General features: G+C 36.3%; 55 protein-coding genes, 1 other RNA gene, 1 pseudogene and 1 other annotated feature (1 of these 58 running past the window's edge). Of the genes and pseudogenes, 18 read left to right on the forward strand and 39 right to left on the reverse strand.

The annotated features are described in order from the left end of the window. A pseudogene (locus EPJ90_RS05305) lies at positions 1–116 on the forward strand (IS30 family transposase); the annotation flags it as partial. A 21-nt stretch (positions 117–137) separates the two neighbouring features. Here EPJ90_RS05305 and EPJ90_RS05310 read toward each other — a convergent pair. The 6 genes from EPJ90_RS05310 to EPJ90_RS05335 form a co-directional block, all read right to left on the reverse strand. Beyond that, positions 138–692: a phosphatase PAP2 family protein gene (locus EPJ90_RS05310; protein ID WP_161636924.1), complete on the reverse strand. Its 555-nt coding sequence runs from the start codon at positions 690–692 to the stop codon at positions 138–140. A 73-nt stretch (positions 693–765) separates the two neighbouring features. Next, complete coding sequence (locus tag EPJ90_RS05315) at positions 766–1,887, reverse strand: metal ABC transporter permease (RefSeq protein WP_161636923.1); 1,122 nt, start codon at positions 1,885–1,887, stop codon at positions 766–768. After that, a complete protein-coding gene (locus EPJ90_RS05320) occupies positions 1,884–3,017 on the reverse strand; it encodes a metal ABC transporter permease (RefSeq protein WP_161636922.1) in 1,134 nt (377 codons plus the stop codon). Before EPJ90_RS05320 ends, EPJ90_RS05315 begins: the two co-directional genes overlap by 4 nt. After that, positions 3,014–3,754 carry a metal ABC transporter ATP-binding protein gene (locus tag EPJ90_RS05325; RefSeq protein WP_125163846.1) on the reverse strand — a complete coding sequence of 247 codons (741 nt, stop codon included), beginning with the start codon at positions 3,752–3,754 and terminating at the stop codon, positions 3,014–3,016. The genes EPJ90_RS05320 and EPJ90_RS05325 overlap by 4 nt, the downstream gene beginning before the upstream one ends. Before the next feature lie 19 nt (positions 3,755–3,773). Continuing rightward, complete coding sequence (locus tag EPJ90_RS05330) at positions 3,774–4,688, reverse strand: metal ABC transporter solute-binding protein, Zn/Mn family (RefSeq protein ID WP_161636921.1); 915 nt, start codon at positions 4,686–4,688, stop codon at positions 3,774–3,776. 1 nt (position 4,689) lies between these two features. Continuing rightward, positions 4,690–5,343 carry a metal-dependent transcriptional regulator gene (locus EPJ90_RS05335; protein ID WP_125163848.1) on the reverse strand — a complete coding sequence of 218 codons (654 nt, stop codon included), beginning with the start codon at positions 5,341–5,343 and terminating at the stop codon, positions 4,690–4,692. Between the two features lie 147 nt (positions 5,344–5,490). Here EPJ90_RS05335 and EPJ90_RS05340 point away from each other — a divergent pair, with 147 nt between their 5' ends. Next, positions 5,491–6,150, forward strand: a complete 660-nt coding sequence (locus EPJ90_RS05340) for a metal-dependent hydrolase (RefSeq protein ID WP_161636920.1) — start codon at positions 5,491–5,493, stop codon at positions 6,148–6,150. A 98-nt stretch (positions 6,151–6,248) separates the two neighbouring features. Next, complete coding sequence (locus EPJ90_RS05345) at positions 6,249–6,722, forward strand: hypothetical protein (RefSeq protein WP_125163849.1); 474 nt, start codon at positions 6,249–6,251, stop codon at positions 6,720–6,722. 29 nt (positions 6,723–6,751) lie between these two features. Here the strand turns inward: EPJ90_RS05345 and pyrE are convergent, their stop codons facing one another. From pyrE to pyrR, 3 genes are read right to left on the reverse strand one after another with little or no spacing between them, the layout of a single operon-like run. Then, the gene (gene pyrE / locus EPJ90_RS05350; protein ID WP_200542753.1) at positions 6,752–7,378 is read right to left on the reverse strand and encodes an orotate phosphoribosyltransferase; all 627 of its coding nucleotides are present in this window, start codon (positions 7,376–7,378) and stop codon (positions 6,752–6,754) included. Then, positions 7,375–8,064, reverse strand: coding sequence for an orotidine-5'-phosphate decarboxylase (gene pyrF / locus EPJ90_RS05355; protein WP_161636918.1), 690 nt, complete (start codon positions 8,062–8,064; stop codon positions 7,375–7,377). Before pyrF ends, pyrE begins: the two co-directional genes overlap by 4 nt. A 12-nt stretch (positions 8,065–8,076) precedes the next feature. Further along, positions 8,077–8,586 carry a bifunctional pyr operon transcriptional regulator/uracil phosphoribosyltransferase PyrR gene (gene pyrR / locus EPJ90_RS05360; protein ID WP_161636917.1) on the reverse strand — a complete coding sequence of 170 codons (510 nt, stop codon included), beginning with the start codon at positions 8,584–8,586 and terminating at the stop codon, positions 8,077–8,079. 535 nt (positions 8,587–9,121) lie between these two features. On the opposite strand from pyrR, the gene EPJ90_RS05365 reads away from it, so the two are divergent. Then, positions 9,122–9,772 (forward strand): hypothetical protein, encoded by a 651-nt coding sequence (locus EPJ90_RS05365; RefSeq protein ID WP_237558288.1) that lies wholly within the window; start codon positions 9,122–9,124, stop codon positions 9,770–9,772. A 30-nt stretch (positions 9,773–9,802) separates the two neighbouring features. Here EPJ90_RS05365 and EPJ90_RS05370 read toward each other — a convergent pair whose 3' ends face one another. From EPJ90_RS05370 to EPJ90_RS05385, 4 genes are all read right to left on the reverse strand, one after another. Beyond that, positions 9,803–10,915 (reverse strand): cation diffusion facilitator family transporter, encoded by a 1,113-nt coding sequence (locus EPJ90_RS05370; protein WP_161636915.1) that lies wholly within the window; start codon positions 10,913–10,915, stop codon positions 9,803–9,805. A 17-nt stretch (positions 10,916–10,932) separates the two neighbouring features. Beyond that, positions 10,933–11,772 (reverse strand): VOC family protein, encoded by an 840-nt coding sequence (locus EPJ90_RS05375; RefSeq protein WP_161636914.1) that lies wholly within the window; start codon positions 11,770–11,772, stop codon positions 10,933–10,935. A 68-nt stretch (positions 11,773–11,840) separates the two neighbouring features. After that, positions 11,841–12,260 carry a Fur family transcriptional regulator gene (locus EPJ90_RS05380; protein ID WP_161636913.1) on the reverse strand — a complete coding sequence of 140 codons (420 nt, stop codon included), beginning with the start codon at positions 12,258–12,260 and terminating at the stop codon, positions 11,841–11,843. Positions 12,261–12,272: 12 nt separating this feature from the next. Then, positions 12,273–12,881 (reverse strand): IMPACT family protein, encoded by a 609-nt coding sequence (locus tag EPJ90_RS05385; RefSeq protein ID WP_244660382.1) that lies wholly within the window; start codon positions 12,879–12,881, stop codon positions 12,273–12,275. A 97-nt stretch (positions 12,882–12,978) separates the two neighbouring features. Here EPJ90_RS05385 and EPJ90_RS05390 point away from each other — a divergent pair, with 97 nt between their 5' ends. After that, on the forward strand, positions 12,979–13,848 hold the full coding sequence (locus EPJ90_RS05390) for a DegV family protein (RefSeq protein ID WP_125163864.1): 870 nt from the start codon (positions 12,979–12,981) through the stop codon (positions 13,846–13,848). A 53-nt stretch (positions 13,849–13,901) separates the two neighbouring features. After that, positions 13,902–14,756 carry a DegV family protein gene (locus EPJ90_RS05395; protein ID WP_200542755.1) on the forward strand — a complete coding sequence of 285 codons (855 nt, stop codon included), beginning with the start codon at positions 13,902–13,904 and terminating at the stop codon, positions 14,754–14,756. Between the two features lie 58 nt (positions 14,757–14,814). Here EPJ90_RS05395 and EPJ90_RS05400 read toward each other — a convergent pair whose 3' ends face one another. The 7 genes from EPJ90_RS05400 to EPJ90_RS05430 are packed head-to-tail and all read right to left on the reverse strand — an operon-like array spanning position 14,815 to position 25,893. Beyond that, positions 14,815–17,106: an ABC transporter ATP-binding protein/permease gene (locus tag EPJ90_RS05400; protein WP_200542756.1), complete on the reverse strand. Its 2,292-nt coding sequence runs from the start codon at positions 17,104–17,106 to the stop codon at positions 14,815–14,817. Positions 17,107–17,153: 47 nt separating this feature from the next. Then, entirely contained in the window at positions 17,154–18,287 is a 1,134-nt protein-coding gene (locus EPJ90_RS05405) for an ABC transporter permease (protein WP_200542757.1), read from the reverse strand. After that, entirely contained in the window at positions 18,271–19,122 is an 852-nt protein-coding gene (locus EPJ90_RS05410; RefSeq protein WP_161636908.1) for an ABC transporter ATP-binding protein, read from the reverse strand. The genes EPJ90_RS05405 and EPJ90_RS05410 overlap by 17 nt, the downstream gene beginning before the upstream one ends. 58 nt (positions 19,123–19,180) lie before the next feature. After that, the gene (gene miaA / locus EPJ90_RS05415) at positions 19,181–20,077 is read right to left on the reverse strand and encodes a tRNA (adenosine(37)-N6)-dimethylallyltransferase MiaA (RefSeq protein WP_161636907.1); all 897 of its coding nucleotides are present in this window, start codon (positions 20,075–20,077) and stop codon (positions 19,181–19,183) included. Continuing rightward, complete coding sequence (gene mutL, locus EPJ90_RS05420; protein WP_200542758.1) at positions 20,074–21,831, reverse strand: DNA mismatch repair endonuclease MutL; 1,758 nt, start codon at positions 21,829–21,831, stop codon at positions 20,074–20,076. The genes miaA and mutL overlap by 4 nt, the downstream gene beginning before the upstream one ends. Continuing rightward, entirely contained in the window at positions 21,824–24,331 is a 2,508-nt protein-coding gene (gene mutS, locus EPJ90_RS05425) for a DNA mismatch repair protein MutS (RefSeq protein WP_200542759.1), read from the reverse strand. Before mutS ends, mutL begins: the two co-directional genes overlap by 8 nt. Further along, positions 24,328–25,893 (reverse strand): PTS transporter subunit EIIC, encoded by a 1,566-nt coding sequence (locus EPJ90_RS05430; protein WP_244660383.1) that lies wholly within the window; start codon positions 25,891–25,893, stop codon positions 24,328–24,330. Before EPJ90_RS05430 ends, mutS begins: the two co-directional genes overlap by 4 nt. 41 nt (positions 25,894–25,934) lie before the next feature. Between EPJ90_RS05430 and EPJ90_RS05435 the strand changes: the two genes are divergently transcribed. Next, positions 25,935–27,146 carry an FtsW/RodA/SpoVE family cell cycle protein gene (locus EPJ90_RS05435; protein WP_125163856.1) on the forward strand — a complete coding sequence of 404 codons (1,212 nt, stop codon included), beginning with the start codon at positions 25,935–25,937 and terminating at the stop codon, positions 27,144–27,146. A gap of 40 nt (positions 27,147–27,186) precedes the next feature. Here EPJ90_RS05435 and EPJ90_RS05440 read toward each other — a convergent pair whose 3' ends face one another. Then, entirely contained in the window at positions 27,187–27,969 is a 783-nt protein-coding gene (locus tag EPJ90_RS05440; RefSeq protein WP_161636903.1) for an NAD kinase, read from the reverse strand. Positions 27,970–28,011: 42 nt separating this feature from the next. On the opposite strand from EPJ90_RS05440, the gene EPJ90_RS05445 reads away from it, so the two are divergent. Next, positions 28,012–28,557, forward strand: a complete 546-nt coding sequence (locus EPJ90_RS05445; protein WP_200542760.1) for a CYTH domain-containing protein — start codon at positions 28,012–28,014, stop codon at positions 28,555–28,557. On the opposite strand, the gene EPJ90_RS05450 is transcribed toward EPJ90_RS05445, so the two are convergent. Genes EPJ90_RS05450 through dnaX form a run of 3 tightly spaced genes read right to left on the reverse strand, consistent with a single transcriptional unit; the run spans position 28,520 to position 31,825 of the window. Continuing rightward, complete coding sequence (locus EPJ90_RS05450; protein ID WP_161636901.1) at positions 28,520–29,398, reverse strand: hypothetical protein; 879 nt, start codon at positions 29,396–29,398, stop codon at positions 28,520–28,522. The two genes, EPJ90_RS05445 and EPJ90_RS05450, sit on opposite strands and share 38 nt — an antisense overlap. Before the next feature lie 9 nt (positions 29,399–29,407). After that, positions 29,408–29,998: a recombination mediator RecR gene (gene recR / locus EPJ90_RS05455; protein ID WP_161636900.1), complete on the reverse strand. Its 591-nt coding sequence runs from the start codon at positions 29,996–29,998 to the stop codon at positions 29,408–29,410. A 12-nt stretch (positions 29,999–30,010) separates the two neighbouring features. Then, positions 30,011–31,825, reverse strand: a complete 1,815-nt coding sequence (gene dnaX, locus EPJ90_RS05460) for a DNA polymerase III subunit gamma/tau (protein WP_200542761.1) — start codon at positions 31,823–31,825, stop codon at positions 30,011–30,013. An 88-nt stretch (positions 31,826–31,913) separates the two neighbouring features. Here dnaX and EPJ90_RS05465 point away from each other — a divergent pair, with 88 nt between their 5' ends. Next, positions 31,914–32,537 (forward strand): sortase, encoded by a 624-nt coding sequence (locus EPJ90_RS05465; protein WP_003774146.1) that lies wholly within the window; start codon positions 31,914–31,916, stop codon positions 32,535–32,537. Between the two features lie 41 nt (positions 32,538–32,578). Here EPJ90_RS05465 and tadA read toward each other — a convergent pair whose 3' ends face one another. Continuing rightward, on the reverse strand, positions 32,579–33,478 hold the full coding sequence (gene tadA, locus EPJ90_RS08690) for a tRNA adenosine(34) deaminase TadA (protein WP_342671842.1): 900 nt from the start codon (positions 33,476–33,478) through the stop codon (positions 32,579–32,581). Positions 33,479–33,499: 21 nt separating this feature from the next. Continuing rightward, an RNA gene (gene ffs, locus EPJ90_RS05475) (signal recognition particle sRNA small type) lies at positions 33,500–33,587 on the reverse strand. A 98-nt stretch (positions 33,588–33,685) separates the two neighbouring features. Between ffs and EPJ90_RS05480 the strand changes: the two genes are divergently transcribed. Then, positions 33,686–34,474, forward strand: coding sequence for an HAD family hydrolase (locus EPJ90_RS05480; protein WP_161636897.1), 789 nt, complete (start codon positions 33,686–33,688; stop codon positions 34,472–34,474). 11 nt (positions 34,475–34,485) lie between these two features. Here the strand turns inward: EPJ90_RS05480 and serS are convergent, their stop codons facing one another. From serS to dnaA, 10 genes are all read right to left on the reverse strand, one after another. Then, the gene (serS, locus tag EPJ90_RS05485) at positions 34,486–35,772 is read right to left on the reverse strand and encodes a serine--tRNA ligase (protein WP_161636896.1); all 1,287 of its coding nucleotides are present in this window, start codon (positions 35,770–35,772) and stop codon (positions 34,486–34,488) included. Between the two features lie 34 nt (positions 35,773–35,806). Continuing rightward, positions 35,807–35,994 (reverse strand) — a binding site (T-box leader). Positions 35,995–36,071: 77 nt separating this feature from the next. Continuing rightward, the gene (gyrA, locus tag EPJ90_RS05490; RefSeq protein WP_200542763.1) at positions 36,072–38,582 is read right to left on the reverse strand and encodes a DNA gyrase subunit A; all 2,511 of its coding nucleotides are present in this window, start codon (positions 38,580–38,582) and stop codon (positions 36,072–36,074) included. A 9-nt stretch (positions 38,583–38,591) separates the two neighbouring features. Next, the gene (gene gyrB, locus EPJ90_RS05495; RefSeq protein WP_161636894.1) at positions 38,592–40,511 is read right to left on the reverse strand and encodes a DNA topoisomerase (ATP-hydrolyzing) subunit B; all 1,920 of its coding nucleotides are present in this window, start codon (positions 40,509–40,511) and stop codon (positions 38,592–38,594) included. Beyond that, the gene (recF, locus tag EPJ90_RS05500) at positions 40,511–41,596 is read right to left on the reverse strand and encodes a DNA replication/repair protein RecF (protein WP_161636893.1); all 1,086 of its coding nucleotides are present in this window, start codon (positions 41,594–41,596) and stop codon (positions 40,511–40,513) included. The genes gyrB and recF overlap by 1 nt, the downstream gene beginning before the upstream one ends. Continuing rightward, complete coding sequence (locus EPJ90_RS05505; RefSeq protein WP_200542764.1) at positions 41,586–41,807, reverse strand: RNA-binding S4 domain-containing protein; 222 nt, start codon at positions 41,805–41,807, stop codon at positions 41,586–41,588. The genes recF and EPJ90_RS05505 overlap by 11 nt, the downstream gene beginning before the upstream one ends. A gap of 128 nt (positions 41,808–41,935) precedes the next feature. Further along, the gene (locus EPJ90_RS05510) at positions 41,936–43,792 is read right to left on the reverse strand and encodes a PTS fructose transporter subunit IIABC (protein WP_161636892.1); all 1,857 of its coding nucleotides are present in this window, start codon (positions 43,790–43,792) and stop codon (positions 41,936–41,938) included. Between the two features lie 4 nt (positions 43,793–43,796). After that, a complete protein-coding gene (locus EPJ90_RS05515) occupies positions 43,797–44,720 on the reverse strand; it encodes a 1-phosphofructokinase family hexose kinase (protein WP_161636891.1) in 924 nt (307 codons plus the stop codon). 102 nt (positions 44,721–44,822) lie between these two features. Next, a complete protein-coding gene (locus EPJ90_RS05520; protein ID WP_161636890.1) occupies positions 44,823–45,572 on the reverse strand; it encodes a DeoR/GlpR family DNA-binding transcription regulator in 750 nt (249 codons plus the stop codon). Positions 45,573–45,577: 5 nt separating this feature from the next. Then, a complete protein-coding gene (dnaN, locus tag EPJ90_RS05525; RefSeq protein ID WP_161636889.1) occupies positions 45,578–46,696 on the reverse strand; it encodes a DNA polymerase III subunit beta in 1,119 nt (372 codons plus the stop codon). 263 nt (positions 46,697–46,959) lie between these two features. Then, positions 46,960–48,321: a chromosomal replication initiator protein DnaA gene (dnaA, locus tag EPJ90_RS05530; protein WP_161636888.1), complete on the reverse strand. Its 1,362-nt coding sequence runs from the start codon at positions 48,319–48,321 to the stop codon at positions 46,960–46,962. 795 nt (positions 48,322–49,116) lie between these two features. On the opposite strand from dnaA, the gene rpmH reads away from it, so the two are divergent. The 8 genes from rpmH (at position 49,117) to EPJ90_RS05570 (ending at position 55,805) form a co-directional block, all read left to right on the forward strand. Further along, positions 49,117–49,251 carry a 50S ribosomal protein L34 gene (gene rpmH, locus EPJ90_RS05535; RefSeq protein WP_003774176.1) on the forward strand — a complete coding sequence of 45 codons (135 nt, stop codon included), beginning with the start codon at positions 49,117–49,119 and terminating at the stop codon, positions 49,249–49,251. An 11-nt stretch (positions 49,252–49,262) separates the two neighbouring features. Continuing rightward, on the forward strand, positions 49,263–49,625 hold the full coding sequence (gene rnpA, locus EPJ90_RS05540; protein WP_244660385.1) for a ribonuclease P protein component: 363 nt from the start codon (positions 49,263–49,265) through the stop codon (positions 49,623–49,625). Between the two features lie 28 nt (positions 49,626–49,653). Further along, positions 49,654–50,496 (forward strand): membrane protein insertase YidC, encoded by an 843-nt coding sequence (gene yidC, locus EPJ90_RS05545; RefSeq protein WP_161636887.1) that lies wholly within the window; start codon positions 49,654–49,656, stop codon positions 50,494–50,496. A 17-nt stretch (positions 50,497–50,513) separates the two neighbouring features. Then, positions 50,514–51,128, forward strand: coding sequence for a protein jag (locus EPJ90_RS08695; RefSeq protein ID WP_161636886.1), 615 nt, complete (start codon positions 50,514–50,516; stop codon positions 51,126–51,128). Positions 51,129–51,167: 39 nt separating this feature from the next. After that, positions 51,168–51,716: an aminoacyl-tRNA hydrolase gene (gene pth / locus EPJ90_RS05555; protein ID WP_125163884.1), complete on the forward strand. Its 549-nt coding sequence runs from the start codon at positions 51,168–51,170 to the stop codon at positions 51,714–51,716. Positions 51,717–51,718: 2 nt separating this feature from the next. Then, positions 51,719–55,135, forward strand: a complete 3,417-nt coding sequence (gene mfd / locus EPJ90_RS05560; RefSeq protein ID WP_200542765.1) for a transcription-repair coupling factor — start codon at positions 51,719–51,721, stop codon at positions 55,133–55,135. Continuing rightward, entirely contained in the window at positions 55,132–55,404 is a 273-nt protein-coding gene (locus EPJ90_RS05565; protein WP_161636884.1) for an RNA-binding S4 domain-containing protein, read from the forward strand. The genes mfd and EPJ90_RS05565 overlap by 4 nt, the downstream gene beginning before the upstream one ends. 80 nt (positions 55,405–55,484) lie before the next feature. Then, positions 55,485–55,805, forward strand: a complete 321-nt coding sequence (locus tag EPJ90_RS05570) for an FtsB family cell division protein (protein WP_125163887.1) — start codon at positions 55,485–55,487, stop codon at positions 55,803–55,805. Between the two features lie 47 nt (positions 55,806–55,852). On the opposite strand, the gene EPJ90_RS05575 is transcribed toward EPJ90_RS05570, so the two are convergent. The 3 genes from EPJ90_RS05575 to EPJ90_RS05585 form a co-directional block, all read right to left on the reverse strand. Beyond that, entirely contained in the window at positions 55,853–56,857 is a 1,005-nt protein-coding gene (locus EPJ90_RS05575) for a linear amide C-N hydrolase (RefSeq protein WP_200542766.1), read from the reverse strand. Between the two features lie 99 nt (positions 56,858–56,956). Continuing rightward, the gene (locus EPJ90_RS05580; RefSeq protein ID WP_125163892.1) at positions 56,957–57,493 is read right to left on the reverse strand and encodes an NUDIX hydrolase; all 537 of its coding nucleotides are present in this window, start codon (positions 57,491–57,493) and stop codon (positions 56,957–56,959) included. Beyond that, positions 57,494–57,671: the 3' portion of a hypothetical protein gene (locus EPJ90_RS05585; RefSeq protein ID WP_125163893.1), read on the reverse strand. Its footprint extends 17 nt past the window's final position; the window shows 178 of its 195 coding nt (coding positions 18–195); its start codon lies off the right edge, out of view — the gene reads right to left on this strand; it ends in the stop codon at positions 57,494–57,496. It abuts the gene before it with no gap.

Here is a 57,671-nt window from a genome sequence, read left to right on the forward strand (position 1 = left end):
AATATCTTGATGATATTTGCTTCAAAATTAACTCAATGCCGCGAAAAATATTTGACTTCAAAACGGCCTATGAGATAGACTTTAATAAAAGTAAAAGTGGTGCGGTTGAGATTTGATAAAAGAAAAAGAAATAGCGTTTAAGGAGCTATTTCTTTTTTTATACCTATTTTAATTAGAATTGAATTCATGATTTTAAAGAGTTCATCCTGATATTTCGTAACCTCATATGCGATTAGAATACCCAACAACGTCCCTACCAAAACATCCGATGGATAATGAACATAAGCATAAAGCCTTGAAAATGCCATGAGAATCGCTAAAGTGAGATAAATAGGCTTGTATTTAATATGATTAAAGTACAGAATCATTGCAACCGCAAATGAACTGGCTGCATGGCCTGAAGGAAATGACGATCCTCTCGGAACCGAGATGATTAAATCTACGGGATTAGCGTAAAAAGGTCGAGGACGCATGACTATTGGTTTAATAATGCCGCTAATTAAGACCACTTCTATCGCAAGCGCAATGAGCCCTAAAATTGCGATTTTACGTGTTTTTTTCATTATAAATAAGATTATTAAAATGATAAACCAAATCTCACCATGATCACCCAATGATGTAAAGAGCGCAAAAAAACGATCCAACATCGGTGTGCGCAAAGTCTGTATCCAGTTTAAGATTGATAGTTCCATATTTATCACCCTATTCATCATACCAAATCCGAATTATAAAGTGTGGATTCTGACATAAAAAAAACCGCTATTTCTAGCGGTCAAAGATTGTTTCAGCATGATTGATACTTACTTCACGGCCCAAGTCCGTTAATTTAATGATATCTCGATCAATCGTAACATACTTTTTCATTTCTAAACTTTCAATAATTTTTTGTATCTTTGTTTGAGACCAGTTGAGGTGTTCATAAATACTCCATACACCCGCTTCTTCTGCTTCTACTTCACTTTCTTCGTGATTAAACAGATGGAAGAGAACTGTAAGTTCAGCAAATTCGCTTTTTTGTTGGTGACGGCGAATTTTATTTGAAATTAAACCCTCTCGTGGCGAGAAGAGAAATACGATACCAAATGAGATTCCTGTCATCAGTGCCATACTTCCAGCTATTGAAACGTCAAAGTGACTTGCGAATTGATAACCCGTGATGGCATTAAAGATTGCGAACCCAGAACTAATAAGAATCAATTTAACTAAGTCATGTGTCAATAAGAATGCTGTGATTGGAGGTCCAATCATAAATGCGATAACAAGCACCGATCCAACGGCATTAAATGCACCGACAGCCGTTACTGAAATAAGCGTCATTAACGCATAATGTAGGAGTACAGGCGCAAAGCCCAGTGTTGCGGCAAGAAGTGGATCAAAACTTGTAAGTTTTAGTTCTTTAAAGAATATTAGTACAAAGAGTAAATCAACAACGAGTATAACCGACATCGTAACTAAACTCTTTGGCAACTCCATCCCAAGAACGAGCATTGTATCAAATGGCGCGAAAGCAATTTCACCTAATAATACTGCATCGGTATCTAAGTGTACCGAACCTGCATATCGCGTAATTAAGATAATTGCGATACTAAAGAGCAGTGGAAATACAACACCAATTGAGGATTCTTCTGAAAGAAGACGCGTACTTTGCAACATCTCAATGAGGTATACGGTGAGTACACCTGTAATGGATGCTCCTAAGATAAGGATTGGGGAGTTAAAATCATGTGTTATAAAGAATCCGATAACGATCCCCAATAAAATCGTATGCGTAATTGCATCACTCATCATCGCCATTTTTTTAAGAACTAAGAATACACCGAGTAATGAACAGGATAAAGCGACGACAACCGCAATCATCATGATTTGCATTGGAATTGATATTGTCATAACTGATCACCTCGATTTTGTTCGTATTCTAATTTCGCAACACGCGTTAACTTAAAGTACATTGAGTCATCAACCCGTTCGACCATATGTCGTTTCTTGAGATTGTTGAAGAGACGATCAAACGATTTTCCTTCACGATGATGATCAATAATACACGCTTCTTGTAATTGCTCTTTTGTAAACTGTGCATCAATATCAAGCAATTGATGTGTCAATAGATTAATAATTGCCATATCTGCTTCAAATGCTTGTTTTGCACCGTGTTGACGGAGACCTTTGTTAATAATTCCACGTCCAGGAGCAAATAGAAGACTTACAATTACAATACTGCTTGCAATCACGACAATCGCAGGACCTGTAGGAAATTTATTTATGAGAGAACTTACGATGGTTCCTCCAAGACCTGAAATTGCACCAAATACTGCAGCAAGAATTGTCATTCCTGTTAAGGATCGGGTCCATTGTCGAGCAGCAACTGCAGGTGCAATAATAAGTGCTGACATTAAGACAACCCCTACCATCTGTATTCCCATAATAATTGCAGCGACAATAAATCCAGATAATACAATATTAAGAAACTGTGTGGATAACCCAATTGAATGCGCATAAATCGGATCAAATGAGAACACCTTAATTTCTTTCCATAATAAGATCATAAGAACAACCACAACAAGGGTTACCCCTATTACAAAGTAAACATCTCTTTGTAGAATTGTGGCCGCTTGACCAAATAGAAATCGTTCCAAACCAGCTTGTTGTGAATCCGGCATTTTTTGAATATGAGTAAGAAGAATAAATCCTACCCCAAAGAATACCGACATCACAAGTGCCATTGCACTCTCGAAATTTATTCGAGTGTTGTTTGAGATTGAGTTAATAATTAACGTTGCAAGAAGACCTGCAATAAGGGCACCTAGAAGCAATATCTCTGTATTTTTAGTTCCGGTCATAATAAATGACACCGTAATCCCAGCTAATGCTGAGTGAGCAATACTGTCTCCAAGTAAACTTTGTTTTCGAAGTACCGCAAATGTTCCAGTAACTCCGGTAAGAATTCCTAACGCAATCGATCCAAGTGCAACGATTTGAAATGTATAGTTACTAAACAAATCGATAATTGCATTTATCATGATTTTACAATACCTCCTACATCTGTATGGTAGGTAAGTTTTAGGTTTTCTTGAGTAAAGGTATTTTGAACAGGACCCCACGCAACAAGTTTTACATTAACAAGTGCTATGTTATCAAAATAACCTTCAATGCTTGTTAGGTCGTGATGCACAACAATTACCGTTTTACCTGCTGCCGCAAGTTCTTTGAGCAATGTCATCAAGATTTCTTCTGTCTTAACATCTACCCCTTTTAAAGGCTCATCTAAGATATAAATCTCAGCTTGTTGTGTTAATGCACGAGCAAGGAAAACACGTTGTTGTTGTCCACCTGAGAGTTGACTAATTTGTCGATCCCGATAAGCACTCATTCCAACACGTTCGAGCATCTCATTTGCGATTTCACGGTCTTCTTTACGTGGGCGTTTAATCCATCCAATATGACCATAACGTCCCATCAAAACGATGTCTTCCACGGTAGCGGGAAAATCCCAGTCAACACTTCCGCTTTGAGGTACATAAGCGATATTCTTATATTCATCCTTTTGATGCTGTCCATTTATTGTTATTTTTCCAGAAATAGGTTTTAAAAGACCCATAATCGCCTTAATCATAGTCGATTTCCCTGCACCGTTAGGTCCAACAATTGCGGTCAATTTCCCCTTTTCAAATTTTACATCACAATCCCATAGAACAGGTTTAACGTCATAAGTGACCGTCAAATCTTCAACTTCGATTGCATATTCCTTCTCTGCCATATTCACACTCCCTTTTCTTTTATTTTAAGTTGTCTACAATTGTATCAACATTAATTTTATACGTCTCGATATAGCTCGCATCTTCTTTTAAGGAGTCCGAATAAATTTCTCCACCAATTGAAACATCAAAACCACGGTCTTTTACTGCTGCTTGTAACGATTCAATTGTTTTCTTAGGTACGCTTGATTCTGTATAAATTGCTTTAATTTTTCGATCAACAATCAAGTCTGAAACTTTATTGATATCTGCGATACCCGCTTCAGATTGTGTTGAAATCCCTTGGATTGCTTCCACATGAACACCAAAGTATCGACCAAAGTATGCGAACGCATCATGGGCTGTAACTAATACACGTTGTTGTTCTGGAATCTCAGCAATACGATTTTTAATGTAAGTATCCATATCTGATAATTCAGATACATATTGTGTTGCATTATTTTGGTAATAATCTTTGTTCTCTGCATCAAATGCTGATAATTTATCCGCTACATGTTGTGCACTTTTTTTCCAAAGATTTACGTCAAACCAAATGTGTGGGTCATGACCCCCTTGTTCTTCATCATTAATGATGTCACTTGGTACAAGTGCATCTTCAAGTTTAATAATGTTTTTACCAGATCCTTCAAGACCCGATAGAACATCATCCAATTTAGCTTCAAGATGAACACCATTAAAAGCTACAACGTCCGCTTCTTGGATTGCTTTAACATCACTTGGCTTTGCTTTATACAAGTGAGGGTCAACACCAGCAACCATCATTCCATTAACGGTTACCTTATCTCCACCAATAATTTCCACCAGGTCTTTAATCATTGTTGTTGTCGCAACAACATTAAGTTTCCCCTCTTTTTCAGTCGATGGTTTATCGGGTGCGGATTTACATCCTGTTAATACTAAGAGTGAAACAAGTAAAACTGCTAATATTTTTTTCATACTATTCCTCGCTATCTAATATTACGTAGATTTCTTGTGATGCCTTATGACTTACCGGAACATGACGATTGTCGATCAAGATATGGTGGGGTCCCTCATATGGATCAACTTCCACAACTTCAAACGTTGCACCTAAATTTAATTTCACATGTTCTAAATAATTTAAGAGTTCTTCGTGATCACGTACTTTCGCTAGCACACCACGTTGGCCTTTTTTTAATGAACTTAATGGGACTGACAGATTCGTATCTGCCGTCGCATTTCCATAAATCCGACTTCCGTGAGGACAGTGTTCTGGAAAACCTAGAAATTCATTTAACCGATCTGCAAGGAGTTCTGAAGTACCATGTTCAAGAACTTCCGCATCTTCGTGAACTTCAGTCCATGAATAACCAAGATGCTCTACAAGAAATACTTCCCAAAGACGATGCTTACGAACTAACGTTTTGGCTTCATTTGTTCCCTTTTCCGTTAAAGATAATCCAAGTTGTTTATCTTTAACGACATGATCTGATTCAATAAGCTTTCGAACCATCTCACTTGTTGAAGCAGGAGAAACGCCTAATCGTTCCGCAAGTTCTTTATTGGTTAGCTTTTCATTTTTTTCATTACATGAGTAAATTGTTTTAATATAATCTTCACGATTCGGTGTCATTGCATACCTCTTTCTAATAATTAGGCTAACCTAATTCATTAGTAGTATACACCTAACCTCTATGTTATGCAACCCATTATCCATCATTTTCCTTTCACACACCTTACACACAGTCCCGTGTTACACTAAGATAAAGGAGGTCTTTCTATGAAATATATTTGGCACGGGCATTCATGTTTTGAAATTATTTGTAACAACAATCGTATGATTATTGATCCATTTATTACAGGAAATCCTTTAAGCACGACCGATATCACTGAGATATCCGTGGATGCGATTCTCATAACGCACGCACATGAAGATCACGTGGGTGATGCAGCCCGAATCGCGAAACAAAATAACGTCCCGATTATTTGTATCGTAGAGCTTGCGAATTACTTCGAGGAAGAAGGGCTTGAAACCATTGGGATGAACTTGGGTGGAACGTATCGTCTTCCCTTTGCGTCCATAAAAATGACGCCTGCCCTCCATTCTTCATCTTATAAAGGAAAGGAACTAGGTGTCGCTGCTGGATTTGTCATCGATGATGGGACTTCTCGTTTCTATCATGCGGGAGATACCGCACTATTTAGTGATATGGAACTTATCGGTCCAGTTGACATCGCATGCCTTCCCATTGGAGATCACTTTACGATGGGTATTGAGGATGCAGCTCATGCTACCCACTTTATTTCATCCCAGTACTATATACCTATGCACTATAATACCTTCCCCCTCATTCAAGCGGATCCAGAATTGTTTAAACTAAAATGCTCCCCCAAAAAAGTTATGATCCCCAAAATAGGCGAAATATATCACGTAAACTGACATCTAAGCGTGGTTTTGTTGTATATAGAATGTTTTCGCCCTTTCAGTATTGTTTAGTAAACATAGAGGAGTATAATAAAAATAAAGGAGTGATAATTATGTTACAGGAAAGAATTAATCGTGTTATTAATAATCATCAAATGAGTTGCGAACACCGCAGTCATTACCTCTATATCTTAAAAGGATTTAATGTTGTCCTTGATCGATTTACGGTTCCCGTTGAGAATTTAGATATCAATCGTATTGAAGAACAAAAAAACTTCTACATTAAATATGAGGAAGCGATGACCCTAGGAGATGGCATCATCAAACGACTTAAAGATAATAACTATGATATTTGGATTGTTGAGTTTAACCTTTTTGAAGGGGCTTATCTTGCAAAACGGGTTCTTTCAGATTATCTTGAAGCAACACCACTTGATGATTTCTATCTCGTTCAATATCCTGATCTTTCATGGGTGGAAACGCATAAAACGATTGCGATTTTCAACACTGATAATCCCCTCAAGGGAATTTCTGACATGCCATTGGATAATGATGCCCGTCTTGATTTGTTTAAATCTATGAAATAAAAAACTTAGTATAAAATATACTAAGTTTTTTATTTAAATGAAGATGGATTTTCAGCCCAAGCTTGGAGTAATGATAGGTTTTCGTCCGTTATCGCTTCCATTTCCCGTGCTACTTGAATCAATGTTGAGTAATTGGACAAAGTATGTAACGTGATTTTTGCTTCATTGAAAGCCACTAGAGCTTTTTGGAGCTCATAAGTAAAGACCGCATAAACACAAAGAACTTCAATTCCTTCATCTTTCAATGCATCGCAAACCTTGATACAACTTCCCCCAGTTGAAATCAAGTCTTCGATAACGATAACTTTTGAACCTTTTGGAATCATCCCTTCAATTTGTTTCCCTTTCCCATGATCTTTCGGTTTAGGTCGAACATAAGCCATGGGTTTGTCCAATAAATCTGCGACCCAACATGCTTGTGGAATTCCAGCAGTTGCAGTTCCAACAATATAATCTACCTCTGGATACGTTTCACGAATTGCTTTTGCAAAGGCTTCCGCAATATATTTTCGAACATGAGGATAACTCATTGTGATTCGGTTATCACAATATATTGGACTCTTTATTCCACTAGCCCATGTATAAAGATTATCTGGACTTAAGGTTACAGCTTCTACTTCAAGAAGATATTGTGCTATTTTTTTAGATGTATTCATGATGCGACCTCCCATTCTGCAACAATCTGTTCATATGCTAAGACAGGATCTTCGGCTTGCGTAATGGGTCTTCCCACAACAATATAGCTTGAACCATTTGCACGCGCTTGAGCAGGCGTCGTTACCCTTTTTTGATCTCCTTTATCAGCAGCATTTGGTCTAATGCCCGGTGTAACGGTTAAAAAGTCATTTCCCAAAGTTTCACGAATCAGTTTGGATTCGAGTGGAGAACACACCACACCATCAAGGCCAGCACTGTGTGTTAGCTCAGCATAGTGCAGTACCGAATCGTTTAAAGATGCATGGACAAGTTGTTCTTGTTGCATTTGGAATTCCGATGTTGATGTTAATTGTGTTACCGCAATTAATACACCCTCATCACCAAACCCATGTCGTGCCGCCTCCATCATTTCAAGACCGCCCGCTGCATGAACATTCGTCATGTCAACACCCATTGTTTTTAAGCGACGCATGGTTCGCTCAACAGTATTGGGGATGTCGTGGAGTTTAAGATCTAAGAAAATTTTATGTCCTCTTTTTTTAATCTCATGAATAATAGAGGGACCACTTTGATAATACAGTTCCATTCCCACTTTCACAAAGAGGTTCTTACCCTCGAATAAATCTAAAAATGCTAATGCAGCGTCCGTTCCATCAAAATCTAATGCAATAATTACGTTTTCCATTATATTCTCCTTTTACGTAGTTTCAAGTACAACTCTATCAATTCCATCAGTCTCAACAGTTTGAACGTAAATACGCTCCTTAAGTGAACTTGGAATGTTTTTACCAATAAAGTCTGCACTAATAGGTAACTCGCGATGGCCTCGATCTATAAGTACAGCAAGGGAAATGGAAGCTGGACGCCCTAAATCAATAATCGCATCCATCGATGAGCGAACACTTCGTCCTGTAAATAAAACATCATCTACGATAACCACATGTTTTTGTGTTAATGCATCCGATCGCTTGAGTGCCTGCTTGGAACGGACATCATCGCGATAAGCATGGATGTTTAAACTTATGCATTCAACCGGTCCTTCAATGCTTTCAAGTTTCTTCTGGATTCGCGTTGCAATATCGATACCTCGTGTTTCAATACCTACGAGCACAACACTCTCAACACCATGGAAACGCTCTAAAATTTCAAACGCAATCCGATTCATAGCACGTTGAATTTCTTCTTGGTTCATAATCATTTTTGTCATCATTTCCCTCCAATCATAGAAAAGAGCCCCTTCTCGCGCACGAAAAGAGGCTCATCATTAGATGAAGTGGTAATTTCTCTTTCCTTGCTTGCCTCTCTGGACAATTTTAAAGGTTCCTATTTCTAACTAATCATATGCGTTTCTGATTTAACTGTCAACTCCTTAACATAATAACCATTCATATTTAACGTTGATGATAGAATAAATTAAAAGAGGTATTACAATGTTTGGAACATTATGAAAACATGAACACCTAACCAAGCATAAGTCTACAAGCACTTTCTGAAGGCATTTGCTCTATTTCATATATTTTTCCAAAATCGAATCAAACACTGTCATTCCCAGTATGATATTTTTTTTATATTTCTTTGATAGTTTAAGCATTGTAGTATTAAGAGATGCTCCCAAAATTAATGTGAAACAATTATATAATTATCAAATACATAAACTTACAACTTTGTAAGACCTGTGTAAGTAAATTCAATGGTTCAAAATCCAATTATTTCTTATGATAATTATAGAAGGAGTTGATCCAATGTTATCTGTTCTATTCTCGCAGGGCTCACCCATTGTTTTAGAATCCATTCATTCATTCTTAAATCTTGAGCCGCTTAGAATCCTCGCTTTACTTGTTAATCCCATGATTGCTGTGATGGTATATCGTTACTTTCTTGCTTCAAAAAACAAGCGCCTTTTACTTTACAAATTATGGGGTGGTAGTGTACTTTTGTTTATCCTCAATGCTTTCTTTAATGCCTTTGTACTTGCTCCTCAGTACCAGGTTAAGCGTAATTTGTGCTTGACGTTCTTTTTAATTTTCTTGTTGTTTTATCTCTACGAATACTTTATTACAGAAAAGTACCCGACTTTTCAATTAATCGGTTGGATTTGTCTTCCGATCACACTGCTTCTAAGCTTTAAATATCTTAATCAAGCGCTTATCCTTATTTCCTTTGCAAGTCTTCTCTATATTTTAAAAGATGCTCCGCGTCTTCAATTTTCAGGATGGATCGTCCTTACATTAATCTTTTCTCTATGGATCAATCCCTTCTATCTTCTAGCACTTCTTCTTTTCCCCTTTTCTCAAATCAAAAAGGATCATCTCATGAATCCTTTTATACCTTCTCTCATTCTTATTTATCATCTTTTATCATGGTCTTTTTCCGTCCTTGCCACGTATGCATAAAAAAACGTCTTGGTTTTGTTCCAAGACGTTTTAAATTAGCTGATCGGTATCCATGGTGATTTCTAACTCGTAAGGAATTCCTTCTTCTCTTAAATACTCTGTGATTTCATGTTTAATGCGATCGGGTTCATGCTTTAATGCATCACATAAAACAATTTCAAATCGTAGGACATTATTAATAATTCGTAAATCATGGAATGTACATCCCGCGCAAGAATCTCTTAGGTAATGTTTAATTACCTGTTGAATATTTAAAATTTCCGGACTATCCATATCCAATGGATCTAAATGAATCACAAGGTCGATATTGATTTCTTCTTTTATTTCACGTTCAATCGCATCAATAATATTATGCGCTTCAATCAGGGATAACGTTGCATTAACTTCTACATGGACAACACCATAAATATGATATTTACCATAATTATGAATCATTAAATCATGATAACCCTCGATATTTGAATTCCTACAAAGAATTTCTTTTACTTTTTGTAATGTATCCCCATCCGGTCTACTTCCTAAGAGTTCATTCATAAATTCACGAAGCATCATCACAGAAGAATAGATAATAAAAAGAGCAATAATAATCCCAAGGTAGGTATCAATTCGAACCTTAAAATAATATTGAACAATCAATGCCAACAAAATCGAGCCTGTTATATAGACATCATTTTGACTATCTTTAGCACTCGCAACCAATACATCAGAATCTACTTCTTTCGCTTTCTTTGAATAATATAAAGCCATCGCTATTTTCACGATGATTGAGGATACCAATACAAAAATCATGGCTTGACTCATCTGCATCGGTTGAGGATTGAGAAGATCTTTAACGGATGACTTGATAATGTCAACACCTAAATAAAGCATGATAATCGAAATCACAAATCCGCTAATGTATTCAAATCGCTCATGTCCATAAGGATGCTCCTTATCTGCTGGCTTTGCCGCAATTTTAAATCCAACAATCGTAATGATGGATGATAAGCTATCTGATAGATTATTAATTGCATCCGCAAGAATCGCAAAACTATGCGACAAAGTACCAACGATTAATTTTAAAGTAAAAAGAATCAAGTTACAGATTATCCCCACGATACCTGCCTTGATTCCAATCACATTTCTGTTTTCTAAGTTTTTCATACCCATATTATATCATATTAAATTTTCTCAAAGATAATGTTTATGTGAAATGGGTCCATGACTTTAAAATGATTCTCATCGAGATCTCTAATCGTTTCTCCGGCTTGAATCAGTTCATTTCGATATTCCGTAAAAGATGACGTTGAAATTGTAAAGGATTCCATACCTGTTTTATTATGAGGAAGGTCTCCAATATGAGGTCCTGCCCACTCATTAATCCCTATATGGTGATGATATTCATCACGAGAAACAAAGAGAGCCTTTTGCATTTCTGTTTTTAGATCAAACCCTAACTGATTAATATAGAACATCCGTGCTTTCTCGATATCGGCGACCTGAACATGAACGTGACCTAAAATTGTACCCAAAGGCATCCCATCCCATGCTTTTGGATCAGCAATCCGCATTAGTCGGTCTACGTCTACAGGTTCTGTCCCACCAACAATACTGCCATCATCATGAATAATCCATGATGATCGTGGTCGGTCGGCATAAACCTCGATACCATTTCCTTCAGGATCATTGAGATAAATGGCTTGAGAATAAAGATGATCCCCAAGTCCTGTAATCGATTGATTAACCGAAATGAGATGTTTTAAAAATGGACCTAAATGTGATTCATCCGGTAAGAGAAAGGCCATGTGATAAAGCCCACTATAGTTTTTGTTTGGTTTTTCATAACTTTCGGAAGCTTTAAGTGTGACAAGGGGCACATCATCAATACCCAAGATAACTGTATTTTGATTTTGACTTAATAAAGTAAGTCCTAATGTATTTTCGTAAAATGATTTCATCGCTTCAAGATCAAGAACTTTAAGAATGACATTTTTAATTGAAATATTTTTTAATGTTTTCATAGTTTCACCTCTATTAACATATTACTACACTATGTTATAAATGGAAGTATTATGCATAAAAAAAAGTGCTAGGCACTTTTTTGACATTTCGGACATAAACCATAGAGTTCTAATTGATGACGATCGATAATATAACCACTCTCGCGGGCTACCTTACCTTCATAATCTCCCAAAGGACATCCTTCAATAATCGTAATTGTTCCGCAATGCGTGCAAATAAGATGGTGTTTGTGAATATGACGTTTATAATCATAAACACTTTGAGAGGGCTCAAGCGGAACCGTCTTGGTTATGATATTTTTCTGTTCAAAGACATCCAACACGCGATAAATCGTTGATAAGTCCATATATTCTCCATCTGCATCCAAGGCTTCACGAATCTGATTAATCGTGATAGGCGTATCGCTATCCTTTAAGATCGTTAAAATTGCCTCGCGTTGGCGTGTTGATTTTATGCCATGATGATTTAATTCTGTTTTGATATCCATAATCAAGACCTCCTAGATAAATTCAATGGTTTCATTCACAATGGACGTGCTTAACGTACCCCGTGTTATATCCTTTAGTGGCTCAAGCAACATTGGGTCAGTTACACAAATCTGATAGCGAGCTAAGGAATCATAATTACGATCCAACACCGTACCCACGCTTGTGATATGAATCTCCACATCATTAATAAACTCATATGGGAACGAAAGATCAATCGTAAATACCTTTTGAGGTGCAAGGAGTTTTGCTTCGTCAAGTGTAAGCGAAACGGTTGAACCATAAGCTCGAATAAGACCACCAACCCCTAACAAAACACCGCCATAATAGCGAACCACTACCGCAATAACACCGTCAAGCTTATGACCACGGAGCACTTGAAGCATGGGTAATCCTGCAGACGATGCAGGCTCACCATCATCATTTGATCGTTCAATATCACCCGTCCGATAAGCACTACAATGATGGGTTGCCTTTGGGTGCATCTTTTTAATTGATTTTAAATATGCTTTTGCTTCTTCTTCAGAATGAATCGGGGCCAAATAACCAATAAATTTTGACTTATTGATTTCTTGTTCCGCAATGACTTCTGATTGAATTGTTTTATAGTCTAATTGTTCCATGTATTTATTATAAATCATTTCGCCGCGTTCATAAAGGAATATAATAGTTTGACTTTCAAAGTATTATATTCTATAATGCTCTCATCGGAGGATATGTATGAAAAATTTAGCGATTGTATGTGATTCATCAGTTTGTTTCACACCAGAAGAAATTAAGAAATATAACGTTTTTATTGCACCCTTAACTTTAATTCATAACAATGTGGAGTACCTAGATCAAGAAACGATTTCCAAAGAAGAAGTTCATGACTTACTCTCTAAGAAAGAAAAGATTATGACTTCACAACCAAATCTTGGATCTTTGATTAATCTTTTTGAATCAATTCGAGACGAGGGCTATCATCAGATTCTTTCGATAACACTCTCATCGAATTTATCAGGAACTTATAGTGCCTTCAACCAGGCTGCTTCTCATGTCGAGAACTGCGACATTCGCGTTGTAGATTCCTTTACGTTAGGTGGACCCGTCCAACAAACCGTAAAGCTTGTGCGCGCTATGGAGTTAAATGGAATTACACTTGATGTGATGATTGAAAGAATAAACAAATTCTTACTTCACACAGAATCATTTGTTTATCCCCAAAACTTAGATCAATTACGAGTAAGTGGTCGTATTTCGAAACATGCAGCCACACTGGCTTCACTTTTAAAGGTGAAACCCCTCCTCTATCTTGAAAATCATGGTTTGACGATTGAGAAATTTGGTACTGCACGGACTGAAACTAAAATTTTTGAACTGTTGATTAATCATATGAAAGAACAAGGCATTACCCCTGAAGCGTATGATTTTTATTACCTACATAGCGACGCTAAAGAAATCATTACACGTCTTCGTGACGCACTTCTAGATTCGTTTGGGAACCATGATGCATATATTATGGATCTTCCAGCTGCGGTTGCCACGCATGCAGGCCTTGGAACCGTCGCAATTCAATGGATTCCAAAAACCGATAAATATATCATGTGAGGTCGTATGCATTTCATTATTAGTGTATAATGGTAGTACTTGGAGGTTGTATTATGAAAACTGCGGTTATTGTCGATAGTAGTAGTAATTATTATAATGAACATATCGAAATGGATGGTCTTTTCGCGATACCCTTACAGATCATCAATGAGGAGGATGTTTCACTTGAGAGTGTTGAGATATCAATTGATCAAGTTAATGCCCTCATGAGGGAAAATATTATGCTTCAAACATCACTACCTGCACTGGGCATGATTGAAGATTTATTTAGAGAAATTAAATCAGAAGGTTATGAGCGTATTCTTGCGATACCGATAACTACTGGAATTTCTGGAACAATTGGTGCCATGAATACTGCGGCTCAATTTGTTGATATTGAGTTTGTTTATATCGACTGCTTTACAGCTGCTTCGATTGAACTGGACTGTGCAATTGCTGCTCGCAAGCTTCTTGATCAAGGATATGATATCCCTGAAATTAAAGAACGCATTGATGTAGCGCTCAATAACGGCAACACGTTTATTATTCCTGATGATTTAGCGCATCTATCACGTGGAGGTCGACTATCACCACTCGCCGCAAAACTTGGTGGTTTTCTAAAAATCAAACCAATACTTCATCTTAATAAAGAAACAAAAGGAATTATTGAACCTTTTGATAAAGTACGAACGATGTCTAAAGCAATTGATCGTGTTATTGAAGCGATGCAGGAAGCGGGCGTTGATGAAACTTTTAAAATTACAATCGTAGATGTGGATGCGAAAGATGAACTTCAAAAAACTGTTAAGAAGTTTGAAGAAGCATTCCCAAATACTGAAATATATGTAACGGAGTTAATTTCAACCGTTAGTGTTCATGTGGGAATTGGTTCACTTGCATTTCAATATATGAAAAAAATAGAAGTCTAATTTGGACTTCTTTTTCTTTTAAAAAAAGACATCCTTTGAACGAGGATGCCTTTATTTTCTATTCACTTCTTAGAGCAATTACAGGATCTTTTTTGGCAGCCATTCTTGAAGGTATTACTCCAGAAATGGATGTTAGTACGATACTAATTATAATTAAAATCACTGCATGTATTGGATTAACCACGGCTATATTTTCTGTTTTTGTGAGGTTATAAATAATCGCGTTGATTGGGAAGGTAAGCAGATATGTAACTACAATCCCCAATGTCCCGGATACAAATCCTATTAAGAATGTTTCAGCATTAAATACACGCGAAATATCTTTTTTACGAGCTCCTAGACTACGAAGCACACCAATCTCTTTAGTACGTTCGATAACTGAAACGTATGTAATAATTCCAATCATCAATGAAGAAACGACAAGAGAAATGGATGAAAATCCAATCAACACATAAGAAATTGTATTCACGACTGTTTCCATGACACCTGTAATCATTTCTGACATATCACTGTAAGTGATCTTATCGGCATCTTTTTTATCAATATTGTAAGCGTCAAGGTGTGTACGAATTTCCTTTTTCGCTTCAAAATCTGAAGGAATAATTGAGATGTTTCGTGGTAATGAAGATGACCCAAGTTCCTCAAGTTGATCTTGGTAGAGTGCATCCGCTTCTTTAAATGGATGCCCTTCAAATCCCATCCCCGATACAACACTATACGCTTTACCAACCTCTTTTTGAGCTTTTACAACATCAGAATTTGTAGAGTCCTTGATAAAGGCCTTAACTAAATCCGAACGGTAATATAAACCCGGCTGATACATTTGGAATGATGAATCTTCTTTTTGTCTCATCACACCCACAATCGATAAGGTTCTGGCATTTTCAGATCCATAGATTGTCTCATAGTTCTGTTGACTTGCTTCGCGATAGAGCCCAAATTCATCTTTAACAAAATAGTCATTATTTTGAATTAACTTAAATTCTTGACCTACAAGCGATTTCAAATCAACGTTATTTTCGATATCACCTAGACCTAATTCTTTAATTGTTTCTTTTGCGATACGATTATAGTTATCCACAACTAAAATCATCTCGTTATCACCTTGAGGCATACGGCCTTCAAGAACATCATATTGATTGTTGTTGAAGTCTTCATTATCGAGTAACTCACCCATATGTGATGAACTTGATTGTACATGAACGTATTTATCACTGGTTTTACGTATCATATTCATATTTGCTTTGTGAATATATTGGATTGAGATATATTTATCTGCATCAAGCTTATTCACATGATCAATATACTCTTGAGTAATATTGTTTGTAATAACATTTGTTTGAACTTTAGGTTCATAGATTTGCAACTTGGAATCTGTTGGAAACTCACTCATATTCGATGTATCTTCTGCCACAACAGGTCCTGAAAAATCAAAATCGGAGGAACCAATTGTAATCGGTGATGTCGCGAGTGTATCCGACTGCATTTTATTAATTGAGTTGGATAAACCTGAAGAAAGCGCCAAAATCAACGCGATTCCGATAATTCCGATACTTCCAGCAAAACTTGTTAAGACGGTACGTCCTTTTTTAGCCCACAAGTTCTTTCCACTGAGCCCAAGCGCTGTAATATATGGCATTTTTGTACGTTTTTGTTTAGTAAGTTTTTCTCCATTAATATCTGTTTCATAAGGATTACTGTCACTTATAATTTGCCCGTCCAACAATTCTACAATTCGATTGCTGTATTCATGCGCAAGCTCTGCATTATGAGTAACCATGATAACAAGACGATCTTGAGCAATTTCTTTGAGTAAATCCATGATAATAACACTGGTTTTACTATCAAGTGCTCCCGTGGGTTCATCGGCTAGAATAATTTCAGGATCATTAACAATCGCACGCGCTATTGCAACGCGTTGCATTTGTCCACCTGACAATTGATTCGGTTTTTTGTTAATATGATCGATTAATCCAACTTTTTCTAAAGCAGTACGAGCACGTGACTCCCCTTCTTTTTTTGAAATTCCGGATAATTTTAATGATAGTTCAACATTTTGAAGAACCGTAAGATGCGGAATTAAGTTATAGGATTGAAAAACAAAACCTACAGAGCTGTTCCGATAAGAATCCCAATCACGATCTTTATAGTTTTTCGTTGAGATTCCTGAAATATTAAGATCCCCACTCGTATAACGATCAAGTCCACCTATTATATTCAACATCGTTGTCTTCCCACATCCTGAAGGACCGAGAATTGAAACGAACTCGTTTTTTCTAAATGTTAAAGAGACGCCTTTGAGCGCTTCTACTTCACCATATCTTTTGGTTATTTTATCTAATTTTAACATTTTATTTTCACCTCTAATGTATTAACACAGTAATACATTAGAGGTTATTAGTCAATCTTTTTCGTATCATTGTCAAAAATAAACTTCTCACTGTAGTACTTCGAGTACTCAAAAACGAGTGTAAAAAAACCAATGGCCGTCGCAAATGAAAATGCAATCTCGTAGATGCTGACATCATAGACAAGCACACGAAGAGGGAGAAACAACATGCTAAATAATGGTGTTAGGGACAAATAGACACCCCAACCTTCGGTCATATGATAACGTGTATTGAGAAAAATCGATAGATAGTAAATACACAACATTAAAAAGTATAGCGGACCATGAACACTACCTGCTTCTTCAATGGATCGAATACGAACTGCAAGTACGAGTAGGATGATTTGAATCGTTGCAATTCCAACCATTAGAATTAAAAAGGCACATCCAATATTAATAAAATCACTCTGTGATAAGTTTAGGTTCTTTATGATATCAATAAATGTTTGTCCCTCAAAATCAAGAATACCAAGCGTTTGTAATAAATCGACCAACCCCTCACCTTGATCATATGTCTGACGCATGCATACCCAAAAACTAAAAATAAGTGCAAGACTTGTGAGTTGAATTGTCATCATCATGAGTCCAAGAATTACTTTAGTTACAAAATATGTTTTCACATGAATCACCGAACATACCATCTCTAGGACGTTGGAAGTTTTCTCCATAATAACCTCACTCATTGCGGAAGAACTTAAAGAGGTAATTAAGAAATATAAGGTTGTAAGAATTGAAAAGACAATTTCAAGATTAAGATTATTCTTGGCGGTAGTCTTGTATAAAATCACTGGCTTCTCATGACTCCCATTTTCATAGCTATCAATAATCAAGCCTAATGTACTCTTCTCGGTCGGACTTAAGGGTGTTTCCGTTTGGATTGTATAAACGCCTTCTTTTTTTGTAATTAGAACTGAAGCTTCATCATCATATTTTATGATTTTTTCGAATCCATCAGCAAAACGTTCCCAATCAATATCGATGGTTTTAATGGGTGTTGGTTCTGAAACACTGGGTAAAAGAATCGCTAAAATTTTATCACCAAAAAGCAAACATCCCATCACGGTAAATACGATTGCATAAAATAGGATGGTAGCCCGATTCAGCATGCGTCGCTTAATTGAAAACTTAATGAGTGTCTTCATAGGTAGTTTCCACCATTTCTTTTAAAGAAATTGAATCAACGATAATTTTTTCAACGCATCGATTCTCAATTAAATTTGGAAGTATAGTTTTTAAAATGTCCTTATTATGAATAATCAGATACACCTTGTCCTCTACAACTTTAAAGTCTAAGCCAAGATGTTTGATATCATAAAACTGTTCCTTTTCCACGATTAGATATGTTATCGCTGCATCCCGCTTTAACGCTTTGAGTGAACCATATTTCATCATTTTTCCGTTTTTTAAAATTAGAACATAATCGGAGACCTCTTCGACCTCTTCATATTGATGGCTTGAAATTAGAATTGATTTTCCTTTTTTCGCCAGTTTACGAAGTAATCCTTTAATCAGTCTCATATTGTGGATATCCAAACCACTGAGTGGTTCATCCATTATGATTGTTTTGGGATCGTGAATCAGCCCACATAGAATTTGTACTTTTTGCTGGTTCCCTTTAGAAAGTGTCATGATTTTAGATTTGAAATAGATTTCAATTTCCAAATACTTCATCCAATATTCCAAACTTGACCGTATTTCATTAAGTTCCATACCATGCAATTGCGCATAGAGTTCTAAATGCTCTTTTACTGTAATATCCTTATACAGCGAACGATTTTCCGGAATATATCCGATGTTAGTAACATAAATATTTCCTGAATCTTTCTGAATTAGACCTGTAATTGTCTTAAACAGCGTCGATTTACCACTTCCGTTAACCCCCAACACAGCGAGAATTTCACCGTCATTGATTTCGAACGAGATATCTTTGATTCCTCGTTTGTTCTTATAAAGCTTCGTTAACTGTTCAACTTTCATAGTACACCCCTCTAATAGATGTGCACTCTTTAAATTTTGACCTAAAAAAAAAGTGGATCTACCACTTTTTTAAATCATTTAGCACGAACTCTAACGGATTACTGTTAAAAATATCAATCCATGTACTTTCAGTTTGATGCTTAAACCAGGTAATTTGACGCTTTGCCAATCTTCGGGTGTTTTTTTTAATGGATTCTTGAACTTCATCTAACGTACTATTCCCCTGGAAATAATCTACGAACTCTCGATACCCTATCGATTGCATGCTTTGCATCGTGAATAACTCAGGATACTTCGAATAAAGTTCAGTCACTTCTTCCAAAAGTCCTTGTTGCATCATTATATCAACACGCGCATTTATTCGGTCATAAAGTCTTGAACGCTCCCCTTGCAAGAAATAGATTCTAGCATCATAAAGACGTGTTTTTCCCCGATTCTCATTAACATCCGCTTTGGTCAAATTCGCACTCTTGACCATTTGTAAAGATCGAATAAGACGCTTTCGATTGTTGACATGAATTTTTTCTGCAGTAACTGGATCAATTTCTAATAGTTCATTCAGTAAATCTTGGTTGGATAACGTTTCATCAATTTGAGGAAGGTGAACCTCCTCATTAAATCTATAATCATTAAGCAATGCATTAATATAGAGCCCTGTTCCACCTACCACAATTGGTGTTTTACCTCTACTTAATATTAAGTCAATCGCTTCTCGAGCTTCTTTTTGAAAACGTGCAACATGATATGCGTCCGTAATGGAAACAATATCAATGAGATGGTGCGAAATTCCATCTTGTTCCTTTTCGGTTGGTTTTGCACTGCCAATATTGAGTTCTTTATAAACAGCAACGGAGTCGGCACTTATAATTTCTCCATTAAGTTCTTTGGCTAATGAAACTGCCAAGCTCGATTTTCCGGATGCTGTTACACCGGCAATGACGATAACTTTTTTCATCGTTTAAACTCCTTGATGAGTTGTTTATGCTCAACTGTAATAAATGTTGGTCGACCATGTGGACAATGAAAGGGTTGATCACACGCTCTCAGTTGTCGCACCAACTCCGTCATCTCATCCATAGACATATATTCATTAAATCGAACTGAAGAATGACATGCTAACGTAGCCAAAACATTTCGTCGTAAGTCTTCTTCACGAATTGTTCGTTCATCTTCAAACATATCCAAAACTTCATGTATAAACTCCGAAACGATTTTTTCCTCGATCCATAGAGGTGTACTTCTTAATACAAATGCATCATCACCAAACACTTCCAACTCAAGTTGAAATTCTTTAAGAATCTGATTAATCTCGTGAACACGACCAATAATTGGCTTACGTCCTTCGATTATTAGAGGTATTAAAAAATCTTGTGTAGGGTTGTTTTGATTTAACATTTTATTTTGATAATATTCATACCGTACACGCTCCATTGCAGCATGCTGATCAATGATATACAGGCCTTGATCGCCTTGAGCTAAAATATAACATCCACTCATTTGTGATAAGACGGTAAGGGGTTCAATTCTTTCAGATACCTCCAAAGGTTCAATTTCTCGGGGTTTAAAGTCTGAAAGTGGCAATAATTCAGGCAGATAATCAGGCACATAGACTTTTTTAGGTTCTTCAATCAACGGTTCAAAACGTGGTAGTGGTTCACCAAGCAGGTCTTCTTTTATATCTGTTTGAACGGGTGGTTGCGTGGGAAAGGTAATGCGTTGTGGACGCATATGTTGATCTAAAATTGATGAAAAACAGTCCTGAATCAGTTCCACAAGAACATTATCTTTTGATAAACGAATTTCCCACTTGCTTGGATGTACGTTCACATCCACTAATTGAGGATCAACGTGAATATTCATCACAACAATTGGGTAGCGATCAGTAGGCATATGACGGCGATAACCATCAACGATTGCTTTTTGAATCTTAGGGAATCGAATCATACGATTATTAATATAAAGCCAAATTGAATATCGGTTTGCGCGATTATGTTGAGGGAGCGCCATAATTCCATCAATTTTGAAATCGTAATTTTCAGCATTAAAAAGTTTCGTGTCTTGAGTCACTTGAGCACCATAAACACGATGAAAAACATCCGCTATATCATTCCGGCCATAACTTCTAAAACTCATTTTACTTTCGTTATAAAGGGTAAATGATATGTGTGGATTTCCCATAGCAAACTTTTGAATTGTATCAAGGATGATTGATGTTTCATAATGGATGTTTTTGATGTGCTTCAACCTTGCAGGTGTTTTAAGGAATAGACTTGAAACAGATATGGTTGTTCCTTGATTGCGAGCTGCTCGCTCTTTAACCTTTTTTACTCCATTATCAATAATAATGCGATGACCTTCAGTACCGTCATTTGATAACGCTTCAACATGACTTACTGAAGCAATCGATGGTAATGCTTCACCCCTAAATCCAAAAGAAGCAATCGCATTAAGATCGAGGACACTATTAATTTTTGATGTTGAGTGACGTTCAAATGCTTGTGATAAATCATCACCGCCCATTCCATCACCATTATCACTGACCTCAATAAGGCCCATCCCACCTTCAACAATACGCACCTCAATACTTGTAGCATTCGCATCAATTGAATTTTCTACAAGTTCTTTAATAATACCCGCAGGACGTTCTACAACCTCTCCAGCAGCAATCATATTCGTTAGATGTGTATCCAGTACTTTTATTTTATTCATCGCCCTTGTCCTCAATGATTGATTTTAATTCAGAAAGAACCATGAGTGCTTCAATTGGTGTTAATTGGTTAACATCAAGGCTCTGCAATTTATTTTTTACGACACTATATCCCTGCGGTTCTACTTCTACCGTAACAACCTTAGAATCAATATCTAAACGGCTTTTGGACAATTCAAGAACCTCTAAATTGTGTTTAGCACGTTCAATGATACTTTGAGGTAAATGAGCCAAACGCGCTACATTAATCCCATACGACTTATCCGCACGTCCATCAATGACTTTATAGAGGAACGTCACTTCATCGTTTTCTTCATGTACTTCCACATGAATATTTTTAATCCCCTCATACATCGATTCTAACGTCACTAATTCATGATAATGCGTTGAGAAAATTGTGCGACTTTGAATTGAATTATTGATATACTCGATAATTGCCTGAGCTAGTGCCATTCCGTCATATGTTGACGTTCCTCGTCCAATTTCATCAAAAAGCACTAAGGAATGTTTGGTAGCACGCGAAAGTGCTGCTTGAGCCTCCATCATTTCAACCATAAATGTTGACTGTCCCATTAAAATATCATCACTTGCACCCATTCTTGTAAAGATTTGATCTACAAGGCTGAGTGTCATGCTTTCACACGGAACATAACATCCAATTTGCGCCAAAATAACATTAAGTGCGACCATTCTCATATAGGTACTTTTACCACCCATATTGGGTCCCGTTAAGATTAAAGTATTACGGGTCGCATTCATTAATACATCACTTGCAATATACTGGTGATCTTTTAAAGTTGATTCTAAAACTGGATGCTTTCCGTTTTTAATATCTAACTCACTCCCGGATACAAATTCTGGACGTTGATAACCTGGTAAAGCAGACACTTCTGAAAGTGAGAGCAAAGCGTCCATGAGCGCTATCGATGATCCAATATTATGGATTTCCGTTGAAAATTGTGAAATATATTGAGTAACAGAATCAAACAACTCATGTTCAATTTCTAAAATACGTTCACTGGCTTGGCTTGTTTTTAATTCATATTCTTGTAATGCTTCACTAATGTATCGTTCAGCATTTGTTAAGGTTTGCTTTCGAATATAACCAAACTCTTCACGAACATTCTCAATTTGGCCTTTACTAATTTCAATGTAATATCCAAAAGCACGGGTATAACCCACTTTTAAGTTCTTAATGCCCGTTCTTTCGCGTTGTTCCGCCTCAAAATTAACAAGCCATTTCTTCCCATTTTTTGATAACTCTAAAAGTTCATCAAGTTCAGAATGAATCCCTTGTTTGAAGGTTCTCCCTTCTTTAAGTGCAACCGGCGCATCGTCTAAAATATGTGTATCAAGTACTTGATACGCATCCTGAAGAGGGTTGATCTGCATAAAGTTAAAACAGTCAATACCGTCCACTACTTCTTGCATGCGTTTGAAGGTACCGAGTGTTTTTTTAAGACGTACAAGATCCTGTGCATTATGCTTTGCGGTTGATAAGCGTGCAATAACGCGATGAATGTCATAAGTTTCTTTTAAACATTGAGAAAGTGCATCCGCAAGAAGATAATCTTCGATAAGTGTCTCAATTTGAATGTGTCGCTTATTGATGGAATCAACGCTCACCAATGGTTGCATCAACATTTCTTTAAGTGCGCGTGCTCCCATGTTTGTTTTAGTATGATTAATAAAGTGGAATAGGGATAATTCTTTTCCCTTTTGATGGTCAATGAGTTCGAGATTCGTCATTGTAGCATAATCCATACGTAAATATGCTTCATCATTAAGCACTACAACTTCTGATAAATGATTCAAACTACGCTTATGTGTATAAATGAGGTATTGAATTAACCGTGCTTGTGTTTTACAAATTGTTGGATCTTGATGTTGAACATCTTCTGCTAAGTCTTCTTGATATGAAATATAGATTTCGGTTTTACTTTTAATTTCATTTAGAATTTTAGAATCAAAATGTTCAGAAACAACAATTTCTTTTACTTGAAATTGTTGGAGTACTTTAATAATTTCAACAAAATCATTCATGACACGAATTGCACGTAGATTTCCTGAAACGATATCGCAACTGACAATCGTTGCATACACTAAATCGAGCGTTATTGAAGCAATTTCGCGCGTTTCGTTATCATCCATTTCAAAATATGTTCCTGGCGTTACAATCTCAACAACATCACGCTTAACAATCCCTTTTGCGTTTTTAGGATCTTCAACTTGTTCCACAATTGCTACTTTGTACCCTGCGGACACTAATTTTTGAATATAACCTTGCGCCGCATGATGTGGAACACCACACATTGGGGCCTTTTGATCCTTTCCAGCTGAACGCGCTGTTAAAACAAGATCCAAGACTTTTGATGCCGTGATAGCATCTTCAAAGAACAATTCATAGAAGTCTCCCAAGCGATAAAACACCAACGCATCATTGGTGTTTTTCTTTATGTCCATATATTGTTGTAACATTGGTGTTAATGTTGCTTGTGTCATTCTTCAGCATCCTCTTCCGCTTTAGGAAGTGTATCAAGATGACGATTTACCGCACGTTGCAACATATACGATGAGGATCCTACAGAAAGTGTAAAACCTTGTCGAGTCTCAACGATACGAGTAACCCCTTGTCGGTGTAATCCTGAAACATTTAATTCATCACGATCACGGAGCGCAACATGGATATGCGTTGGTGTGCTTGAAATCGCTTCAATATTTTCAAGGCCTCCCAATCGTTCAATAAAATCATTAACACGTTCTTTTTTACTTCCAATATTTAAGACATCAATTGCCATTCTACTATAGTAGAAACGGGTCATCGCAAAGTAAATAATAAATGTAATAATACCAACTAATAGAATAATCATAATTTTATTAAACATTACTGTATTTCTCATAAGACCAATAAAATCGATAAGGTTTCCCGGTGTTGCACTTGTCAACGTTCCCAAATACGAGAAGCCTACGGTTGCTCCAAATCCTACAAGAATCGCATAAATAAATGCGGTCATAAAGAGATGGAAGAAATATAGAATTGGACTTGTTAAAAGCATTAACAACTCAACTGGGAAGATAATTCCCCCGAGCATTGATGTTAGAATTACAATAACGAAGAGTGAAATGTTTTTCTTTAAAACTTTTTTATTGGAGATTGTTGAAACAACTGCAAGCAGATAACCTGGAATCGCAAATAGATTAAGCACATAGTATGCACTCGTATAGCGTCCAGCACCACTAATCATATTTAGACCCTCTTTAAGTTGAGCCGTCCAAATATTGGCATCCCCTACAAACGTTTCGCCTCCAATATTCATCCAGGACCCCCCAAGAGATCCAAGCCATATTTCTTGATGCATCATCGTTTGAATGTTCCCAAGTGTTAGAAGTCGTTCTAACCCTCCGTATGCAAAAAGACTCATCGGATTATGAGAATCTGAAGATATAAATTTCAATGCATTATAGATACCATCCACAAACATAGGCCATCCATATGCAAAAAGCGCCCCTACGATTGCAGATCCAATAATTGCATTTACTAATTTAAGTGTATCTTTATCTAAATAAGAAACTTGGGAGAAACCAGTTGTTTCTTTATGGCTTCGATAACAATATCGAACCACAAGGAGTACGGCTAAGAAGCCAAAAATTCCTGTTTTAAACAAACCATATGATTCGTTTCCAATTGTAATGTTTAAAATGTCTGAATACGCAGCTTTTGGTGATGTTGTTGGTGACAACAGCGTCATCACAACTAAGAACACTAAATATGAAATAAATCCTGTAACCACGACATTGGTTTCATCATTTCGATGCGTTAACAATTTAATAAAAACATACAGTGGAAAATATGATAAAATGATACCACCAGCATACAACAACAATTTCGATGCTGTAACAAATAGTGGACTGTTAAATTTAAATATCATTACGATATATGGGTTTGCTATGATAGAACCGATTGTAATCAAGAAACAACCCAAGAATAATGATTTCAATGGGAGTTGTAACTGTTCATAATATGTCTGAAGACGATTCATTTTGAGCACCTCTAACTTTTCCATTCTATTATACACTATTACATTCATTCGCAAAAGGAGGCACGATGAACAAATTTATAAATGAAAGCAAACGACACTTCACCCTTGATGTAACTTTAATTGTCTTACTCTTTGCACTCTTTGGAATAAGTCTTGTGGCAATTCATCTTGCAGCACCACTTATGAACCAAGATGGGGGCGTCAATTTAGTAATAAAACAAATTAGCTGGATTGTCGTAGGTCTTGGAGTCGTTGCTTTTCTACTCAAAATCGGCGTCGATCGTATCTTCACTGCAGTAGATATTGCCTATTGGATTTTAATGGTATGTCTACTCGGTCTTGTTATAGCACGTGTTCTATCTTCTCGATTCGGTATTCACATACCCTTCGCTGCAGAAATAAATGGGACGCATGCTTGGTATTCTATTCCGGGTATTGGTTCCTTCCAACCGAGTGAATTTATGAAAATCGTACTCGTAATTAAAACCGCCAATACTATTCATGAACATAATACATTGAAAACTGAATATTCATTTAAAAGTGATTTTGAATTAATCTATAAAATGATTAAATATGTTCTTCCACCCTTTATCTTGATATTTCTACAACCTGATACTGGGGTTCCAATTGTTATTCTTGTCAGCCTCGCTACGATGTTCTTCCTATCTGGTGTTCGACGCGAATGGATCATTGTTATTGTTGGTCTTGCACTTGGACTGCTACTGGGTATTGTTTGGCTTTATTACAATAATCAAGAGTTACTCAATACCATTTTGGGTGGTGGTGCAACGCATTATCGTCTCACCCGTTTCTATGGTTGGCTCGATTATGAGAAGTATCCTCAGACATATGGATACCAACTCTTCCAAGCACTGTTATCACTTGGTACTGCAGGTCTTACAGGTCATCCCTTAGGATCTGTAATTGCTCAGTTCCCAGAACCTCAAACTGACTTTATTTTCGCCGTTATTTCGCAAAACTTTGGGTTTCTCGGTGCATCTTTAGTTGTTATCTTATCATTTGCCTTTGATATAAAACTTGTGATAAATACACTAAGAAGTAATTTATCTAAAGAACGATATATGATGATGGGAATCATTGGAATGATTGTGTTCCAGGATTTACAGAATATCGGTATGATTCTAGGCATCCTGCCAATTACCGGAATTACCTTACCCTTTATATCTTATGGAGGATCATCTCTTGTTTCCTATATGATACCCATTGCTGTCGCACTGCATATGTACAGCGAAACCATTAATTTACACAAACACTAAAAAAGAAGGAAGGACTTTAGGGTCACTCCTTCTTTTCTCTTTAAAATAAAGCATTCAATCGTTGAATATGCGGAATATCATTAAACCGCGCAAAACGCATCACTTTTGGATAGCTGGAAATTCTAATTTCATGAATACCATCTAAATGCTTATGAAGGTGATCATAACATAATAATGCATGATCGAATGAATCACTTTTTAGAATTATTTTAGAGTCCGGTTTCATAATCAAAGGCGAATCCAAACTGCGTGCATATCGATGATGAATTCCAGATATTTCGGTTAGTTGTAGTAAATCTAATCCTGGGAAAATAACGGCACCACCGATGGAACGATTATATGCCGTCGAACCATATTGCCCAGAGATACAAACACCATTCCCTCTAAATGTCTCGAAATAACAATCATCAATGTAAATATCTAACGCTTGTGTTTTAACGATGTTTTCAACACGTATTTCATTTAGAGCACAGACATGGATTTCACGCGTATCGTTTATACAGAGTGCTTCAAGAATCCGTTTTTCTTCAATCACGGGTTCATTATGGATTACGTCTTTTATAAATTGATCCACACAATCTTTAGTATAGTCTGTGGAAAAACCCAACGTTCCCGAATGAATTCCAACGAAGGCTACATCGTCAATAATGTGAATCCAGTCATGAAACGCTTTTAAAAGTGTTCCATCTCCACCAACACAAATAATGAGTTCAGGATTCTGGTCATCAAATATAAAATTATTTTCCACAAGAGCATCGCGAATCTTCATGCAGATACCTTGTGACGCAGCATCACCACGTTGAACAAGTGTAAAACGTTTCATAATCCACTTCCTTTTCCTTTAGACTTATTGTACCATAGATGTATGAAACAACATCTCGAAATTGAATATAAAACTCAACTCACCCAGGACGAATTTGACCATATTTTGAATTCGTTCCCTTTTAAAGATCCTAAGTATCAAGAAAATACATACTATGATACACCGAAAGGTTCTTTATTTAAACAACACTCCATGTGCCGTATACGCACAATTGGTAGTATTCATGAGTTCACATTAAAAGTACCTCAAGAAGAAGGTGTATTGGAATACGAGGTTATTTTAAATGAAAAGTCACTTATGGATGAACGCATTATTGATTTTTTAAATGAAAAAGACATTGACGTAAATACGATGGAGGTCATCGCATTCAGTAATACAGTCCGCTATGAATACTCTGACATCTATGGTGTTTGGTGTTTAGATTATACCCGTTTTTCAAATAATTCCGATTATGAACTGGAATATGAACTTCATGAAAGCAATGAAAAAGCGTACCCGCACTACCTTGATACGCTTCAATTATTGGGGATTCAATATAAACCTTCAAAACCTAAATATCTACGAGCTCTAGATTCATCTGCTGAATAAGATCCTTGTATGATTGTGATGCTGTTTGATTTTTAATGCATAAAGAAATTGAGAACTTGAAATCTTCAAGTTCTTTTTTTATTACCCAGGAAATACCAAGCAAAGGATATATTTGATTCTTAAGGGATGAACAGGGCAATGATATGGATGCAGTTTTGTTTCCATAATAGGTATATCCAATCGGTCCGATTTTATACTTTTCTTGATTGGTAGAAATCATCGACTCCTGAATAAGCGTCCACTCCGTCCGAATGCTTGATAGGATATCTCTTAGACGTTGATGCTCGAGATCTTGAATAATGTCACGTTCGCTTAATTCATGTTTATGGACTTTGGTAAACCACTCATCCAGCCCAATTTCTAATCCTTTGTTTAGAAGATTCAATACGGTATTTTGGTCATCATCCTCAAGATAAGTAAATGATTCTAAACGTTTGGTAAGTTTAAAATCTACTTCATGGAGATAGATTGGTGCAGCAAAGAACTTGAGATCTTCGAGTTCGATGCTCTGAATTTGCTTTGGCACTTCATGATCTTTAGTACGGTTCAAAATTGCTTCTTCAAACATTTCAAATGAAGTATAGCCATTCATGGTTCCATACTGATCCCATGTTCGTTTTACACTCATGGTGCGCACTGTTTTTGCGCGACCATAACCAATAATCCCCTTTTCTTTCGTCTGAGGATGGATATAACGCTTGTCTAAGAAAAAAAGTAAGTCGCCAACATCAAACCGCTCAAAGCCTTTAAGACTGAGTCTCCAAAAATTTACGGTTTGATTTCCATTAATTCGATGATATTCAATCATCTTTTCATCGGAAATATATGCTATTGAGCTCATATGGACCTCCTATTTAACTTTACTGCGACCCTCAAAAGCTTTCATCAATGTCATATCATCTGCGTAGTCTAAATGACCACCAATTGGTAATCCGAAAGCTAAACGTGAAACATCTGCTTGATCTTCTAATTTTTTCGCCAGATAAAGCGATGTCATTTCCCCTTCAACGGTAGCATTGAGCGCTAATATAACTTCAGTTACGTTTTCATCAACACGATTAATGAGTGACTGAATATTCAAATTCTCTGGAAGAATCCCTTTTTGAGTAGAGATTAATCCCCCTAAGACATGATAAACACCGTGATATTCATTCATTTTTTCGATTGAAAATGCTTCCTTTGCTGTTGCGACAACGCAAATGATTGAACGATCACGCGTTTCATCTTGGCATATTTGACAAACCGCCTCATCCGCGAGGTTATGGCAAACTTTACATGATTGAATTTCATGCCGTGCGGTACTCAAATCTTGTGAGAATTTATCCACATCTTCTGGTTTTTGATCTAAAATGCTTAGTGCATAACGCTCAGCCGTTTTTTGTCCAACCCCAGGCAGCATCATAAACGATTCAATTAATTTTTCTAGTTTTTTAGGATACATTTATTAACAACCTCACGATTCTATAATCTCTACGATTCCCCCAAACAGTTCTTTTACTTTTTCTAAACTTTCATCTTTTTGTTCAACTTCATCTTCTTGAGATTGATCGTTAAACGGTTTTGCTTCTATTGGTTCTGGTAAATTGTTGTTCTTTGAAAGATCTAGAAATTTAGAAACAGCTTCTGCGTACATTTCTTGTGTAATGGCTAAAATTTGCTTTGATCCACCAAAAAGAACTTTTGAAAAATGATAAAGTTCGCTTTGATTTCGTATTTCTGCCACTTCTCGAACCGCTGCGTCATTGACGAGTGCAATAACAACAAAGAAATTACTGCTTAATACCAGTTTCCCACCACTTATGAGTCTACTTGCGCGTGCCCACGTTAAATCAACCTTATAGCGATCAATTGCTTGATATGAGGCATCGTCTTGGATACGAATTGCTTTATCAGCCGTTACCATATACTGAACAACTTCATCTACTGTTAGAAGTGCATCCGGCTGGTCATTTGGCTCTGTAATAAAGACTTCTGTATCAATTTGAATTTCTTCTTCAATAATCTCATCTTCAATCATTTCTTCCGGATTATTTGTTTCGAAAATAATTGGTTCATGAGTCGACTCGTTTGACTTAGGAACATCGTTGTGTGATGTCTTTCTCTGCTTATTACCATGTTCTAATCGATAGATTTCTTCAGCTGTCATTGCTTCTTGGCTTTGTTGATTCAAATTCACATTATTTTTTTTATGATTAAATGAATTAAAAACATCCACCATAGCGACTTCAAAATATGTTGATTGATTTTGAGAAAATTTCATTTTATCCATATAACCTAATAGTTTGTCAATCACTTGCAATCGTTCTTGAACCTGTAACGACTTCGCAAGATATTGGATAAACATTAAACTATTCTCGTTGACAAGCGTTTCAGAATTTGTATGTGAATAGATAATTGAATCTTTTAATCCACTAATGAGATCCATCATCAAGCGATCAATATTAACACTCTTCTCACTCATCATTGCAATTTGATTCACAAGCGTTTCCATATTTTGTTCCTGAATGCTATTGAATAAACGAATCTTATCTTGGTCTGTAATGATACCATTGGTATCATAAATTTGTGCTACCGTAATCTGATCATCTGCGAGAACAATCGCTTGTTCTAGAATCGTTAATGCATTTCTTAAACCACCGCCAGATAAACTTGCAATAAGTTTCGAAACTCCTTGTTCAGCTTCTACATCTTCTTTTTCAAGGACATAATCCAATCGCTTCGCAATATCCACTTCGCCAATACGATTAAAATCGTAGCGTTGACAGCGCGAAATTATTGTAGGCAACACTTTATGTATTTCTGTTGTCGCTAATATAAATACAACATGACTTGGTGGCTCTTCTAATGTCTTAAGAAGTGCATTAAAAGCACCTTGTGAAAGCATATGAACCTCATCGATGATGTAGACTTTATATTTTCCGAGAATCGGTGTATATTTCACTTTTTCAATAAGACCACGAATCTCATCAACACCATTGTTACTTGCGGCATCAATTTCAATGAGATCTGGATGCGTTCCATCCGCTACAGCCTTACAATTGTCACAAGTTCCACAAATTACTTGATCAGGATTCTCACAATTGACTGCCCGTGCAAATAATTTCGCTATCGATGTTTTTCCTGTTCCACGTGGACCACAAAAAAGATATGCATGTGATATCTTATCTTTAGTAATTGAATTTTTTAAAACATGAACGACATGTTCTTGCCCCACAACTTCGTCAAGATGTGAAGGTCTATATTTACGATATAACGATTGATACGACATATTATCACCTTTATCTCATTATATCATGGAGGACCTTATATTGATATTCTGTTTTACAATCTATATAATGTATTTAAGGTGGATGACTATGGAAAACAATACTAAGAAAAAGAAAAAATTTAATTTATTTGGTTTTTTAGGAATCATGATGATCCTCGCTGGATTAGGAATAATCATTTACGATGTCGGTTCTTCTTACCTTGAACGCGAAGCGCTCAAACGAGAATTACAAGACTTTCTAAATGCTCCCCTACCTCAAGATGATTCTGACGGTCCTTCAAAACAAGAGACGGATAAATGGGGCTCGATCGAGATTGAAAAACTTGATATCAACCATTTGATTGTGAAATCAGACGACTGGGGTTATCTCAACCGTTATGTTGTAGCTTGGAATCGTTCAATTGACCCGCCTGGAGAAGGAAACTTTTCGATAGCAGGACATAATGGACGTTGTGCAAGCTGTGTCTTCCGTGATTTCGAAAAAATCGAAAAAGGCGATACAATTAAATTGCATCGAAAAGAAGATAATACAACTTATATCTATAAAGTCTATGACAACTTTGAAGTACCTTATACGGATACTTCTGTACTGAATGACGATGAATCACGTGGTGCAACACTTACACTTGTGACTTGTACCGAAGCGAACGATTACAGCGTTAACCGTACAATAATCAAAGCAGAGCTTGAAAGCTCTGAACCAACTCGTTAAACATATAAAAACACCGTTTCCTGGAACTGAACTAGTTCCCCTTATTGAATCGGTGTTTTTATATGTTTAATCATTTTAATATGGGAAATACCTACTTCTTCATATATTTCCCCAGTTATTTCAAATCCTTGTCTCTTATATACGTTCATTGCACTCAGTTGTGCGTTCAATTCAATTTTATCAATCCCATTGTTTTCTGCTTGGATAATTGCATAGCGAACTAGTTTGGAAGCAATTTTTTTATTACGATATGGTTTTAGAACTGCGAGTCTTCCAATTTTCATTGTTCCATCAGAGCAATATAATCGCATTGTACCGATAACGTGATTCTGTTGCATTGCAACTACATGACTAACTTGTTGATGGTCAAGGATGTCAAGTTCATCATATTCTTCTGAAGGGTCAATATTTTGCTCATCTACAAATACTTTTTTACGGACATCAAGATAGCTTTCAAACATAGATTCATCTACCTTTTTAATTTTCACTTGTTTATTTCGTTGCTGTTTAAAGAAATCCAACATCAGTTGTTTGGTTTTATCTCCTTGTATTCCCGCAATCACTTCTGGATAGTGGTTATAGCCCTCTATCTTCGTAAAATCGATTACCGACCCTAAACAACCACTTTTAGGTTCTTTTGATCCGTAAACAACGGTACTTACCCTTGATTGCATAATGGCTCCTGTACACATTGCACAGGGTTCCAGTGTTACATATAAAGTGCAACCTTCTAAATTCCAAGAACCAAGTGTTTCTCCTGCCTGATCCATCGCAATAATTTCCGCATGCCCAGAAGGTTGGTGTTGCGTTTCTCGAACATTATGACCTCGTCCAATGATTTGATTGTTGTAGACAACGACAGCACCAACAGGAACTTCTTCTTTATCATAAGCTTGAAGTGCTTCTTGATATGCCGCATCCATATATTTGTTATGTTCGATAGTAACGCCCCCTTATATACAAAAAGAGCCACAACACACATAAGAGCTAATGTAAGGCTGCTGCATTCCTGCCCTGACCTGGTTAACTAGATTATGTTGTTGTAGCATAGTTATTATACCAAAACTGTCTTAAAATGCAACCTCTTAAACGACTAATTTAAATGTTCCACGTGAAACATTATGGTATAATTTCAATGGAGGTTTCTTATGATTAAATTAATAGCAACTGATATGGATCACACGCTTTTAGATGATGATTCAAATCTTCCTTGTAATTTTGAAGAGGTGCTTGCGGAGCTCAAGAACAACAACATCCATATGGTACTTGCAAGTGGTCGCACCCTCTTTAGCATTAAGAAAAAGGCCCATGATTATATCGATGATCTTTCGTTTGTTTCTGATAATGGTGCGATCGTTGAACATCAGGGTAAGATACTTTATCAATCTATCTTTTCAAAACGCGATATTAAGACCGTTACCGAGGTTTTTAGACAATGCAAAGAAACATCGATTATCGCTTCCGGTATTGATTGCGCCTATGTCGAACTTGGTGATCCAGTCCACGAACAATATCTTGAAGAGTATTATCCTGGTTTTGTTATAGTTGATGACTTAACAGACGTTGATCTTAATTTTGTTAAAATAACTGCATGCAGTCTTCATCACACCGTTTCTAATTTCCAAGAGATCGTACAATCAGCTCTAAACGGAACCTTTAATGCCGTTACAGCTGGCGCGGTGTGGATCGATGTTATGCACTCTGATGTTAATAAAGGACAAGGAATCCAGCACCTTCTACAAACGCTTAATATCGATGCTGCGGACATTGTTACGTTTGGTGACTATCACAACGACATCCAGATGTTAAAGCTCGCTGGACGCTCGTATGCCGTTTCTAACGCACACGAAGATGTGAAGCGAATCGTTACTGAGGTAATTGATTCAAATAACAATAATGCGGTAATGAATCAAATTCAAAAATTAATCACTAAATAAAAAAATAGAGCCTATTGATTCGGCTCTATTTTTTTCTTAAATCCCATATAGGGTTGTAATGCTTCTGGTATAAGTACGCTTCCGTCTGCTTGAAGATTGTTTTCTAAAAAGGCGATAAGCATTCGTGGTGGTGCTACTACCGTATTGTTTAAGGTATGTGCGTAAACACGTCCTTCTGGTGTGTCAATACGTATTTTTAATCGACGCGCTTGTGCATCTGTTAAATTTGAGCAACTTCCAACTTCAAAATATTTTTTCTGTCTAGGACTCCATGCTTCTACATCAACACTCTTGTTTTTTAAATCGGCAAGGTCTCCGGAACAACATTCGAGTACACGTACAGGAATATCAAGGGTTCTAAAGAAATCTACTGAATTATGATAAAGTTCTTCAAAGAGTGCTGCACTATCATTTGGATGACAAACGACTACCATTTCTTGTTTCTCAAATTGGTGTATACGGTATACACCGCGTTCTTCAATACCGTGCGCGCCCACTTCTTTTCGGAAACATGGTGAGTAGCTGGTAAGTTTGTGTGGTAGCGTTTCTCCATCAATAATTGTATCGATATACTTACCTATCATTGAGTGTTCACTCGTACCGATAAGATAAAGGTCTTCACCTTCAATTTTATACATCATGTTTTCCATCTCTTCAAAACTCATAACACCACTAACAACGTCACGATGAATCATAAATGGAGGGATTACATAGTCATATCCACGATCAATCATGAAATCACGGGCATAAGTTGTCACCGCTGAATGAAGTCTCGCAATGTCTTTTTGTAAATAGTAGAATCCTGCTCCGGCAACCTTACGTGCGGCATCAAGATCAATTCCACCAAATGACTCCATAATATCCGTATGGTAAGGAACATCGAAGCCTTTATCGATAATTTCACCTACAGTATAACGTTCTACATTTTCGCTATCATCTTTTCCGATAGGAACGTCATCCGCAATAATATTAGGGATTTCCATCATCAAACCTTTAATTTTTTCAAATAGAGGTTCTTCTCTCTCTTCGATTTCTTTTAGTTCAAGGGCGAAGGCCTGTACCTGTTCCTTTACAGCATTTGCTTCTTCAATCTTCTTTTGTCCCATAAGTTGGCCGATTTGCTTACTTAAAGCATTACGTTGCCCTCTTAATTCATCCGCACGTGTTTTAATACCGCGGTATTCGATATCCAAAGCAATGATTTCATCTACCATATCTTCCTTATGATCTTGGAATTTCTTCTTAAGGTTGTCCTTAATAAGCTCAGGATTCGTTCTAAATAGATTAATATCTAACATATTTTTCTCCTTTTGAAAATAAAAAAAACACCTCTTAAGGGACGTATGTACGTGGTGCCACCCTTTTTCATATGTTCCACGTGGAACATACCTTTAACAGATAACGGTTGTCTTCCGAAATTAATCTCTCCAGGGTGGAACTATAGCGTTTTATAATGATTTTCACCAAACATCATCTCTCTTAAATAAAACAGTTATATTATTCCCTTTCAACGAGTTTAAGTAAATTATAGCGATTATCATATTTTAAGTCAAATAGAATCGAAAGAAAAAAAGCAAGGATTTTATCCTTGCTTTGCTTATTCGGTTATTTCTATTTCTTTGTTTTCAATTTGTGCTTCCGGTTCGTTCGTTTGATCGTCTTCGGGTTCCTCATCAACTGTCGGTTGTAGTATTGCTACTTGAGAAACAGAATCCGATTCACCAACATTAATCAATCTTACACCAATTGTTGAACGGCCATAGATTCCGATATTGCTAATCTCTGTTCGAATAACAGTACCCTCGTTTGATATAATTAATGCTTCTTCATCACCGTTAACTGCACGTAATGAAACAAGTTCGCCGTTTTTCTCAGTAATATTTACTGTTTTAACACCTTTAGCACCACGTTTCGTACGGCGGTATTCCGAAATGTCTGTACGCTTACCGTATCCCTTTTCAGTTACCGCTAAAATATATTGACCTTCACGATCCGTCGCAATCCCTACAACTTCACCTTCATCAACATTGAATCCAATAACACCTGACGCTGTACGTCCCATTGAACGAACCTCATTCTCATCGAATCGAACAGCTTTACCGTTGCTTCCTCCGATAATGATTTCGTTGTCCCCGTTAGTCATACGAACACCTACGAGTTCATCATCTTCTCGTAACGTAATTGCAATTTTACCGTTTTGACGGATCGATTCAAATTCTTGAACTTCAACTCGTTTCACTATACCTTGCTTTGTAACGAAGAATGCATATCTCGATTCATCATCTTTGGCAACTTTCACGAGCGTTTTAACGGTTTCGCCTTCTGCAAGATTCAATAAGTTTACAACAGGTATCCCCTTTGATGTTCGGCTTGAAGACGGTACATTAAATCCACGAATACGGTACACTTTACCAAGGTTTGTAAAGAGTAGTAGATAGTCATGCGTCGACATTGCAATGAATTGATCCACTGTATCTTCATCATAAGTACTAATACCACGTACACCTTTCCCACCACGGTTTTGTGTGTTGAATGAATCAACTGTTGTTCGCTTGATATAACCATTCATAGTCATCGTAACAACAATATCTTCCACCGGAATTAAATCTTCATCCAACATGTCAATATCCGCTTCTACGATTTCTGAACGGCGATCATCACCGAATTTTGTTTTAATTTCGGTCAATTCGTCTTTAATAATGGTAAGTAAGCGATCATGGTTCGCTAAAATATCTTTTAAATCAATAATTAGAATTGTTAATTCATTAAATTCGCTCTCGACTTTATCACGTTGTAACCCAGTTAAACGACGTAATTGCATATCTAATACCGCTTTAGACTGGATCTCTGTTAAGTCAAATGCTTCATTAAGTCGGGTAATCGCCTCCGGATCGTCTTTAGATGATCGAATAATTGAGATTACTTCATCGATATGATCAAGTGCAATCATCAACCCTTGAAGAATATGTGCCCGATCTTCGGCTTTCTTCAATTCAAATTGTGTTCTACGTGTAACGATTTCAATTTGATGGTCGCGATAATGACTTAATACCTGTAATAGATTTAAGAGCTCGGGACGGCCATTCACCAACGCAAGCATATTTACCCCAAAAGATGATTGGAGGGCAGTAAGACGATAAAGTTGATTTAAGACAACCTCTGCTTGAACTTCTCTTCGTAATTCAACAACAATACGAATTCCTTCACGGTTTGATTCATCTCTTAAATCGGTAATTCCGTCAATTTCTTTATCACGAACAAGAGTAGCAATTTTTTCAACTAATGTGGCTTTATTTACTTGATATGGAATTTCAGAAATAACAATACGTGGCTTCCCGTTTTTCATTTCTTCGATATCCACTTTAGCCCGCATTACTACAGAACCGCGTCCTGTTTCAAATGCTGACTTAATACCACTACGACCTAATAGGAGCGCACCTGTTGGGAAGTCGGGTCCGAAAATGTATTCATCCATTAATTCTTTAATTGTAATATCTGGATTATCAATAAGTGCAATCGTTGCGTCAATAACTTCGCCAAGATTATGAGGAGGGATGTTTGTTGCCATACCAACCGCAATTCCGGTTCCACCATTAACGAGAACGTTTGGGAAACGTGACGGAAGCACTGCAGGTTCGCGTTCTTCACCGTCGTAGTTATCAATGAAATCAACGGTGTTTTTATTGATATCACGAATTAATTCCATCGAAATTTTAGACATACGCGCTTCGGTATAACGCATCGCAGCTGCACCGTCGCCATCGATTGATCCAAAGTTTCCGTGACCATCAATCAACATATAGCGGTATGAAAACTCTTGAGCCATACGTACCATTGAATCATACACAGCCGTATCCCCATGCGGGTGATACTTACCAATTACTTCACCAACAATACGTGCTGACTTTTTATAAGGTTTATCACTCGTCATACCAAGATCATTCATTGCGTATAAGATTCGACGATGAACGGGTTTTAGACCATCACGGACATCTGGCAACGCACGTGAAACAATAACCGACATGGCATAGGAGACGAATGATTTTTTCATTTCTTCAGAAATATTACGTTGTTTTATTTTGTCATAACTTTGTGTATTATCTTCCATTGTGTCCTCCTAAATATCCAAATCAGCATATTCAGCGTTCGTCTGAATAAATTCACGACGCGGTGCCACTTCATCACCCATTAAGGTTTCAAAAATAACATCGGCTTCCATTGCATCATCAATTGTAACTTGTATTAATGTACGTGTTTCTGGATCCATGGTTGTATCCCATAACTGCTCCGGATTCATTTCCCCAAGACCTTTGTATCGTTGTACGTTAAATCGGTCTCCAAATTCGACCTTTAGTTCATCCAACTCCTCTTCCTCATAGGCATAAGCAATCTTATTTCCACGAGAAATCTTATAAAGTGGTGGTTGCGCGATATAGACGAATCCATTTTCAATGAGCGGTCTTAAGAATCGGTAGAAGAATGTTAATAATAACGTTCTAATATGTGCACCATCGACGTCCGCATCAGTCATAATAATAATTTTATGGTAACGTAATTTTTCGATGTCCATTTCATCTGATACACCCGTACCAAATGCTGTAATCATCATACGAATTTCATTGTTATCAAATATTTTATGTAGGCGTGCTTTTTCTACGTTAATAACTTTACCTCGAAGCGGTAGAATCGCTTGGAATTTGCTGTCGCGGCCTTGTTTAGCACTACCACCCGCAGAATCCCCCTCGACGATATAAATTTCGCACTCAGATGGATTACGATTTGAACAGTCCGCAAGTTTTCCAGGTAAAGAAGAAACTTCAAGAGCCCCTTTTCGACGTGTTAACTCACGCGCCTTACGAGCAGCAACACGCGCTTTCGATGCGATTGCAGCCTTATCTACGATGATTTTAGCGTCATCCGGATGTTCCATCAAGAAACGTTCTAATTGCTCACCAAAGACACTAGAAACAATCTTACGCACTTCACTATTACCGAGTTTAGTTTTAGTTTGTCCTTCATATTGAGGATCAGGATGTTTTACAGAAATAATTGCGGTGAGTCCTTCACGAACATCGTCCCCTAAAAATCCATCATCATCCTTTTTAAGTAGATTGTGATCTTTTGCATAATTATTAATTACACGTGTTAATGCGAGTTTAAACCCATCTTCATGGGTTCCACCTTCATGTGTATTAATATTATTACAGAATGAATAAATGTTTGGCGTAAAACCATCATTATATTGCATTGATACTTCAACGAGTATTCCTTCTTCTTCTCCTTCACAATAAACAATCTCTTCATGTATTGGAGATTTATTCGCATTCATATACTGAACATATTCACGGAGCCCATCTTCGTAAATAAATTCCAGATGTCTTGTTTCTTCAGGTTCACGTTCATCTTGGAAAACAAGTTTAATTCCCTTATTTAAAAATGCAATTTGACGTAAACGATCACGTAAAATATCATGTGAGAATTCAGTTGTTTCCGTAAAAATAGTAGGATCAGCCTTAAATCGAACCGTTGTTCCTTTTTTATCTGTTTTACCAACTTCTTTAAGTGGTATTGCTACTTTTCCACCTTCTTCAAAACGAAGATAGTATTCTGTACCATCCAAATAAATTTTAACTTCCAACCATTCTGACAACGCATTAACAACAGAAGCCCCAACACCGTGAAGACCTCCCGATACTTTATATGCACCACCACCGAATTTTCCTCCGGCATGGAGTACTGTAAAGATCGTCTCAGCTGTTGAAACGCCTGTTTTCGCATGAATTCCAATTGGAATCCCACGACCATTATCTGATACAGAAATTACATTATCTTTATCGACATTCACAACAATTTCTGTCGCAAATCCTGCTAAAGCTTCATCAATCCCATTATCTACAATTTCCCAAACCAAATGATGTAAACCACGGGATGAAGTTGTACCAATATACATCCCAGGTCGTTTACGTACCGCTTCCAATCCTTCAAGAACTTGAATATCGGAAGACGTATATGAATGATCTACTTTTGTATTCGACATTAAATAACCTCCTCTACATTACCACTAACAACTTTAAAGACCGTCTTATCGCGTTTGGATTTAATATAATCTAAATCTGTAGTAGTAATAAATACTTGCATTTCTTCGTGTAACACGTTTAGAACACGCTCACGTCTGACATTATCCAATTCAGAAAACAAATCATCTAAACACAAAATTGGATAAGTTTTACGACTTTGAAAAATCAATTCCACAATCGCAAGTTTAAAAGCAATTATAAGCATTCGCTTTTGTCCCTGAGATGATACATTCACAACAGGAATATCATTTATCATAAAAATAAAATCATCGCGGTGAATTCCATTCTGTGTGACTTTAAAATCACAGTCACGTTGGAATGAATCTTGCATCTTTGATAATAATTGCACCTTCAAATCCCCTTCGAGTGTAATCGGTGCTTTATAATGTAGAACGATATGATCATCAGAATCACTGAGTAGATGATAATAGTGATTAATGATTGGATTGAGCGCTTGAACAAATTTTGCTCTCATTTCAATAATCAAAATAGACGCATCCACTAATTTTTCCGTTAAAATTTCTAGATAATCTCGATCAACACTTTTATTTTTCAAGTACGCATTGCGTTCTGATAGTAACTTATTCGACAAACTTAATTGATTGAGATACCGCTTTGACATTTTCCCCAATTCAAAGTCAATTTCTCTTCGTCTTTTTCTCGGACTATTAGAATAAAAGTTAATATCCTCAGGATTAAACAGCACAACATTACAACGACCGATAAACTCGGTCATTTTTTTTAATGGTTGTTGGTTTACTTGAAGATACTTTCCAGCAGTACTGAGTACTACCTTAAGGTTTTGAGTATTATTCTGATCCTCAATATCGGCAATAACACTTAAAAATTCCTTACCGTATTGAATGAGATATTCATCCGAATTAACACGAAAGGATCGCCCTGAAGAAAGATAGACAAGCGACTCGATAATATTCGTCTTCCCCTGACCATTATCCCCTACAAAAACATTTATGTTTTTGTTAAATGATAGATTGAGATTCGAAATATTTCGAAATTGCCTTAATTCAAGATTTTTAACCTTCATGTTCTGTTGTGATTTCGTGTTTATTACCGTTAATTACAACAACATCTCCAGGATACAACTTTCTACCGCGTCGGTTCTCTTCTTCACCGTTTACTTGAATCGAAAACGTATGAATGAGGTGTTTCGCTTCTCCACCTGAATTAACATAATCCGCCACTTTTAGAAATTGCCCTACAGTGATATATTGAGTCTCTTTTTTCATAGCACCCATCCTTTTTATTACCTTATTATTATACTATAAAAACGAATTAAAATCATCTTTTTACGGCTCATATAACGCACAAAAAACCACATTCTTTAAACCAAATGTGGTTTCATGATAATTGTGTTAAAAAAGAACTAATTACGCTTTAAAATACCCATTAAAAGCCCACTAACAATCGAACCAATAATGATAAATAGAATATATAAGAGTGGTTGACTCACAAGAAGAATCACAAAGAGACCTCCATGTGGTGCGTTAACGGTAATATTAAATGCTAATGACAAGGCTCCTGTCAAGGCAGAACCCACAACGAAACTTGGAATAACACGAAGAGGATCACTGGATGCAAATGGAATCGCTCCCTCAGTAATGAACGAAGCACCTAAAATTAAGTTTGTCATACCAGCTTGACGTTCTTCATCTTTAAATTTGTGTTTAAAGAACAGTGTAGCAACAAAAACAGCAAGTGGTGGAACCATCCCTGCTGCCATAACAGCAGCCATAACAGCGCTACCTTGCCCTGCGGCAGTTGCAGCTAACGTACCCGTTCCAAACACATAAGCAGCTTTATTAATTGGCCCACCAAGGTCTACAGCCATCATACCACCTAATAATGCACCTAACAATATTGCATTGGTACCTGATAAACCATTTAAGAAGCCATTCATCGCCTCATTTACGGACTTCATCGGTATATTAATTAAAACCATTAATAAACCGGTCACAAGTACACCTAAAACGGGATACAAGAGGATTGTCTTAATACCATCAAGACTTTGTGGAAGCGTTGCAAGAAGTTTTTTAATCATGTTCATTGCATAACCCGCTAAGAAACCACCAATTAATGCCCCTAAAAATCCTGCTCCACCTGCCGAAGCAATACCTCCAGCAACAAACCCTACAACAAGTCCTGGACGATCAGCGATACTGTAAGCAATATAACCAGCGAGTACAGGCAACATAAATCCAAATGCTTGCCCACCAATATCTTTTAAAATCGCTGGAAATGCGTTATATGAACCAAGCTGTCCTAATTCTGTTGTTGGAACTCCCATCAATTGGTCAAGCATAAATGCAATCGCAATTAGAATACCGCCCCCTACAACAAATGGGAGCATGTGTGATACACCATTTAAGAGATGTTTATACAGATTACTGCCTTCATTTTCCTCACTCGATGTTACAGAAGATGATGACGTATAGATTTCCGATTCTGTTAATGCTTTATCAATAAGAGAATCGGGATGACTGATTGCGGAAGCAACCGGAACTTTGATTAATTTTTTTCCGTTAAAGCGATTCATCTCTACATTAATATCTGCGGCAACAATAACTGCATCAGCATTATTAATATCACTTTGTGTCAAACGATTTCCTACACCCGAAGAACCGTTTGTTTCGACTTTAATTGCGATTCCTTTGTTTTTAGCTGTTTCTTGAAGCTTTTCTGCTGCCATATACGTATGTGCAATCCCTGTTGCACATGCTGTTACCGCAACTACAAAAGATTCACTATTATCATTATTCTCTTTTTCTTCTTGATCAACATCAAAAGCCGCCACAAGTTCATCATACGTTGAAGCAGTTTTTAATGCTTCTTGAACTTCTGATTTCATGAGTAAACCTGATAATGTAGATAAAATCGCTAAATGATCATCCCCAGAATTTTCTGGAGTTGCAATCATAAAGAACAAATGGGCTGGCTCACCATCCATAGAATCAAAATCGATGCCCTTATCACTTCGACCAAAGACGACAACAGATTCTGATACGACTGAACTTCGACCATGAGGGATTGCAATACCATCTCCAACACCCGTTGTACTAATGGCCTCGCGTTCTTTAAGTGTTTCGATAAACGACAGTTCATTTGAAACAATTCCCTCTTTGCTTAGTTTTCGAGTCATTTCAGATAGGACTTCTTCCTTAGATGATGCATTTAATTCGAAAATAACAAGATTTGGTTTTAAAACTTGAGTTATATTTTTCATATTATTAATCGATCCTTTCGATAATTATTTTTTCATTTAATTCAGATATTGATGTCGCTGATGCAAGATGGTCCGAAAATGCAGTTGCACTTCCCGCAGCACACGCTAACTGATACGATTCAAGTAATGAATATTTATTTACATAACCATAAATAAATGCAGCAACCATAGAATCTCCAGCACCTACAGAATCCACTAAGACACCTTCCGGCGCGTAAGCTCGATAACATGCATCTTCAGTTATCAATAGAGATCCCTGTGATCCAAGTGAGACAATGATATTACGAGCCCCCCTTTCAATAAGTATTTTTGACTCACTTATTAAACGTTCTAATGATAAATCGTTTTCTTCGATGCCAAGAATTGCACGAATTTCATCCTGATTCGGTTTGATAAGAAGCGGATGATAAGCGATCATATCGATGAGTTTATCGGAACTGACATCTACTGCAAAGGGAATATTTTGTTTATTCAATGCCTCACAAACTGAGACATACCAGTCGTAAGACATGCCCGATGCAACACTTCCAGTTAAGACTACAAAATCATTCGGAGTAAGTGTCGTGATAAATGTGGAAAGTTCTTCAATTAAAGCGTCATCAATCGGATGACCACTACCATTAATTTCAGTCTCACCTTTATAATCGAGTTTAATATTTATGCGGGTTGGATTGTTTGCGTCCATAAACCCATCAACAAGCAGAGGATATTTTTTCAATTCTTCACGAACATGATTCCCTGTAAAACCTCCAAGAAAACCAATACATGTAGAAGATTGTCCCAGATTGTTTAAAACAATACCAACATTAATCCCTTTTCCACCAATACGTATCTGTTCTTCTTGAGAACGATTGGTAACGCCAAGTGATAACGTTTTAGGTGTCATTAGGTAATCAATCGAAGGGTTAAGTGTAACGATATAAATCATATTAATTTCCTCCTAAATATAGAATAACACAATATGTAAGTGGTTTCAAACATTATTTATCATATAATATCATTTATATTCAAATTATAAAAAAAGGTGAACTTAGTGTTCACCTTGTATTTTAATATCATAATTTTTATATGCTTCGCCTGGATCTTTATCCGTAATGAGCAATCCATCATCTGATAACGCAAAACTCACACTGGAGCGCTTATTAAACTTAGAGCTATCCCCAATAAAGAATACCTGCGATGATTGCGCAACAATCGTAGATTTTGTTACTGCTTCCATTTCATCCGGTGTGGAAAAACCAAAATCTGCATCCAAAGCATTAAATCCGATAAAGGATTGATCAAAATTCATTTGCTTTAGATATTGAGTACTTAATCCACCCACTGCTGCACGAGTTGTCGGCTTCACAAATCCACCGATAACATAGCACTCAATACCAAATTGAACTAACGCATCAACATGATGCAATCCATGTGTATACACAGTAACATGCTTATCTTTAAGATACGGTATCATCCGCGAAACAGATGTTCCTGCATCAAGATACACGACGCTATTCGGCTTAACCAACGCTGCAGCTGTTTTAGCGAGTTGGTCTTTGATTTCTGAATTCACATCATTTCGAGTATGTAATTCAACATCATTTGAATAATCACGAATTGTGATGGATGTCGCACCACCATGTACTTTATGAACTAACCCTTTTTCATCCAACTCATTAATATCTCGACGAACGGTTATTTCGGAAACATCCACAAGTTGTGCAAGCTCTTCAACTTTAGCAAATTGATGCAAATCAATATAGTGGATAAGTTGTAAATGTCTTTGATTCTTTAACATAATCGTTAATCAAATGTTCTTACAGGTAAAACAAGTTGGACAATTGAATCGTCTTCTGGGTTTTTAAGAATAAACGCTTGCATTTCTCCCACAAATAAAATCTTAACGATATCTGTTTTAAATGATTTAAGGGCTTCAATCATATAACGTCCACTGAATGAGATTTTTAAGTTACCACCAATATAATCAATCGGTCTTAAAATTTCCTCTGAACTACCAATTTCTTGTGACTTAGAACTAATTAGGACACCATCATTGGATGCCTCCAATTTAACAGTCCAATATCCATCACTCTTTAAGAAAGAGGATCGATCGATTGCACTGATCATATCGTGACTATTAACTGTGAGTTCAAAACCATATTCCGAAGGAATTAATCGATTAACATCGGGGAATAATCCATCAATTAAACGAGATTGAATTAACGTTGAATCGACATAGAATTGAACAAGTTTATCAGAAACAGCAATATGAACATCTTTATTATCACTAATCGTTTTTGCTACTTCATAAAGGTTAACTGCTGGAATACATATATTAAAATCCATTGGTGTAGGAAGTTCAATTGATTTTTTGGCTAATCGATAACTATCCGTAGCAACACAATTCATAACATTCCCATCTGCTTTAAAATTTACTCCAGTAAATATTGGACGATCTTCACTTGTCGAACAAACAAAAGCAGTTTGTTGAATTACTTCAGAAAGTTTAAAGCCTGGCATCTTAAATTCTTTTGTTGGTTTTGTAAAATCAATTGTTGGATAAAGTTCTGCTTTACTACCATTGATGTTGTATTCTGCTTTATTTCCACTAATACGTGTTAAAGCACCATCAATGATTTCAAAGTCGATAAAATCGCTATCAAGTTTTCGAACTGCTTCAAGAATATAACGAGATTCTAAAACAACTTCCCCTTCTTCATATACGTTCAATTTATTTTCGTCATTCGCATAAAGAACTTCTTTAATTGAAATATTAGAATCACTTGCAATTAATGTTAGAGCATCATCTCTTAATTCAAATTTAATTCCTGAAAGAATTGGTAATGGTGAATGTGTAGATGCTGCACGTCCTACAGAGGACAATGCTTTATAAAATGATTGTTTCTTTATATTGAACTTCATATAACCCTCCAAATGATAAACACTATTGTATTAATTATATCATATTATGTACTTTTTATTATATTCTTTTTTATAAAAATAAATGGATCACTGCGAGAACTTTTAAGTAAATTATTCTCCAAGGCGATATGTTTATTAGTATTAAATAATTAATTAGTATTACTAGGGCCTGTGGATAAGTGTATAACTTGTATAAAACACTCTAAACAAGCGACAATACTTACGAAAAACGGTGTTATTAAAGTGTGGATAACTGTTGATAACTATTTAATTTTGGCTTCAAGTTCATAAACAGCACGAGCCAGCATTTGGTCCGTTTTAAGTTTCTTTTCAATCTTGTCACAAGCACTAATAATTGTAGAGTGATCACGTTTTCCAAAATCCTCACCAATTTTATTGTAAGGCAAATCAAGATGCTTACGACATAAGTAGATTGCAATGTGTCGGGCATTTGCAATTGCTTTGGTTCGAGCCTTTGAAACAAGCTGAGCTTGGGTTAACCCATAGTAATCTGCAACAATCCGTTTAATGGTCTTTGTATCCAATTCATTTGTTTTAATAGGTTCCCCATTTGTTTTAAAGGCGTTCATTGCGATGTTAATGTCAATATGGTCATTTTGAGAAAACTCAATCGAGAAAAAGAGCAGTCGATTTAAGGCACCTTCTAGCATACGGACATCTTTAGAAAAATTAGAGGCGATGTAGCTTAAAACATCTTCATCAAATAATCCTGGATCAACACTTTTATGTTTGATTTTCAATTCAAGAATGGCAAGTGAGGTCTCAAATTCCGGGGAATCAACACCGACCGAAAGACCTGAAGAAAATCGACTGATTAAGCGGTCTTCTAGACCTTTTATCTCGGTAGGAAGGCGGTCACTTGTAATAACAATTTGTTTCTTATTGTAAATAAGTTCATTAAAGATATGAAAGAAGATCTCATGAGATTTTTCTTTACCTGCGAGGAACTGGATATCATCAATAAGTAAGACATCGAGATTATACATTTGTTCTTTAAAGTCTTCAATCGTGCGATTCTGTATTGAATTAGCAACTTGTCTAACGAAATCTGAACTAGACGTATAAAGGACACGTGCATCTGGATTTAGTTTTTTGATGTAATTTCCAATTGCATTTAAAAGATGTGTTTTTCCTAGACCGGAGTTTCCATAAATGAATAGGGGCGTATAAAATTGTCCAGGGCGATACGCACACCCTAATGCTGCAGAATGGCTTTCTTTATTGCTTGGACCAACGACAAAATTATCAAAAGTTTGATTTGGGGCAATGCCATCATTACGAACAACGACTGGAATTTGAGGTTGAACAGGAACTTGAACGGCGATATTTTTCTTGAATTCATTTTCAAGCAGAACCTCACAAACCATAGATGTTTTATCTAAAATTTGATTAATAACATCATTTAAAAAAGGAATTTCTTCAGAAAGAATTACTTTTTGGAGATAGGTTGGGACCACAATAATCGCTTTTGTCTCATCCAACGCAGCAAGGTTTGTATCTTCGATGTAAGTATTATAAATGGGCTCATCGAAATGATTGCTTTCCTTGATCGCAAGCTTTACTTTTCCCCACACATCTTCTAAATAAAATTTCATAGTTGTCATATTCAAATACCCCTTTGCAAGTTCTATAATATCAAATTTAGAATACAATTCCATAGACAAAAAAACTCCCAACAAGTTATCCACATAATCTACTGTGGAATACGGCTATTCTAATGCTTATTTTGATAGTTATCCACAGTTGTCCACAAAATTATGAATGTTTATAAATTGTGGACTTCTTAAATACATTCTCAACATAGCGTTGACAAAAAATGTAGAGCTTGATTTTTGTCATTTATACGCAGACATCTCAACATGAAAATAGCTACTTATAAAAGGGTATGATGCATTTATCCACACTATCCACAATCTGTTGATAAACATTGTTATGAACTCGTATAAAAGATGGTTTATAGTTATCCACTGATTTTTTAATCATTAAAATCTTCCACTAAATTTATCCCACGAATCCGATAGAGTTACCAACATTTCGTTGCATATGCATGAAAAAGTGGATAACCAAAAGCATTTTCGAACGAAAATAATTCGATATTGGTAATAAAAGGGCAAGCATCAACTAATTTTAAAGAGGAATGCTCACTCTTTTATTACCTGTGAATTATTTAAAGGCGCTCCGATCAATAAAAAAAATTGAAAAAAATATCGTGATTGAAAGATGAATGTGTTACAATAGCGATGATAATTCTATAAAGTTAGAATGAAATAGTATCAATTAGATGGTGAATCAGATAATCAAAACGTTATTTAAGGCACTTTATTGACATTGAAAAGTATTTCTTATATAATTTTAAAGCATTTGCTCTTCGTATATATAAAGAACTGGAGGTGGTTTTCATGAAGAGAACTTATCAACCGAGCAAACGGAAACACCAAAAGGTCCATGGTTTTAGAGCCCGTATGAAAACAGTAGGCGGTCGCCGCGTGCTTTCACGTCGTAGATCAAAAGGAAGAAAAGTGTTATCTGCATAACAGTCACCCTTATGGGTGACTTTTTTGTCATAATGGAAGTGAAAAAAATGAGAGAAGAATATAGAGTAAAAAAAGCAGCGGAATTCCAAAAAATCATGGGGGCTCGTCGATTTAAAAATACCAAAGCTTTTACAGTATATATAAATAGAAAAACTAAAAATCACTCGCGATATGGAATTGCAGCACCTAAAAAACTAGGAAATGCAGTAGTGCGCAATAAAACAAAACGTCAAATAAGAAGTATGCTCCAAGACATCAACATGTTTGATACACCTTACGATTACATCGTTCTAGTTCGAAAAAAATATTACGAACAGAGTTATGAGGAAAATCGAAAAGACTTGGAAAACCTAATAAAAACGGTTAAAATGTAAAGTGAGTATTTTAGATTAGGAGATAGATATGAAAAAATATAAAAAACTGATTATATTCAGTATTTTGCTATTAGCATTAACGGGATGTACTCAAGTTATTGATCCACAAACGAAACAAGTATACGCTGACAAGATTATTAGTTTAGGTGATGCATGGTCATGGGGTACCGACACATGGTTTGGAGCGCTCTTTGTATGGCCAATTGCACAAGCATTAAACTTTTTCTCACAATACATTGGAACCATTGGTTCAATTGTTGTTGTAACATTGATTATTAAGCTTATTACAATCAAAGGTTCAATTAAAGCAACAGTTCAACAACAAAAAATGCAATTAATTGGTCCTGAACAAGCTCGAATTGAAGCGAAGTATCAAGGTCGAAATGATCAACAAGCCAAACTTCAAAAAGCTACTGAAATGCAAAAGTTGTTTGAAAAACATGAAATTAATCCAATGGGTGCTTTAGGTGGAACATTCCTTCAGTTACCAATTATGATTGCAATGTATCAAGCTGTTATGCGTTCAGAAGCCATCATTAATGGTACGGTATTTGGACAAACTCTAGAAGTAACGCCGATGCAAGGATTTACTCAAGGAAATATTATTATCATTGTAATTTTCATTCTAATGGCAATATCACAGTTCCTTTCAATGTTCTTGCCACAATATCTTGCAAAACAAAAACTTCGTAAACGTTCATATGAAAAACAACCTGCTAATCAAGCAAATATGATGATGTATTCATCACTTATTATGATTGTAGTTCTTGCTCTTAACTGGCAAGTGGGTATGAGTTTATACTGGATGGTTTCAGCTCTTGCACAATTAGTACAAACATTATTTATTAATCATAAATACGGCACAAAATAAAAAAGGGAGGAATACACGTGAAGCAATATACAGCTAAGTCTTTAGATGATGTTCTAAACAATGTCTCTAAAGAAAAGAATGTTGAAAAAAGTGATCTTATCTACTATGTCATCGAAGAAAAATCAGGTTTCTTAGGCATTGGGGCGAGTGTTACTGCTGAAGTGTTTGCCCTTAATGATGTCAAATTGTTTGTTGAAGAATATTTTAATAAATTCTTTACCGGTTTGGGATTAAAAGTTGAACAAGAAATTACTGTTAAGAATAATAACGTTAAAGTATCATTGAATGCAGAAAACAATGCAATCCTAATTGGTAAAAATGGGAAGTCATTGGAAGGCATGAATATGTTACTCAAACATGCAGTTAATTCCGAGTTTAAACGTCGTTTTTACGTTATGATTGATATAAACAACTATAAAACAGATCGTTATCAAAAACTTAAGGCAATGGCAAAACGGATTGCTAAGAATGTTAGTCGTTCTAAAATTGACGCATCTTTAGACCCAATGCCAAACGACGAACGTCGTGTGATTCATAAAGAATTGACTGATTTTCCAGGAATTCGCACACAAAGTGAAGGTTCAGGAAGAGACCGTCATCTTAAGATTGTCTATGATCCAAACAAAGAGTAAGGGGAGTCCCTTATTCTTTTTTGCTTAATGGAGGAATGTATGAAAGTAATCGTAGGATTAGGAAATCCCGGAAAACAGTATGAGAATACAAGACATAATGCAGGTTTTCTGGTTATTGATGAAGTTGCATCGAAATTAGGTGTTTCGATCACAACGAATAAATTTAAAGCACTTATTGCTGAAACGTTTGTAGGTACTGAAAAAGTCGTTTTGGTTAAACCACAAACATATATGAATCTCTCAGGAGAATCAGTCGGAGAAGTCATGCGTTATTATAATGTTGATCTTGAAGATCTTCTTGTTATTAGTGATGATATGGATATTACCGTCGGATCACTGAGACTTCGCGAAAAAGGATCGTCAGGTGGACAAAAAGGTGTTAAGAGCATCATTGATCATTTGGGATCAAATGAATTTTTAAGGCTAAAAGTTGGAATTGGTAAAAGCAGTCAAATAAAAACAGTTGATTGGGTACTTGGAAAAATTGATGAAGAAACAGCAATTTCATTGGGTGCTCGATGCGTAAGTGATTTTATCAGTGGAAAACGGACTGATCAATTGATGAATGAATACAATGTAAGAGTGTAAAAATGAATTGGTTATATAATTATTTAGAAAAGCATGAACTTGTTAAAGAGTACACCCAGGGCAAAAGTATTTTTGCCCATTTAAGCGTGGTTCAAGAAGCTTTATTAGTTCTAGGATCCAGTAGAGTAAGTAAAAAACCTTTGTTTATAATTAAGGAAAACGAACAGCAAGCATCAAATTTATATAATGAGATAAAACATCTTGATGAAAATGCAAATGTAGTTTATTACAACCATGAAGAGTCACTACGTGTTGAGGCTATTGTTCAATCAGAAATTATGAAAGCGAATCGAATTGATGCATTATTTAAAATTGTGAACGGAGACTTTGATATTTGTATTACGCATGCAATTGCTTCAGTAAGAAAATTATCCCCGTTGAAAGTTCTTAAAAATTCGATAATCAACATTAAGACCGGTGATGAGTGGGAACCGCTCCAACTTGCACGTGAGCTCGAACGACTGGGGTATACGCGTGTTAAATATGTTGAAAAGCCATTTACATATGCAATTCGTGGTGGTGTTTGTGACGTGTTTTCTATCCAAATGGAGCAGCCACTTCGAATTGAATTTTTTGATGTAGAAGTAGATAGTCTAAGATATTTTGACATTGAGAATCAGCGATCGCTATCGCGAGTTGATGAAGCGATGATTGCATTTGCGACAGATATTCTTCTTAACGATCAGGATATTTTAGAAATCAGTAATTCATTGACGCAAAAAATCGAGGGAATCGATAATGATGATTTGATTCATGAAATGGAACAAAAACGAGAATTATTACAAATGAATCAGTTTGATGTATCGTTGTACCCTCTGCTCTCATTTTGGTCAAACTATGCGACGATTTATGATTATTTAAGTGACTCAACGACGTACATGAGCCCGATTGAAGCTATTGAAAGAACACTTAAACAAAATACCTTAGATGCTCACACGTTTATTGAAGAACAGTATGAGATGAATCAAATGATTTATGTCTCAGATATTTTCGAGTCATTTGAACGGATTAAAGCAAAACATACGTATCGTGAAATTTTTGAATATCAAACCGAGGGTGAAGCTTTTATTCCTTGGCACGCACCCAATATTGTATCGGAAAGTATAGAGCAAACCATGAAGTGGCTTCGTAAAGAGGCAATAACACAAAAAGTAATCATCATACTCGATGAAGATACTATGGAAGATTTTGTTAAGACGCTACTAAATCAAGGTATTGAGTATCAGGTGTTAACAGACAAACCAACTACAAATGGAATCTATATTGAATACGGTCATATCACCTCTGGATTTATTCTAGAAGATATTGATACGGTCGTTTATACAGCAAGTGAATTGTATAAGTATAAGAAAAAGATGTTCCGATACGATAATAAGTTTTTAAAGGCAGAATCTTTAAATCAATTATCAGATCTCGATACATTGGATTATGTTGTGCACCGCCAATATGGTATCGGTAAGTATATGGGAATTACTACCAAAGAAATTGAAGGAATTCATAAAGATTTTATGCGCATTCAATATCGTGACGGTGATGAACTGTTCGTACCTCTCGAACAATTTAACCTGGTTCGTAAGTTTATGTCACGAGAGGCAGCATCAGTTCGCCTGAGCAAGCTTGGTACAAGTACCTGGCAAAAGAACAAAGAACGTATTAAACAAGATGTTGCCGATGTGGCAGATAAACTCGTAACGCTCTATTCTTCAAGAATGGAGGCAAGTGGATTTGCTTTTAGTCCCGATACGGAATACCAGAAACAGTTTGAGGATGCGTTTGAATATGAATTAACTCATGATCAAAAAACAGCCATTGAAGAAATTAAACGGGATATGGAACGAAATGTTCCGATGGATCGTTTACTTTGTGGTGATGTTGGATTTGGAAAAACCGAAGTAGCCATTCGTGCAGCGTTTAAAGCCTTTGTAGATCATAAACAAGTCGTTTTCCTTTGTCCTACAACAATCCTCTCACAACAACATGCACGAACTCTTAAAGAACGATTGAGTGATTTTCCTGTGACGATTGAAGTTTTAAATCGCTTTGTATCAGATAAAGAAAAAAAGGAAATTATTGAACGGGTCAAAGATGGCAAAGTTGATATTTTAGTGGGAACACACCGTGTATTATCACGCGATGTAAAGTTTAAAGATTTAGGATTACTAATTATTGATGAAGAGCAGCGATTTGGGGTGGAACATAAAGAGCGTATTAAGGAATTTAAAGTTTCTGTGGATGTTTTATCACTCAGTGCGACTCCGATTCCACGAACACTTCAAATGTCTCTAATTGGACTTCGTAGTTTATCACAACTCAATACTCCGCCATCAAACCGTCTTCCGGTAATGACTTATATCATTGAAAAAAACCAACAAACGCTTAATGATATTATTTCCAAAGAACTTAGTCGGGAAGGCCAGGTTTTCTACCTATTTAATAATGTAGAGCAAATTTACTCTGTTGCTTCAGTCATTGCGAATCATGTGGAAGATGCACGTGTAGCTGTTGTGCATGGCCAAATGGAACGTCATGAAATTGAAGATGTGATGATACGATTTATTAGTAAGGAAATTAATGTTTTAGTTTGTACAACAATCATCGAAACTGGAATTGATATTCCAAATGCCAACACGATCATTGTGGACAATGCGCATCGTTTTGGTTTGTCACAGCTCTATCAAATCAAGGGACGCGTTGGACGGTCAGATCGTTTAGCGTATGCGTACTTTGTTGTACCCAATAAACGTGGGTTAACGGAGTTAGCACAAAAAAGACTTCAAGCAATTAAAGAATTTACACAGCTTGGTAGTGGATATAAGATTGCAATGCGTGATTTAACGATTCGTGGTGCCGGAGAACTCCTTGGTGGTAATCAGTCGGGATTTATTGATACTGTAGGTATCGACTTATACGTACAACTTCTTAAAGAGGCCATTGCGAAAAGACAAGGTAAAGAGGTTATTGATGTTGAAGCACAAGAACGATTCAATCTTAAAGTGGATGGATATTTACCCGAAGACTTCGCAAGTGATGATGGCGAAAAATTAGATCTGTATCAACAAATTAACCAAATCCAATCACTGGATGAATTGAAGCAGTTTCATGAGATGATTGATGACCGCTATGGGAAATTACCAAATTCAGTTAAAATGCTGTTGGAAAAAACACGTCTGGAATTATTCTTAAATGATCAGCGCATTAAGTCATTTAAAGAACGTGTTAATAAAGTAGAATTAGTCTTTACAGAGGAATATAGTAGTCAAGTAGATGGTGTCCATCTCTTTGAATTAATCTCTGAAAAGTCGAGTGAAATTAAGATAAAGTATCTAAATCAAACAATCATTATTACCATGCCAATGTATACAGAGTGGGCAGAAGATTTGATTTATATACTCGAAAATTTAAAGGAGCAAACACTATGAGACTTGATAAATATTTGAAAGTATCACGAATCATTAAACGCCGTACTGTGGCGAAAGAACTCGCTGATGATGAGCGTGTCTTTATTAATGGAAAGAAAGCAAAACCATCATCAGAGGTTACACTTGAAGATGTAATTGAAATTCGATTTGAACATCGCCATATTAAAATAGAAGTTACATTTTTAAGCGACAAAATTTTACGAAGTAATCCGCCGATGTATGAACTTATTTCAGATCAACGGATCGATAGAAGCGATTCAGAAAACTGACAACTCTTGCAATTTTTGAGAATGTCAGTATAATGAATATAGATAAATAAACTAACAAAAAAAGAAAGAGAAGTGGAAAGATGGGACAAACAGTTACGAAACCGCGAATAGCTAAGAATCCAACAATTAAATTTGCATCAATCATTCTTGGTATTTTGATAGTATCCGTTTCATGCCTGATGTTATCTAAATCTGCAAAAGAATTAGTATCAACATTCCAATTGAATCAACAACTAAAAAGCGAGCGCTCGAATTTAAAAGTACTCGAAACAAGACAAGGTGAACTTGCTCTTGAGAAGGCAAAACTTCAAGATCCTACTTATGTTCAAAACTATGCTCGAGGCAAACATCTCTTGTCGAAGTCAGAAGAACAAGTATTCATCTTACCTAAAACAGAATAACAAAAAATAAAGAGTAACATTTAATGTTACTCTTTTTTTAATGCTTATTATAATTTATTCATTGTTTCGATCATCTGCTTACGTTTAATCTCATAGCGAATAATCTCATGATTATTAACCAATAAGGGATCAAAATAAAATTGTTGGATTTGTCTATTCTCGTAGGTTGAGATGTTAACCGTTCTATTCTCTAAATCGTATGCAGAGGTATACTGTGTGTATTGTACCTGGTTTTTTTCATCGACAATCAATCCGTAAGGAATATCAAAGGTATTGAGGACGCGGAAAACTTTATCAAGTGCTTGGTCATCATTGGGTTGATTTGAGAGGCTATTCAAGACTGTTGCCCTTACAAATCGCGATTGTGGTGTATAGTCTCCGGGTAAGCCAAACAATCCATTCCCCGTACCAGAACTCAAACTTTCAAATTTACCAAACTTACGTGAAGGATAAATTTGATTGTTCATGGAGACATAGTTTTGAAGGTTTTGAACATGCCAAGGAAATTCAGGCTGATTGGTGAAGGTTCCAATCTCGTTGGGATAAATATCAAAGGAACCGGCGGAGGAAGGTTCAAGAACGATGCTAGCTCCTGTACGGTCTACAAAAACATAATGTTGAGGGATTACATTACCATGAATATTAGGCTCGTTGGATATTGCGACCTCTTTAATTGCTTTACGGTGTAAATCGACAATCGAATCACAATTTAGTAGAGCCCAAGTTACAAATTCCTCTCCTCTTAAGGCCTGTTTACCCATCAATTCAATTGCACTGGTGGGTGCATAATCTGAGTAATCATTTCCATAATAGAAACTCCCACCTACGAGTCCATGTTCATTCATACCATCCATAAATAAAAGATCCTGGTTCGAATCATGAAGACTAATGCCAGCTGCAGCATTTTTCGCTACAATGGGTGAAAGCATATGATTAATTGCTGTTCCACGAGGGACAAGCACGCCACAAACGGGCAAAAATGTATCAAATTCTTGAGTTCTACCCCAATAAGTATTATTTTGCTTTGAAATTACTTGTATTCCTGTACACATATAAGTACCGCCTTTCTCGTCTTTAATATATTACCATTTTATGTGAGCAATTAGTGAAGAAGCATAAAAAAAAAGCGAACCAATTGGACGGTTGGCTCATTATTTTTGTGATAGATAATGATTTACTTTGTAAGCAAGGGAAATAGTTTTTGCATCCGTAATATTATTTGCTTCGATATCAGTAATAATATCATGAAGATCACGAGTATAAACATTGAGCACTTCATTGTCGTCGAGGTCTTGGCCGACATAATCTAAATCCGATGCATAATAAAGATACAAGACTTCGTCAAGATATGCGGGTGATGGATGAATGTATCCAAGTGGAACAAGTGTTTTCGCTACAAATCCAATTTCTTCCCGCAATTCCCTTAGCGCAGCATCAAGTGGCAACTCACCTTTATCAATTTTTCCTGCAGGGAACTCTTGCATAATATGTTCAACACCATAACGATATTGATCAACACAGTAGAATGCTTGATCGTCATGGGTTGCGGCAATACAGACACCGCCATCATGTTTTAAAATCTCAGCTTCAAACATGCCAGTTTGTGTTTCAAATTCAACATTATATACATCTACAATTTTTCCTTGATACTTTAATACTTCATTTAGTTTTAAGCCATCTCTTACCATCTAATCTTCCTTCTTTATAATGTGTTTGATAAGAACTCCAAAAGCGACACAAAACATCAAGAGCGTGAGAATTGTGAGGACCGTCGTATTAAGAAAATAATTAATAACGATTAAGAGTACAACAATCCCTAAAACAATCATATAGACGTTGTCATTTGATGCTTTTTGAAATCCTTTT

Source organism: Erysipelothrix sp. strain 2 (EsS2-7-Brazil), assembly GCF_016617655.1.
GTDB classification, from domain to species: domain Bacteria; phylum Bacillota_I; class Bacilli_A; order Erysipelotrichales; family Erysipelotrichaceae; genus Erysipelothrix; species Erysipelothrix piscisicarius.

Excerpts from the sequence above, each read along its gene's own strand:
- EPJ90_RS05310 (WP_161636924.1), bottom strand. The coding sequence starts at position 692 with ATGGAACTATCAATCTTAAACTGGATACAGACTTTGCGCACACCGATG.
- EPJ90_RS05315 (WP_161636923.1), bottom strand. The coding sequence starts at position 1,887 with ATGACAATATCAATTCCAATGCAAATCATGATGATTGCGGTTGTCGTC.
- EPJ90_RS05320 (WP_161636922.1), bottom strand. The coding sequence starts at position 3,017 with ATGATAAATGCAATTATCGATTTGTTTAGTAACTATACATTTCAAATC.
- EPJ90_RS05325 (WP_125163846.1), bottom strand. The coding sequence starts at position 3,754 with ATGGCAGAGAAGGAATATGCAATCGAAGTTGAAGATTTGACGGTCACT.
- EPJ90_RS05330 (WP_161636921.1), bottom strand. The coding sequence starts at position 4,688 with ATGAAAAAAATATTAGCAGTTTTACTTGTTTCACTCTTAGTATTAACA.
- EPJ90_RS05335 (WP_125163848.1), bottom strand. The coding sequence starts at position 5,343 with ATGACACCGAATCGTGAAGATTATATTAAAACAATTTACTCATGTAAT.
- EPJ90_RS05340 (WP_161636920.1), top strand. The coding sequence starts at position 5,491 with ATGAAATATATTTGGCACGGGCATTCATGTTTTGAAATTATTTGTAAC.
- EPJ90_RS05345 (WP_125163849.1), top strand. The coding sequence starts at position 6,249 with ATGTTACAGGAAAGAATTAATCGTGTTATTAATAATCATCAAATGAGT.
- pyrE (WP_200542753.1), bottom strand. The coding sequence starts at position 7,378 with ATGAATACATCTAAAAAAATAGCACAATATCTTCTTGAAGTAGAAGCT.
- pyrF (WP_161636918.1), bottom strand. The coding sequence starts at position 8,064 with ATGGAAAACGTAATTATTGCATTAGATTTTGATGGAACGGACGCTGCA.
- pyrR (WP_161636917.1), bottom strand. The coding sequence starts at position 8,586 with ATGACAAAAATGATTATGAACCAAGAAGAAATTCAACGTGCTATGAAT.
- EPJ90_RS05365 (WP_237558288.1), top strand. The coding sequence starts at position 9,122 with ATGTTATCTGTTCTATTCTCGCAGGGCTCACCCATTGTTTTAGAATCC.
- EPJ90_RS05370 (WP_161636915.1), bottom strand. The coding sequence starts at position 10,915 with ATGAAAAACTTAGAAAACAGAAATGTGATTGGAATCAAGGCAGGTATC.
- EPJ90_RS05375 (WP_161636914.1), bottom strand. The coding sequence starts at position 11,772 with ATGAAAACATTAAAAAATATTTCAATTAAAAATGTCATTCTTAAAGTT.
- EPJ90_RS05380 (WP_161636913.1), bottom strand. The coding sequence starts at position 12,260 with ATGGATATCAAAACAGAATTAAATCATCATGGCATAAAATCAACACGC.
- EPJ90_RS05385 (WP_244660382.1), bottom strand. The coding sequence starts at position 12,881 with ATGGAACAATTAGACTATAAAACAATTCAATCAGAAGTCATTGCGGAA.
- EPJ90_RS05390 (WP_125163864.1), top strand. The coding sequence starts at position 12,979 with ATGAAAAATTTAGCGATTGTATGTGATTCATCAGTTTGTTTCACACCA.
- EPJ90_RS05395 (WP_200542755.1), top strand. The coding sequence starts at position 13,902 with ATGAAAACTGCGGTTATTGTCGATAGTAGTAGTAATTATTATAATGAA.
- EPJ90_RS05400 (WP_200542756.1), bottom strand. The coding sequence starts at position 17,106 with ATGTTAAAATTAGATAAAATAACCAAAAGATATGGTGAAGTAGAAGCG.
- EPJ90_RS05405 (WP_200542757.1), bottom strand. The coding sequence starts at position 18,287 with ATGAAGACACTCATTAAGTTTTCAATTAAGCGACGCATGCTGAATCGG.
- EPJ90_RS05410 (WP_161636908.1), bottom strand. The coding sequence starts at position 19,122 with ATGAAAGTTGAACAGTTAACGAAGCTTTATAAGAACAAACGAGGAATC.
- miaA (WP_161636907.1), bottom strand. The coding sequence starts at position 20,077 with ATGAAAAAAGTTATCGTCATTGCCGGTGTAACAGCATCCGGAAAATCG.
- mutL (WP_200542758.1), bottom strand. The coding sequence starts at position 21,831 with ATGAATAAAATAAAAGTACTGGATACACATCTAACGAATATGATTGCT.
- mutS (WP_200542759.1), bottom strand. The coding sequence starts at position 24,331 with ATGACACAAGCAACATTAACACCAATGTTACAACAATATATGGACATA.
- EPJ90_RS05430 (WP_244660383.1), bottom strand. The coding sequence starts at position 25,893 with ATGGAAAAGTTAGAGGTGCTCAAAATGAATCGTCTTCAGACATATTAT.
- EPJ90_RS05435 (WP_125163856.1), top strand. The coding sequence starts at position 25,935 with ATGAACAAATTTATAAATGAAAGCAAACGACACTTCACCCTTGATGTA.
- EPJ90_RS05440 (WP_161636903.1), bottom strand. The coding sequence starts at position 27,969 with ATGAAACGTTTTACACTTGTTCAACGTGGTGATGCTGCGTCACAAGGT.
- EPJ90_RS05445 (WP_200542760.1), top strand. The coding sequence starts at position 28,012 with ATGAAACAACATCTCGAAATTGAATATAAAACTCAACTCACCCAGGAC.
- EPJ90_RS05450 (WP_161636901.1), bottom strand. The coding sequence starts at position 29,398 with ATGAGCTCAATAGCATATATTTCCGATGAAAAGATGATTGAATATCAT.
- recR (WP_161636900.1), bottom strand. The coding sequence starts at position 29,998 with ATGTATCCTAAAAAACTAGAAAAATTAATTGAATCGTTTATGATGCTG.
- dnaX (WP_200542761.1), bottom strand. The coding sequence starts at position 31,825 with ATGTCGTATCAATCGTTATATCGTAAATATAGACCTTCACATCTTGAC.
- EPJ90_RS05465 (WP_003774146.1), top strand. The coding sequence starts at position 31,914 with ATGGAAAACAATACTAAGAAAAAGAAAAAATTTAATTTATTTGGTTTT.
- EPJ90_RS05480 (WP_161636897.1), top strand. The coding sequence starts at position 33,686 with ATGATTAAATTAATAGCAACTGATATGGATCACACGCTTTTAGATGAT.
- serS (WP_161636896.1), bottom strand. The coding sequence starts at position 35,772 with ATGTTAGATATTAATCTATTTAGAACGAATCCTGAGCTTATTAAGGAC.
- gyrA (WP_200542763.1), bottom strand. The coding sequence starts at position 38,582 with ATGGAAGATAATACACAAAGTTATGACAAAATAAAACAACGTAATATT.
- gyrB (WP_161636894.1), bottom strand. The coding sequence starts at position 40,511 with ATGTCGAATACAAAAGTAGATCATTCATATACGTCTTCCGATATTCAA.
- recF (WP_161636893.1), bottom strand. The coding sequence starts at position 41,596 with ATGAAGGTTAAAAATCTTGAATTAAGGCAATTTCGAAATATTTCGAAT.
- EPJ90_RS05505 (WP_200542764.1), bottom strand. The coding sequence starts at position 41,807 with ATGGGTGCTATGAAAAAAGAGACTCAATATATCACTGTAGGGCAATTT.
- EPJ90_RS05510 (WP_161636892.1), bottom strand. The coding sequence starts at position 43,792 with ATGAAAAATATAACTCAAGTTTTAAAACCAAATCTTGTTATTTTCGAA.
- EPJ90_RS05515 (WP_161636891.1), bottom strand. The coding sequence starts at position 44,720 with ATGATTTATATCGTTACACTTAACCCTTCGATTGATTACCTAATGACA.
- EPJ90_RS05520 (WP_161636890.1), bottom strand. The coding sequence starts at position 45,572 with ATGTTAAAGAATCAAAGACATTTACAACTTATCCACTATATTGATTTG.
- dnaN (WP_161636889.1), bottom strand. The coding sequence starts at position 46,696 with ATGAAGTTCAATATAAAGAAACAATCATTTTATAAAGCATTGTCCTCT.
- dnaA (WP_161636888.1), bottom strand. The coding sequence starts at position 48,321 with ATGACAACTATGAAATTTTATTTAGAAGATGTGTGGGGAAAAGTAAAG.
- rpmH (WP_003774176.1), top strand. The coding sequence starts at position 49,117 with ATGAAGAGAACTTATCAACCGAGCAAACGGAAACACCAAAAGGTCCAT.
- rnpA (WP_244660385.1), top strand. The coding sequence starts at position 49,263 with ATGGGTGACTTTTTTGTCATAATGGAAGTGAAAAAAATGAGAGAAGAA.
- yidC (WP_161636887.1), top strand. The coding sequence starts at position 49,654 with ATGAAAAAATATAAAAAACTGATTATATTCAGTATTTTGCTATTAGCA.
- pth (WP_125163884.1), top strand. The coding sequence starts at position 51,168 with ATGAAAGTAATCGTAGGATTAGGAAATCCCGGAAAACAGTATGAGAAT.
- mfd (WP_200542765.1), top strand. The coding sequence starts at position 51,719 with ATGAATTGGTTATATAATTATTTAGAAAAGCATGAACTTGTTAAAGAG.
- EPJ90_RS05565 (WP_161636884.1), top strand. The coding sequence starts at position 55,132 with ATGAGACTTGATAAATATTTGAAAGTATCACGAATCATTAAACGCCGT.
- EPJ90_RS05570 (WP_125163887.1), top strand. The coding sequence starts at position 55,485 with ATGGGACAAACAGTTACGAAACCGCGAATAGCTAAGAATCCAACAATT.
- EPJ90_RS05575 (WP_200542766.1), bottom strand. The coding sequence starts at position 56,857 with ATGTGTACAGGAATACAAGTAATTTCAAAGCAAAATAATACTTATTGG.
- EPJ90_RS05580 (WP_125163892.1), bottom strand. The coding sequence starts at position 57,493 with ATGGTAAGAGATGGCTTAAAACTAAATGAAGTATTAAAGTATCAAGGA.